This window comes from Thalassovita litoralis (genome assembly GCF_900182725.1).
GTDB classification, from domain to species: domain Bacteria; phylum Pseudomonadota; class Alphaproteobacteria; order Rhodobacterales; family Rhodobacteraceae; genus Thalassobius; species Thalassobius litoralis.
Map to the genome: position 1 here is coordinate 1 of NZ_FXTO01000019.1, position 57,671 is coordinate 57,671.

Sequence of the window (57,671 nt, forward strand, 5' to 3'; positions counted from 1 at the left end):
AACGATAGGCCCGAAGTGCGGGAACTGTTTTCCGGGTTCCATATCGAGGCTGTGAACCTGACCTATACCATCGCCAAAGCGGGGGCAAAGCAGGTCAGCGAGTTGCTGATTTCCAACAGGGAAGTGCGGACGGGACTGCTGTGAGAGCGGGTAAACGGGGGCGGAGCACGTTGCGCGCCCGTTGTTGCTCTGCATGACCGGCCCTTGGACTGCCGTTCGTTCATCGCCTCTCATGCTGCGATGCGGCCCTTCGAAGTAGACTTTCGCCACCGCAACATTGATGGTGGTACCTGTGCTTTGCCGTGCAAACCTGCTTTAGGTATTGAGAAACAAAGCTCTAACTATAGATTGCGATAGATGCGGCCTCTATTCCCAATCTTAAGAATGAAGATTCTTCCTTCACTATCTGGTTGTAAATAGACCACTCGAAGACTTCCACTCCGAATACGCCAAAGCGAATCGTGGCCCTTAAGTTTCTTCGACCCCGCTGGGCTTGCGTCCTCTCCTAACTTGTCAATCTTCGCAGCTACTAGACGTTGGTCGGTTTTTGAAAGGGCCTGAAATTGTTTCATGGCGGCGGATCGGAACAGTATCTCAAATTTCAACTATTCTATCCCACTTTGGAACTTAAAATCCTTCCAAGACAACTCGGTCGGATCATCAATCGCGATCAAAGCATCTGCTAGGTCTTCAGCGTCTTCGAGAGCTTCAAACTCAGCTTCTGATTCAGCAAGATAGGGTTGCAAGCTAGCGTCTATTACTTCCTGATTTACCTTGAGTTTATCCTCCACCCACGCACGAGCACTTCGTGATTTTGGCAGTTTGAAGTCGGCTATTCTTTGCGGTGTGAGCTTCCTGCCGTAGCTGAAGCGCCACCGCTCAGCATGAAGTGTCGCGGCAGCTAGCACGAGATCGACCAGTTGTATACCTTCTCGGGGTAGGAGCACCAAGCAGTCGTCATTCACAGCACATGGTTCCAATTGCACAAACGCTTCACCAATGCTGCCTGTCTGCGCAACAGTAACAAATGGCGGCTCAATCACTTGTGAAAAATCTAGCCAGCCGTAACACCCATTATATTCCTCGGTTGGCGAGATTATCAGTGTCTTTCCAGGAACCATTCCATCGCGACTATGCAGCTCTTTCATTCCATAGAAAATTTCAAAAGCGCCGCCGACCGTATCTACTTCTTTTGGAAGCTTTTTCGCATTCCCAATTCTCTGTTTTGTCAAAATTTCTTTGTATGGAGCCGCATCGATCTCTTGTGCCAGAATAGCCAATCGCTGTGCTACGATTTCTGGCGCATATCGAGTATAAAATGATGCTAACCGTCTTAGCAAAACATCAACGGCCAGAGTCAGTTCTTTGTCTTCAGTTGGCGCTGCTTCGATATATGCGCCAACGGACCATTCATCGGACGCAGAAACATTCGCCAGTCCAGAGAAACCGGCCTCAATCACCTTGTTGGCGATGGCATCAACTGCCTTCTCAGCTTGATCAGGTACCGAATTTCGACGTACACGAGCACTTTTCTTAAGAACGAAACCATCGTGTTGCAGCCGAACGAATGAAGTCTTTCTCTTGGTGTCGTGAGGAATTCCTTTTGTAATCAGGGCAATTGATGTGTTTGCAGCTGCGAAGGGTTGGAACAAATCGTCGGGAAGTTGGCAAACTGCATCGAGACGATTGTTCCTTAGAATCGTTTCTCTCCAAGCGCCCTTGTCCTTCTTGGCCAGCAACGAGTTTGGTAGAATTACTGCTAACCGGCCACCATCCTCCAATCCTGACAATGCTTTGTCTACAAATGCCTCGGCAGGCGTGTCAGTCTTTTTGTGAGGGAACGGAGGATTGATTAGGGACACAGTAGCGGACGCTTTGGGAAAACTTTTGGAGGTGAAGACATCCTCCGCATGAATGCCAGTGGATCCGTCGCCACGGAGGATCATATTGGCGACACATAGCGCCGCCGTAATTGGCTCACTTTCGAACCCGATCAACTGGCTCGCCACGACATCAACCATGTCTTCTCGTTTCATGGAGTGCAGCTTTAGCATTCTGTCCATTGCCGCCACGAGGAAGCCACCAGAACCACAAGCTGGGTCCAATACGACATCCTTAACACCAATGTCCGTGATCTCAGCCATAAACGAAGTTATGTGCCTTGGAGTGAAATACTGACCAATGGTGTTTCCGCCAGTGTAGCGGAAAAATGTCTCATACAATTGGCCCAAATAGTCATGCTCTGCAGTCAGGACAGAAATATTCAAACGTTCTAGAATCGCAACGATGCGACGTCCGTTGTTTGCCAATTTCTTGTTTGCTGGGTCCACCCTTAAGGAATTTGACAATCCGAATTTCTTAGTGCCGAATGCCTCAGTGCAGAAATAATTGATATCGCGCAGTATAGCCTTGGGATCACGAGATACCGTACCACCAGTCCGACCACTCTGCCAAAGCGCGATCATAATTGCAGCTACGACCGCTGGACGGAATTCATCGCGAATATCGGATTCTCGAAGCAACCGATTTATTTCTTCGGCACGTCGGGCCAGTACCTCCTGAGACGGCATCGATGGGCGCAATTCGGAACCGCTTCCAAGCGCAGAAATTTTCACTACGTCTTCGTAGTTCGGTATCCAACCGATAGGAGCGCCATCATAAGTGATCGTTTCCCAATCCGTGCCAGTCCACTTTGTCACTTTGACTTGGAAGTCTACATCATCCGTGCCGGCCAAAGCGATGGAGACCGGTCTAAACCCTTTTGAGATAAATGCCTTCGCATAATGCTGTGCTTCTTCCAGGGCCAGCTCGATCTCTTGTGATCGAGCCTTGGCTTCAATCACCGCGATCGGTTGATTAGTTTCGTTGTCAAGTAAGATCGCCTCGGGAATACCGTAACCAGCTCCAGTCTTACTTGCGGATCTCATCATCATCGCGAGCTCAGGAAAGGCTCTATATTCAGTTTGGAAGAGGACGTCGCCATACGGCGGACGTCGCCGGTCCCAGCCTTGTGCATCAAGAAGATCATTGAGCAGATGTTCTGCTCTTCTCTCCGACGTTGCCATGTTTTTGGACGCCATTTTCCACCTTACGAGTTTTTCGATTTTTGATCCCGTTTGACAGAATCTACAATTTGCGGCAAGAAAATTTCGTCAAGCGCGCCGCCTTTATTTGCAAGTGTAGTGCGCATACGGCTGACATATGGAAGCTGCACCTCAGCGTGATCAAACCGGACAAATGTCATAAGTTGTCGATCAGCGCTGCAGAGTACTGCATTGCACATTACCGATTATAGTGATCGATACAGCATAGGCACCCATACCTACAGCGCCATGAATGACTGCTTTCCCCAAATGAAAACGATGACCAGATAAGCACAGCAGACTTCCGCTTTCCGCCCTTGTCACCCCCTCTCAAAAAAACCCGGATGAGGCAGATGTGCCTCATGGCGGATGGTGTCGGCCCCATACCGTCGGTTGATCAGGTCAATCACGTCAGAGGCCCGTTCACCGGCAGTCTTTTCAGCAGGCCCCAGCGGTAATAGCAGATCGCCGGATCGGATCGTGTCGCCGTCCATGATTGTGACGGCGGTCAGGATGAGGATGGCGTGGATCATGGTGGTGGGGTATAAATCAATAAATGCGGGCGCAATTTGCCTCGTTACATGATAGCCAATCTAAATTGCATGTCATTATGCGATCTGCCTGCGCAGATTTTACGTAATTAGTTAAATAGTCAAATATTATTAACGGCTTAATCATCCTGTATTGGGATGTAGAACTTATTCAGGACTAACGCAGATACGTTATTTTTATAACATTACGCGTTGTGAGCATCCGGTATCACGATTCCGGGGAGAAAAGGCAGTTCCTTGCGGCTTGCCAACTGTCCGGGTCTGGGGCGCAGATCAATCCGCCGGTGGTGTGAAACGGTTTGTATGCTGAGCCATCGAAATGCGCGCTATAGCCGCCTGCTTCCTGATGTAGAAGCCATCCGGCGGCGTGATCCCACGGCATCAGTTTGTTATAAACCAGCAGTTCACAGTTTCCGCTGGCGGCAAGCCTGTATTCATGGGCGGCGCAGCGCAGCCAGAAGTTCATTCCGAATTTTGAAAGGTTTCGTTGAACTGTCGGGCGAAGTGTGGGGGGCAGAAAGTTCGTTCCGGCGACGATGTTCATTTGGCTAGGGGCGCAGGGGGGCGAAACCCGCAGCCGCTGATCAGACAGCCCTGATTGCCGGAGCCAAGACCCTGCGCCCCGCAATGCTGTCGCCGTTCCCCCGGTGATGGGGTCGTGTATGGCCGCAAGGGTGATTTCGCCGTATGACAGCCCTGCGATCATCATGCCAAAGAGCGGCAGGCCAGAGGTAAAGTTTTTTGTCCCATCAATCGGGTCGATCAGGAATGCAATTGGTGCATCCGCCATTTTCTTGATAATGCCCGGATCGTTGCCGGTCCGTTCTTCGCCAACGATCAGCGCGTCGGGGAACATGGTAAGCAATGCTTCGGTAGTGCGGTCCTCGGCGGCCTGATCCGCTTCGCTGAAAACATCGAAGGACGAGGTTTTTTCGTGAACCGGGTTCGGAATCTGGGCGCGAAACCGTGGTAGCAGTTCTTCTTCGCCGACACGGCATAGAAGGTCACAAAGCTGGTCAACATGGGAAGGGTTGAATAAGGTCATGGGCTTTCCGTTTTGTTGGACCGTTGCATTTACCGATGGTTTTGTGAAGCTCTTGGGGCAATTTTCCCTAGGATGGATTGTTTGGCTCTTTCAGTTTGTACGGTGCCTGCTGTCTGTCTGATGCTGTATTTACCCTTTGGAATGCAAAAACGCCGCCCCGGTGGGCGGCGTTTTGAAGAGAGTAACCGAGATCGTCGAAGTGTCAGGACGCGTCGCCAGCGGGGGCGGCGGGTGCTTTGGGGGCAGCGCCTTTGGTCGACAGCGGGTCGTCCTGACGCTGAACCGAGCCTTCGAAATGGGCGCCGGATTCGATGGCGATGGTTTTGTGGATGATATCGCCTTCGACGCGGGCGGTCGAGGTCAGGCGCACCTTCAGGCCGCGCACACGGCCGACGACGCGGCCATTGACCACAACATCGTCAGCGACGACTTCGCCCTTGATGGTGGCGGTTTCGCCAACGGTCAGCAGGTGGGCGCGAATGTCGCCTTCGACAGCGCCTTCGACCTGAATGTCGCCGGTGGTTTTCAGGTTGCCGATGATGGTCAGGTCCGAAGACAGGATCGACGCCGGGGGCTTCGGTTTGGGGGCCGATGCCTTGAAATCGCTGGACGCCGACGAAGCTGGCGCTTCGGGCATTGCGGGTTTCGTGGTTTCGGGTGCCTTCGGGGCGGGTTCGTTGATTTTGCTTTTAGAAAACATCTCGTGCAGCCTTGATAAAGATCATCGGATTGACGGCTTTGCCGTCGACTCTCACTTCGTAGTGCAGATGGGGCCCTGTTACACGCCCGGAAGCTCCCATATCACCAATACGTTGCCCGCGCGATACCTTTTGCCCCACCTTCACGATAATTTTTGACATGTGGGCATAGCGGGTTTCGATTCCGAACGGGTGTTTGATTTTCACCAGACGCCCATACCCCGAGGACCACCCGGCATGAACCACCACGCCATCGGCGGTGGAATACAGCGGGGTGCCGACCGGCCCGGCGAAATCCACGCCCTTGTGCAGGCGGCGGCCCCCGGTCTTGGGATCGCGGCGATAGCCAAAGGGCGAAGTAAAGCGGAAAGATTTATGCACCGGGATCGCAAACGGGGCCTGTTCGGCGGCGATGCGATACAGGTTCAGTTGATCCATCTGGTTCAGCAGGCGGTTGGCGCGCAGCATGTTTTCGCTGGGTTCCTCGCCCGAGGTAGAAAAAGAGATCGGCGTCAGGGGGCCGCCCTGACCGGAATAGCCGCGGCGGACCTGATTTAGGATGCTGTCCGTGTTCATGCCAGCGGCGCGGAACATTTTGTCCAGCGGCTTGACGGAAACGCTCATCGCGTCTTCCAATTGGCGGAAGATTTGTTCGTTCTGATCCTGCATCAGCCGCAGCTGGTGGGTCAGTTCATCCGCCCGGACCAGCGCATCCTGAGCATCGGCAACCACCTGATCGCGTTGCTCTGCGGTGTCTTCCAACGCGTTGACCATGAAATCCAGCGTTTGAGTGACACCGGGGGCCGCGCTGGTCAATGTTGTGCCTTGCTGCCCGTCTTTTACCTGCCGCTCCAGTGCGGCGGCGGTGGCGCGGGCGGTATCGCGCTCTTTCAGGGTACGGCGCAGGGTGGTCTGGATGACTTCGATCCCGGTTTCCAGCTCGCGCCAGCGGGTTTCGGATTCCAGCAGTTGCGACTGCATGACCGAGATTTGTTCCAGCGCCTTGTTGAACCGTTCCTGCGCGGCCAAGGCTTCGGTGGCGCGGGTGTCGCGTTCCTGTGACAGCAGGTTCAGACGGGTTTCATAGGTTTTTTGATCGCGCTTGGCCTGTTCGCGGTAATTGCCCGATCCAATGGAATCCATCAGCAGGATTGCCGTTGCGATGATCGCCCAAGCAACCAGCGCCGCCGACCCGGTAAAGCCGATCAATTGCGTCACCGGACGCAGGCGTATGAACCGTGTGTCGTTTTCCGAACGCAGAAATACGCGGCGTTCCGGGAAATACTTTTCCAAAAGCGCGTCGGTCTTGATTGCCAAACGTGTTCTCACACGGTCGTCCTCTTACATCCCCATCCCCAAAGCGGTCCTTGGTGTTCAAATCCAAGAACCTGAAAGGTGATTAACGACCACAGGGGGGCAGGGCAAGGATTTTAGACCGATTGGTTGGAACGGCGGGACAAAACCCGCCGATCCGGCAATTTCCCGCCGATTTGAAGGGGTTGGCCGTTTAGCTGCGCACATGCGCCGGGGGCGTTTCATCGGCCAGTGGCCAGTAGAAGTCGGGGGGCAGCCCGGCCTCGGCGCGTTTTTCTTCGTTAAAGGGGGGCTTCAGGGCGCCGTGGAAATAGGTGCGGACCAGATCGTGAAACATGTCCTTGGGGTCTTTTTCATGGCGACCACACAGGAAATGGAACCACTTGGAGCCATAGGCGACATGGCCCACTTCTTCGGCATAGATCACGGATAGCGCATCCACCACGTCCTGTTGTTTGGCGTTCTGGAACACCTTGATCATGCCGGGGGTCACGTCCAGCCCGCGGGCTTCCAGAACCATCGGCACCACGGCCAGACGACCGAACAGGTCTTCGGCGGTGTCTTCGGCGGCACGCCACATGCCCGCATGGGCGGGCAAGGCCCCGTAATGGCTGCCCATTGCTTCAAGACGGTCACATACAAGATTGAAATGTTTGGATTCTTCATCCGCCGATTTCACCCAGTCATCATAGAACCCGATCGGCATAGGGATATGGCCGAAACGGGCGATGATGTCCCAATGCAGGTCCACGGCGTTCAGTTCGATATGGGCCACGGCATGAAGGATCGCCATACGCCCCTGAACGGAACCGGGGCGGCGGCGCGGCACGTCGCGCGGGTCCAGCAATTCGGGCTTTTCGGGCCGTGCGGGGCGCAGCGGCGGGTTGGCGGTGCCGACGGGGATTGGATGCCCCGATTTGCGGGACGCGAACCATGCGGCGGCGTGTTGATGCGACAGGGCGGTTTTGGCGCGGCCATCGGCGGTTGTCAGCACCTCGACCGCCATTTCAGTCAGTGTCAGGGTCATAGGGCGCGCGCGGCCTCCAGCACCTCTTCGACGTGACCGGGGACTTTGACCTTGCGCCATTCGCGCACCACGTTGCCCGCCGCGTCGATCAAAAAGGTGGACCGTTCGATGCCCCAGAATTTTTTGCCATACATGGATTTTTCTTTCCATACGCCCAGACGTTTACACAGGTCGCTGTTTTCGTCCGATAGCAAAGAAACGCTTAGTCCCTGCTTTTCACGGAATTTTTCATGGCTTGTCAGGGAATCTTTGGATACGCCAAAGACCTTCACGCCTGCGGCGTCAAATGCGGCCAGATGTTCGGAAAATCCAATGGCTTCCTTGGTGCATCCGGCGGTGTTGTCACGCGGGTAAAAGAACAAAACCACAGGCGCAGGCCGCAATGCGGACAGGGTGACGGGATCGCCGCCATCCTGCGGCAGGGTGAAATCGGGGGCGGCATAGGGCGTGTCGGTCATCAGCTGAATTCCTCGGATGCGTCATTGGTTTGGCTGTAGTAATAGTGTGATATACAAAAGAATAAAGGGACCGGGTGGGCGAACGGTCATCAGGTCTGAGCAGAAATGAGCGACGCAAAGGGCAATCACGATCACGGCGGTCATCCGCGCCGACATTTCAGGTGGCTTTGGTGGTCGCTGATCGTGGTGGGCTGTTTGTTGGCTGCCGGGGGTGGGACGCTGTATTCCTATGTCGGGCGTCCGATCAAGGCGCCGGACTGGTTACATGATCGTATCGAACAACGGCTGACGCGGGTCTTGCCGGGGGCGGATATTGATTTTGGCGATATTTCGCTGCTGATCCCGCGCACCGGACGGCCCCGTATCCTGCTGCGGGATGCTGAAATCACAACAGATGATGGCCGCCCGGTGATGTCGCTGGCCAATCTGGAAGTGCGGGTTGCCTTTCGCCCGCTGTTGAAAGGGCAGGTTTTACTGAGCAAACTGCGCCTGTCGGGGGCCACGGTGAATGTGCGGCGGCGCAAGGACGGATCGTTCGATCTGTCGTTCGGTCAATTGCCCGAGGCGCAAAAAGCCGCCAGCGTGGCCGATATGATTGCCGGGCTGGACGGGTTGTTACAGACACCGGAATTATCCGCATTGACCGGGGTGCAGGCCGATGGGCTGGTTCTGGCCTACGAAGACGCGCGGGCCGGGCGGGCATGGACGGTGGATGGCGCACGGTTCGACATGACACGCACGGGGGATGCGCTGGCGATCCGGGGCGATCTGGCGCTGTTGGGCGGCTATGATTACGCCACCACGGTCGAAATGCGCTTTGACAGCCGGATTGGCGACATCGCGGCCCAGTTGGGCATGAATTTTGAAGATATGGATGCGCGCGACATTGCCTCTCAGGTGGCGGCGCTGGCGTGGGTGAATGCGCTGCGCGCGCCGATCAGCGGGGCATTGCGGGTAGGGCTGGACGATCAGGGCAAACTGGGGCCGCTGTCCGGCACCTTGCAGATCGGCGCGGGGGCATTGCAGCCGACTGACAGAACCAGTCCGGTTCCGTTCGATTCCGCGCGATCCTATTTCACCTATGATCCCGCGTCGCAGCTTTTGCGGTTTGACGAACTGTCGGTCGAAAGCGCGTGGGTCAGCGGGCGGGCCGAAGGCAAGGCCATTCTGAAAGGGATGGATACCGGCTGGCCCAGCGAATTGCAGGGGCAGTTCACTCTGACCGGGCTGGCGGCTAACCCCAATGATATTTACCCCCAGCCCGTGACGCTGGATCAGGCGCAGATGACCTTTCGTCTGGGATTGGCACCGTTTGATTTTACGCTGGGGCAGGCCAGCCTGACCAAAGACGGCCATGTGGTTGTGCTGGATGGTCGGCTTTTGGCGGAACCCGAGGGCTGGAATCTGGCCGTGAACGGGCAAGTGGCGGAATTAAACCGGGATACGGTTCTGGGGTTCTGGCCCGAAACGCTCAAGGAAAAGACCCGCACTTGGGTGACTGAAAATATCCATGCGCTGACGCTCAGCAATGCGCAGCTTGCGTTTCGGGTGCGACCCGGCGTTGAGCCACAGCTTTATCTGGGATCGGAGTTTCGGGACGGGGATATCCGGTATCTGAAGCACATGCCCGAGGTCACGGGCGCGGCTGGCCGGGCCGAACTGATGAACAATCGCTTCGTGGTGACGGCGGCCAAGGGAACGGTGCTGGCCCCACAGGGCGGGCCGGTGGATGTGACCGGCACCAGCCTGATCATTGACGACGTGCGCATCAAAGGCCCGCCTGCGGTGGTGCAACTGGCGGCCGAAGGCACAATCACCGCCGCGCTGTCCTTGCTGGATCGTGAACCGCTGCGGGTGATGACCAAGGCAAACCGCCCGGTGACATTGGCCGAGGGGCGGGCGCGGGCAGCGGGACCAATCCATGTGCGGTTGAAAAAAGGGATACCTGCGTCCTCGGTCCGGTATGACATTCATGCGGATTTGACCGGGGTGCGCAGCAGCAAGTTGATCCCGGACCGGGTATTCGCCGCGCAACGGCTGAGCGCGCACGCCACGAATGAACGGCTGATCATTCAGGGAAAGGGCCGTGTCGGGCAGGTGCCGTTCGAGGGCGTCTGGGCGATGCCAATCGAAGGCAATGTTGCGGGCGTTAGCCGGGCCGAGGGGCAGGCGGTCTTGTCGCAGGCGTTTCTGGATGAATTCAGCATCGGCCTGCCAAGCGGAACAGTCAGCGGCGAAGGCACGGCGAAATTCACACTGGATCTGGCAAAGGACAAACCAGCAGAGTTTGCTGGCAGCAGCGACCTGAAAGGGCTGGGGCTGAGCATTCCGCAACTGGGATGGTCCTTGCCGCGAAACAGCGGTGGCAAGCTGGAAGTGCGCGGACGGTTGGGGCCGGTGCCTGCGGTGGACCGGATCGAATTATCCGCGCCGGGGCTAAAGGCCGAAGGCGCGATAACTGTGGCCGAAGATGGCGGATTGGGTCGGGCGGTGTTCTCGCAGGTGCAGGCCGGGGGCTGGCTGGATGCGCCGGTCGTGCTGACGGGGCGCGGCAAGGGCGCGGCCCCGGCGGTGCAGGTCACGGGGGGAACGCTGGATTTGCGCCGCTCTGATCTGGGCGGGGGCGGCACCTCTGGCGGGGGCGGGGCGAGCTTCCCGCTGAGCGTGGCGTTGGATCGCTTGCAGATCACGGACACATTGGCGCTGACAGGGTTTCAGGGGAAATTCACATCCTCGCGCGGGATGAACGGTCAATTCACCGGGTTGGTGAATGGGCAGGCACGGGTGACGGGCGAAATGACCCCAGACGGTTCCCGGTCGCGGTTCGTGATCCGATCCTCGGATGCGGGGGCGGTGGCATCTGCGGCGGGGCTTTTGTCCAAGGCCAGCAAGGGCGATTTGCAACTGGTGCTGACCCCGGTGGGGGCGGACAGTTATGACGGGCGGTTGAAAATCGCGAATACATGGCTGAAGGATGCGCCCGCGATGGCGGCACTGCTGAACGCGGCCAGTATCATCGGACTGCTGGAACAAATGAGCGGCGGCGGCATCCTGTTTTCCGAGGTGGACGCAAAATTCCGCCTGACTCCGGCGCAGGTTGTGGTGACAAAAAGCAGCGCCGTTGGGGTGTCCATTGGGATTTCGATGGATGGAATTTACGATCTGGCCAGCAAGCGGATGGATTTTCAGGGTGTCTTTTCCCCGATCTACGCGGTGAATGCGATTGGGTCTGTGCTGACCCGCAAGGGCGAAGGGCTGATTGGGTTTAACTTCACCATGCGGGGCAGTTCGGATAATCCGCGTGTGTCGGTCAATCCGCTCTCGCTCTTTACGCCGGGCATGTTTAGAGAGATATTCCGCCGCCCCGCGCCCAAGCTGACCCCGCCGAAAGAGAGCCAATGAAACTGTCCGATTTCGATTTCGACCTGCCCGAGGAACTGATCGCCACGCGTCCCGCCAAGCCGCGGTCGTCTGCGCGGTTGCTGGTGGCCGAAGAGGACCAGATCACCGATGCACGGGTGACGGATATTCTGCACTGGCTGCGCCCCGGTGATCGGCTGGTGCTGAATGACACCAAGGTGATCCCGGCGCGACTGTCCGGGACGCGGGAACGCGATGGGGCCGAAGGCCGGACCAAGGCGCGGATCGAGGCGACGCTGCTGGAACCGCGCGCCGGTGGGCATTGGGCTGCGCTGGTGAAGCCGTTGAAAAAAATCCGCGAGGGCGAGGAGATTGTGTTTTCCGACGCGCTGTCGGCCACGCTGATTGCCAAGGAAGACGGGCAAGCGGTTTTGGCGTTCAACCTGACCGGCGATGATTTCGATGTGGCGCTGGCGCAGGCGGGGGCGATGCCCTTGCCGCCCTATATCGCCGCCAAACGCGCGGCGGATGAGCAGGACAAACAGGATTATCAAACCGTCTGGGCGCGGGCCGCGGGGGCGGTGGCGGCCCCTACGGCGTCGTTACATTTCGATGAACCGCTGCTGGCGCAAATCCGCGATCTGGAGGTTCAGATCAGCTTTGTCACCTTGCATGTGGGGGCGGGGACGTTCCTGCCGGTGAAGGTGGACGACGTGACCAGCCACAAGATGCACGCCGAATGGGGCGAAGTCAGCGAAGCCGCCGCCGCCCAGATTGCAGCCACCAAGGCCGCAGGCGGGCGGGTGATCCCTGTTGGCACCACGGCGCTGCGGCTGATCGAAAGCGCGGCCCGATCCGGTGATATTCAACCGTGGCGGGGCGAGACGGATATTTTCATCTATCCCGGCTTTAGCTTTCACGTTGCTGATGCGCTGATGACCAATTTCCACCTGCCCAAATCCACGCTGATGATGCTGGTTTCTGCGCTGATGGGGCAGGACCGGATTCGCGCGATCTATGATCACGCCGTGGCGCAGGGGTATCGTTTTTTCTCTTACGGGGATGCCTCGCTGTTGATCCCAAAGGGGTGATCGTGGCACCAAGTCGGGAAAGGCCGCGCGGATGCCGCATCCGGGGCGGCGATTAAGTCATTCCTCTGTCACGAAAATCGGTGAAGAAGGAGCCGCCATGTTTCAAGTGCTTTCCAACGCCTGGGCCTTATTGCTGGGGATGATGCTGCTGATGGTCGGCAACGGCCTTCAGGGCAGTTTGCTGGGTGTGCGCGGCGAATTGGAGGGATTCAGCACCTTCCAGATGTCGGTGATCATGGCCGCGTATTTCGTGGGCTTTCTAGGCGGGTCACGCATGGCCCCCGAAATGATCCGCCGGGTTGGGCATGTGCGGGTGTTCGCGGCGCTGGGGTCGTTTATTTCCGCCGTGCTGATCCTGTTTCCGGCGCTGACCGATCCGTGGCTGTGGACTATCGGGCGGGTGATCATCGGATTTTGCTATTCCGGCGTGTATGTGGTGGCCGAAAGCTGGCTGAACAATGCCGCCACCAATGAAACCCGCGGTCAGGCGCTGTCGCTATACATGATTACGATGATGATCGGGATCGTTCTGGCGCAGGGATTGCTGCTGGTGGCCGATCCGTCTGGCTTTATCCTGTTTGTGATCCCGTCGGTTCTGGTGTCGATTTCCTTTGCCCCGATCCTGTTGTCGATCAACCCGACGCCCGCCTTTGATACCACGGCCCCCATGAGCCTGCGCGAATTGGTCAACGTGTCGCCGCTGGGGGCGGTTGGGATGTTCCTGCTGGGCGGGGTCTATGCCGCGCAATACGGCATGGCGGCGGTGTATGGTGCCAAGATCGGCCTGAGCATTGCGCAATTGTCGATGTTCATCGCCAGCTTCTATGTGGGGGCGACGTTCCTGCAATACCCACTGGGCTGGTTGTCGGATCGGATGGACCGGCGTTTGCTGATCCTGCTGGTGTCCGCTGCGGGCGGGATTGGCGGCTTGGCCGGGTTGTTTCTGGGGGGGTATTTCCCGCTTCTGATTGCGTCAGCCGTGCTGATCGGGGGAACCGCGAACCCGCTATATTCGTTGCTGATCGCCTATACCAACGACTTTCTGGAACCCAAGGATATGGCCGCCGCGTCATCGGGGTTGGTGTTTATCAACGGGGTGGGGGCGATTGCCGGGCCGCTGATTACGGGCTGGGTGATGACCACTGTGGGCGCGCAGGGCTATTTCCTGCTGATCGCCCTGCTGCTGATCGCGCTGGCCGGATATGCGGCTTATCGGATGACACAGCGGCCATCACCGATTCATGATGACAACATGCAATATGCGCCAGTGTCGCCTTCGGCCTCGCCCTTGGCGGTGGAAATTGCGCAAGAATTTGCCATCGAAACCCAGGAAGAGGACGATGCGAGCGCAAACACCGCCTGAGTTTGCGCTACCAACACTGAATATGACTGAATGTTGTAATTCGTGACTGTTCAGCACCGCTGAAAGATGTGTAACGTTTTCATGACCATAGGCAGTGGAAGGAACAGGAGGCTTCCGATGGTGCGCGTCGAGGATGTGTTGGAGTTCTGGCTGGATAAAACAGGGCCAGATGGGTGGTATGCGATTGATCCGAAATTGGATCAGGAAATCCGGGACAGGTTCATGGCCGCATGGCAGGCCGCGTGCGATGGCAGCTACAGCATGTGGCTGACCTATCCCAGTGGGGCGCTGGCCTATATCATTTTGATGGACCAGTTTCCGCGCAACATGTTCCGGGGGGAGGCGCGGGCCTTCGACTCGGATCCCATTGCGCTGGCGGCGGCCAAGGTGGCCATCAATCAGGGCTGGGATCTGAAGATCGACGAACCGGCCCGGCAGTTTTTCTATTTGCCGCTGATGCATTCGGAAAACCTGTGCGATCAGGAACGGTGTGTGCGCCTGATGGCAGAACGGATGCCACAAGGGGCGTCAAACCTGCTTCATGCAAAGGCGCATCGTCAGGTGATCCGGGAATTCGGGCGGTTCCCCTATCGGAATGATGCGCTGGACCGGCGCAGCACCGCGCACGAACGTGATTTCATTGACCAAGGCGGCTATGGCCAAGCGGTTCAGAAGCTACAGGCCGTCGGCTAAGCGGCGACACAAATTATTTCCGTATCCGTCCAACGGGTTATAATCCCGCTGCGCCTGTTTGCGCTGCGGGATTTTGTTTGTGTTGAGATGGGGTGAAAAATAGTTTAACGTCAAACTAGTTTTGAATCGGAGGGGCGCATGTCTGCCAAGTCGTTTGATATGATCGTGATCGGGGCCGGGCCGGGGGGCTATGTGGCCGCCATTCGCGGCGCGCAACTGGGGCTAAGCGTGGCCGTGGTCGAACGCGAACATCTGGGGGGTATCTGCCTGAACTGGGGCTGTATCCCCACCAAGGCGCTGTTGCGCAGCTCCGAAGTGTTCCACCTGATGCACAGGGCCAAGGAATTCGGCCTGAAAGCGGATAATATCGGCTATGATCTGGACGCGGTGGTGAAACGCTCGCGCGGGGTGGCCAAACAATTGTCTGGCGGCATCGGCCACCTGATGAAGAAAAACAAGGTGACGGTGTTCATGGGGCAGGCGACGCTGCCCGCCAAGGGCAAGGTCAGCGTCACGACCGACAAAGGGACCGAGGAGCTGACCGCCAAGGCGATTGTTCTGGCGACCGGCGCACGGGCGCGGGAATTGCCAGGGCTGGAGGCCGATGGCGATCTGGTCTGGACCTATAAAAACGCGCTGCAACCACCCCGGATGCCCAAGAAACTGCTGGTAATCGGATCAGGCGCGATCGGGATTGAGTTCGCCAGCTTCTATCACACGCTGGGCGCCGATACGACCGTGGTTGAAGTGATGGACCGCATCCTGCCGGTGGAAGACGCCGAAATCAGCGCCTTTGCCAAAAAGCAATTCGTGAAACAGGGCATGACCATCAAGGAAAAGGCGATGGTCAAACAACTGGATCGCGGGCAGGGCAAGGTGGTCGCCCATATCGAAGAAAACGGCAAAGTCGAGAAGATCGAGTTCGATACGGTGATCAGCGCCGTGGGCATCGTGGGGAATGTCGAAAATCTGGGTCTGGAAGGGCTGGGCGTGAAGATCGACCGCACCCATGTGGTGACGGATGAATTCTGCCGTACCGGGGTGGATGGGCTGTATGCGATTGGCGATATCGCGGGCGCGCCGTGGTTGGCGCACAAGGCCAGCCACGAAGGCGTGATGGTGGCCGAACTGATCGCGGGCAATCACGCGCATCCGGTGAAACCCGAAAGCATCGCAGGCTGCACCTATTGCCATCCACAGGTAGCATCCGTCGGCTATACCGAGGCAAAGGCCAAGGAACTGGGCTATGACGTGAAGGTGGGTCGCTTCCCCTTTATCGGCAACGGCAAGGCAATCGCGCTTGGCGAACCCGAGGGCATGGTTAAAACCGTGTTTGACGCGAAAACCGGCGAATTGCTGGGCGCGCATATGGTGGGTGCCGAAGTGACCGAGATGATTCAGGGCTATGTCATCGGGCGTCAGTTGGAAACCACCGAAGAAGACCTGATGAACACCGTGTTCCCGCACCCGACGCTAAGCGAAATGATGCACGAAAGCGTTCTGGATGCCTTTGGCCGGGTCATCCACATGTAAGTGGCGGTAAAACCGAATGCAGGGGGCGGTCCGGTGGGCCGCCCTTTTTCATTGCGGCTTGTGTTTGGGCGGGGCCGGTGGTGTGATGCCTGAAAAAGGAATTTTGAATGGCAAGTTTGAACCGGATCGCAATGGCGAAAGCCAGCCGCATTTTGATACGCAACTTGAACCCCGAAACGCTGGATGTGGCGGAAATTTCAGGGAAATGGGGGCAGAATTTCCCGTTCCGTAGCTATCAGAAATTTCGCTATCCCGAATATGACGTATGTCTTGATCCGTTCACGGATGCAGAAGGCGCGGTTCTGCAATTCGATCTGATCCTTGCCAATCAGGTGTGGGAACATCTGGATCGCCCATATCGGGCCACGCAAAACATTCAGAAAATGCTGCGGCCCGGTGGATATTTCTGGGTGTCCTCGCCATTTCATGTGCCGTTTCATGCCGCCCCCAACGACTGTTCACGCTGGTCGGCGCGGGGGCTGAAAAACCTGCTGGTCGAGGCCGGTTTCGACGAAGAAAACGTTCAGTCATGGCAATGGGGTAACCGCCATACCGCCCTGCGCAATCTGGAAGCAGGGCAGAAATGGCCGCCGGAATATGATGCGGACAAGGACACGCTGACCAATGAACCGGATATGCCGGTCATCAGTTGGGCGCTTGCCCGCAGAGGGGAATAAGCGTCAGGCCTTTTCCACCGTGCCGCCTGCGGCGATCCAATGGCCCAGCCCACCGATGTTGTGGACATTCTGGTAGCCCAGACACTTCATCAGACCACAGGCCATCTGTGACCGCGCCCCAGAGGCGCAATAAAGGCCAATCGCCTTGTCCGGGGACAGCGCCTTGTTGAAATCGGGGTGGCGCGGATCGGCCCTATCGGCCAGACGCATCATCGGAATATGCAACGCGCCCTTGGCCTTGCCGGAATAGGCCAGTTCCCCGTGGTCGCGGATGTCGATCAGGATCATGTCCCCGTTTGCGACCTGTTGAATGGCGTCGGCGATGGGCAGGGCGGGGGCGGATTGGCGCAGAAATCCGAACATATGCGTTTCCTTTGTCTGTCTGTCGGCAGCAATGCAGGTGCCTATTTGGGTGAGGCGCGACATTGCTTCAAGGCCAGTGTATCAAATAAATTCGATAAATGGAATGTAAATATGCTGCGCGTGCAGCGTACTGTTGCGCTGAATGGTAACCCGGCATGGCACACCAAAAGTTCGCGCAATGTTCTGTCTTTCTGCTTGGAGACTCGCGCTGTCTCAACTATCTCTTAACCATTCACCGGGGGACGGCATGGCTGAGCTGAAGAAAATCGAGGTGCGCGGCGCGCGCGAGCATAACCTGAAGAATATCGACGTGGATATTCCGCGCGATCAGATGGTGGTGATTACCGGGCTGTCGGGATCGGGGAAATCCTCTTTGGCGTTCGATACGATCTATGCCGAAGGGCAGCGCCGCTATGTGGAATCGCTGTCGGCCTATGCGCGGCAGTTTCTGGACATGATGGAAAAGCCGGATGTGGATCACATCAGCGGCCTGTCCCCGGCGATTTCGATTGAACAGAAAACCACCAGCAAAAACCCGCGTTCGACCGTGGGGACGGTGACGGAAATCTATGACTACCTGCGCCTGTTGTTCGCGCGGGTTGGCACCCCCTATAGCCCCGCCACCGGCCTGCCGATCGAGGCACAGCAGGTTCAGGACATGGTGGATCGCATCATGGGGATGGAAGAAGGCACGCGCGCCTTTCTGCTGGCCCCCATCGTGCGGGACCGCAAAGGGGAATATAAGAAAGAATTTCTGGAACTGCGCAAGCAGGGGTTCCAGCGGGTGAAGGTGGACGGGGAATTCCACGAATTAGACACGCCCCCCACGCTGGACAAGAAATTCCGCCATGACATTGATGTGGTCGTGGATCGGATCGTGGTGCGCGACGGTCTGGAAACCCGTCTGGCCGACAGTCTGCGTACCGCGCTGGATCTGGCGGATGGGATTGCCGTTCTGGAAACCGCGCCGAAGGAAGGCGATCCCGAACGGATCACCTTCAGCGAAAATTTCGCCTGCCCGGTCAGCGGCTTTACCATCCCGGAAATCGAACCGCGGCTGTTTTCCTTTAACGCGCCGTTCGGGGCCTGCCCGTCCTGTGACGGTCTGGGGGTTGAGCTGTTTTTCGATGAACGGCTGGTGGTGCCGGATCAAAACCTGAAAATCTACGATGGTGCGCTGGCCCCGTGGCGCAAGGGGAAATCGCCTTATTTCCTGCAAACCATCGAAGCGATTGCCAAACATTACGATTTTGACAAGAACACCCGCTGGAAAGACCTGCCGAAAAAGGTGCAGCAGGTGTTTCTGTATGGCTCTGGTCAGGACGAAATCGAATTTCGCTATGACGAAGGCGGGCGGGTATATCAGGTCAGCCGCGTGTTCGAGGGCGTGATCCCCAACATGGAGCGCCGCTACCGCGAAACCGACAGCAATTGGGTGCGCGAAGAATTTGAACGCTATCAGAACAATCGGTCTTGCGGCGCCTGTGGTGGCTATCGCCTGCGCGAGGAAGCACTGGCGGTCAAGATCGCGGGGCTGCATGTGGGGCAGGTCGTTCAGATGTCGATCAAGGAAGCCTTTGATTGGTGTCAAACCGTCCCCGAACATCTGACCAATCAGAAAAACGAAATCGCCCGCGCTATCCTCAAGGAAATCCGCGAACGTCTGGGATTCCTGAATAACGTGGGATTAGAATACCTTACGCTTAGTCGTTCAAGTGGGACGCTCAGCGGGGGCGAAAGCCAGCGCATCCGTCTGGCCAGCCAGATCGGCAGCGGCCTGACCGGGGTTCTGTACGTTCTGGACGAACCTTCGATCGGGCTGCACCAGCGCGATAACGACCGGCTGATCGGGACGCTGAAAAACCTGCGTGATCAGGGGAATACCGTGATCGTGGTTGAACATGACGAGGATATGATCCGGCAGGCCGATTATGTGTTCGACATCGGGCCGGGGGCCGGTGTGCATGGCGGACAGGTGGTGTCACAGGGGACGCCGGGGGAAATTTCGGCCGATCCGGCCTCTTTGACCGGGCAATACCTGAGCGGCCAGCGGGAAATCTCTATTCCTGCGGAACGGCGCGACGGAAATGGTAAAAAGCTGACGGTGGTCAAGGCCAGCGGTAATAATCTGCGGGACGTAACCGCCGAATTTCCCTTGGGAAAATTTGTGTGTGTCAGCGGGGTGTCGGGCGGTGGGAAATCCACGCTGACGATTGAAACCCTGTTTAAAACCGCCAGTATGCGCCTGAACGGGGCGCGGCAAACGCCTGCGCCCTGCGAAACCATCAAGGGGCTGGAACATCTGGATAAGGTGATCGACATTGACCAGCGCCCCATCGGGCGCACGCCGCGATCCAACCCTGCCACCTATACTGGGGCGTTTACCCCGATCCGCGACTGGTTCGCGGGCCTGCCCGAAGCCAAGGCGCGGGGCTACAAACCCGGACGGTTCAGTTTCAACGTCAAAGGGGGCCGGTGCGAGGCGTGTCAGGGCGACGGTGTCATCAAGATCGAGATGCACTTTCTGCCCGATGTCTACGTCACCTGCGAAACCTGCAAAGGTGCGCGGTATAACCGCGAAACGCTGGAAATTCGCTTTAAGGGCAAAAGTATAGCCGACGTTCTTGATATGACGGTTGAGGATGCGCAAGAGTTCTTCAAGGCGGTTCCCAGCATCCGCGAAAAGATGGATGCGCTGATGCGTGTGGGGCTGGGTTATATCAAGGTGGGCCAGCAAGCCACCACCCTGTCCGGGGGCGAGGCGCAGCGGGTCAAACTGTCCAAGGAACTGGCGCGGCGGTCCACCGGGCGGACGCTGTATATTCTGGACGAACCCACCACCGGCCTGCATTTCGAGGATGTGCGCAAACTGCTGGAGGTGCTGCACGAGCTGGTTGAGCAAGGCAATACCGTGGTGGTGATCGAACATAACCTGGACGTGATCAAAACCGCCGACTGGATCATCGACATCGGTCCCGAAGGCGGCGATGGCGGCGGCGAGATCGTGGCCGTTGGGACGCCCGAGGAGGTGGCCATTGAGCCGCGCAGCCATACCGGGCGCTATCTGAAACAGATGTTAGACCCGCAGCGCACAGCGGCGGAATAAGCACAGCCCCCGGAGTAGCCCCCGGACCTGCCGGGGGCTATTTCTTTAGTTCAGAATGGCGGACACCGCCCCGATCAGGGTCAGAACCTCCATCGTGTCGCGATCTATGCGGAACAGGTAGCCATCCTGCCGGGCATAACGGTGGCGTGGGTCCAGCCCATAGCGTTCCGGCGTGGTGACAATCACATAATCCCCGATCAGCCTATGCCCCACATAATCATGCCCCGATTTGCGGGCCTGTCCGGGTGGAATGCAGGCGGGGGATTTTTTCGCCAGACCGGGCGGGCAGGCGGCGTGATGGGCCGGGGGCGTTTTGGCCCGTTCGGGGCGGTGCGGGCTGTTGGCCTGTGCCGTCATGGGCAGGGCCAGCAGCGCGGCCAAAAGGGGCAGGGCGATCTTGGTCATGGTTCAACTCCTGTTCAGGTTTCAGGGGTTAAACGTGACGCGGGAAATTTCCGTTCCCGTCGCATTTGGCCCTGCGCGAAAACCCGCGCAGGGCGTTATTCTGGTGGGTTATTTCTTCATCGGGCAGGTGTTGATGCCGACCAGTTTGTACAGCGGGCAGGTGCCAAGCAGGCCCGTTAGCAGCGGAACCACACCGATCCACATCCACACGCCGTAACCCATCAGTGCGCCAACGATCAGCAAAGCGCCAATGACAATGCGAAGAATTTTGTCGATACCGCCAACATTTTTCATATCAGAGTCCTTTTCAAATGCTCTGTACTCAAGGATATCTGATTCTGCATGTGTTGTCTGTGATCTGTTGGCGGGGAGGCTCACAGTTGCGTGAAGCGGGCAGGGCGTTGATACGCCCCGCCCAGCCAAGGGGTTAACCGCGACCGCGTTTTTCAAAACGGGGCAGCATGGCGCTGAAATCCATGCCTTTGCCGTTTTCGCTTTCGACGAATTGTTCGTACAGCGCGGCGGCCATCTGGCCCATCGGCGTGTCGGCATCGGCGCTTTCGGCGGCCTGCTGCGACAGGCGCAGGTCTTTCAGCATCAGCTCGGACGCAAAACCGGGCTTGTAGTCATTATCCGCAGGCGATTGCGGACCAACGCCGGGCGCGGGGCAATAGGCGTTCATCGTCCAGCTATAGCCCGAGGAGGTGCTGACCACATCGAACATTTTCTGGCGATCAAGGCCCAGCTTGTCGGCCAGCGCAAACGCCTCGCAGGTGGCGATCATGGTCACGCCAAGGATCATGTTGTTACAAATCTTGGCCGCCTGACCCGCGCCGCTGTCACCGCAATGCACGGCCTTTTGGCCCATGATGTCAAACAGCGGGGCCGCCACGGCAAAGGCTTCGGCGCTGCCGCCTGCCATAAAGGTCAGCGTGCCAGCGGTCGCGCCGCCAGTGCCGCCTGAAACCGGCGCATCCACGGCCAGCAGACTGGCGGCAATCGCCTGTTCCGCCACGGCGCGGGCGCTGTCCACGTCCACGGTGGAGCAATCAACCAGTGTCGCGCCGGATTTCATCGCCGGAACGATCTGATCGGCTACGGCCCGCAGGATTTGGCCGTTCGGCAGCATGGTGATGACAACATCGGCGTCTTTCACCGCGTCCTGTACGGTGGCGGCGTTGGTCACGCCTTCGGCGGTGGTGCCAGCGGTGTCAAAACCGATGACGCTGTGGCCCGCCTTGGCCAGATTGGCCGCCATAGGCGCGCCCATATTGCCCAGTCCGATAAATGCGATTTGCATGGTTCAGTCCTCCTCAAACCCAAGTGTGTCAGCGCCCAGTGGGGCAAGCATCTGTGCCACGGCATCGTCAGGAACGGTGTCCGGGGCATGTTTCCAATGTGGATTGCGATCCTTGTCGATGATGGCGGCGCGGATGCCTTCCAGAAAATCGCCATGTTCCATGATGCGATGGGATACGCGATATTCCAGTTCCAGCGCGGTGCGGATCGTGGTGCCGGGCGCGCGCAAACGGGGCAACATGTCCAGCGTGACCGCCATCGACAGCGGGGCATTGCGGCTGATGGTTTTCAGCGTTTTCGCGGCAAAATCGCTGTCTGCCTGTTGCAGGGCCACAAACAGATCGGTCAGACCGTTGCCACCGAACAGGGCGTCTATGCCCGCCTGTTGCGCGGCCATCGGGCTGTCTGGCGGGGTCTGTGCGGCCTGATCCAGCGCGGCAATATCGCCGGTGTCAGACAGGGCAGAAATCAGCGCGGGCCATTGATCCTGCGGGATATAATAATCGGCAAAGCCTGCGTGGATTGCATCGCCCGGTCCCATCCGTGCGGCTGTCAGGCCCAGATATTCGCCCAGACGCCCCGGTGCGCGGGCCAGCAGGAAACTGCCGCCCACATCCGGCACAAAGCCAATACCGCATTCCGGCATGGAAATCTGCGAGCTGTCACATACAACCCGATGCCGCACATGGCCCCCCAGCCCAACACCGCCGCCCATCGTAAAGCCCTGCATCAGGCTAACGATGGGTTTGGGGTATTCGGCCAGTTTGGCGTTCATACGGTATTCATCGCGCCAGAATTTGCGCCCATAGCCATAATCGCCCGTGGTGCCAGTGCGGTACATTTCGGCAATGTCACCGCCTGCGCAAAACGCCTTGTCGCCTTCGGCGTCAATCACGATCAGCGATACGGCGGGATCATCGCGCCACGCATCCAGCGCCTGTTCCACGGCCATGCACATGTCATAGGACAGCGCATTCAGCGCCTTGGGACGGGTCAGGGTGATACGACCAGCGCGGCCTTCGATGCGGATGGAAATATCGCTCATATCCGTCACGCCCGATCCGCCAGCAATTGCCGCGCCACGATCATGCGCATGATTTCATTGGTGCCTTCCAGAATTTCATGCACCCGCAGATCACGCACGATTTTTTCGATCCCGTAATCGGCCAGATAGCCATAGCCACCATGCAATTGCAGGCATTCATTGGCGACTTTCGATCCCACCTCGGTCACGAAGCGTTTTGCCATCGCACAGAATTTGGTGGCATCGGGTGCGCCCTGATCCAGTTTCCATGCCGCCTGACGCAGGAAGGTACGCGCCGCCTGCAATTCGATTTCCATATCTGCCAGCCGGAACTGAAGCGCCTGAAACTGGTCGATGGTTTTGCCGAATGCCTTACGCTCGCCCATATATTGCAGGGTCTTGTTTAGCGCCGATTGCGCCGCCCCAAGCGAGCAGGCCGAGATATTCAGCCGCCCGCCATCCAGCCCCATCATCGCGTATTTGAACCCGTCGCCCTCGGTCCCGACCAGATTGTTCGCGGGAATTTTGCAATCGTCAAACTGCACCTGCCGGGTGGGTTGGGATTTCCAGCCCATCTTGTCCTCTAGCCCGCCAAAGGACAGCCCATCGGTGCCGGTTTCCACAACCACGGTGGAAATCCCCTTGGGGCCATCGTCGCCAGTGCGGCACATCACGACATAGGCATCGGAATACCCCCCGCCGGAAATGAACGCCTTGGTGCCGTTCATGGTATAGCCGTCATTCGTGCGTTCGGCGCGGGTTTTGAGCGCGGCAGCATCAGACCCCGAACCGGGTTCGGTCAGGCAATAGGACAGTACGGTTTCCATGCTGATCGCAGGGGCCAGATAGCGTTCCTTGACATCATCGCTGCCGAACGCATCCAGCATCTTGGCGCACATGTTATGGATCGACAGAAAGGATGCGACAGACGGGCAGGACATGCTCAGCGCCTCGAAAATCAGCGTGGCGTCCAGCCGTGACAGGCCCGACCCGCCCGACTCTTCGCTGACATAGATGCCGCCCAAACCCAAAGCGCCCACATCGGGCCACAGCTCGCGCGGGATAATCCCCTGTTTTTCCCACTCAGCCGCATGGGGCGCGATATGTTCCTCGCCAAAGGCGCGGGCCATGTCGAAAATGGCACCCTGTTCTTCGGTCAAAGCAAAATCCATGTCTTTCCTCCCTCTTGGCCGGTGGCCGGGTCTTTAATGAACGCCTGTTTAATTTCCGAGTCTTTCAGAAGTTTTGCAAGGCGCGAAATAGGTTACAGATCGGCGTGAAACTCCGTGATCAGATGATGCACGACCGCTTTCAGCGCGTCTTGTGGTGTGTCCCCGGCATGAACCGCGTCCTGGTAGACTGCGCGCTGCCGGTCCGCAGAATTCCCCTGTGCCAGAATGCTGCGCATATGTTCGATTTCCCGCTGGCACGACAGCGCCTCGACGTCTTCGGCCGTCAGGGCAATCAGGTCTTCGATCAACGTATCAAAGGGTTTGATTTCCCCTGCACCAAAATCAATCAGCCCCCCGGCCAGCCCATAGCGCTGCGCCCGCCAGCGGTTTTCTGCAATCAGAAAATTGTCATACAGCCGCCAGCGCTGGTTTTGCTGGCTAAGCCGCCATAACATCCGGGTCAGGCTTTGGATCAGCGCCGCCAGCGTCAGCGTGGTTTCCAGCCGGGGCGACACATCGCAAATCCGCGCCTCGATCGTCGGAAACCGGGACGAGGGGCGCAAATCCCACCAGATTTTCGAACTGTCCTCGATCAGGTCCATATCCACCAACGCGTTGACGGATCGTTCATAGCTGCCCCAACTGTCGAACTGTGGCGGCAATCCGGTGCGCGGCAGGTTGTCGAAGACCGTCAGTCGGTAACAGGACAGGCCGGTATCTTCGCCCTGCCAAAACGGCGAAGACGCGGACAACGCCAACAGATGCGGCAGGAAATAACGCAGCTGATTCATCAGGTCGATCCGCTGATCGGGGGTGGCGATCCCCACATGCACATGCATCCCGCAAATCAACATCCGTCGCACCACCCCGGCCAGATCGTCCCGCAGGTTGTTATACCGATCCTTGTCCGTGTGATGCTGATCGCGCCAATCCGAAAACGGGTGACAGGACGCGGCTATCGGGGCCAGATTATAATCCTTGGCAATCCGCGCCACGGTGGCCCGCAAATGCCGCAGCTCATCCCGCGCCTGAGCAATATCGGTGCAAACCTTGGTGCCGATTTCCACCTGACAGTTCAGGAATTCTGGGCTGAACTGGCCCTCTAATGCGGCGTTACATCGGTCCATCAATCCCGCGGGGGCCGGGGATAAATCCAGCGTGTCCAGATCGACCAGAAGATATTCTTCTTCGATGCCGATGGTGAAATCCGGTGTGGGAATGGGCATTGTGAACCTCCCGCGCAGCGAAACCCTGCTGAAACAGAGCAGATTGCCCCCCTCGCGGCAACCTCAACCGTGCCGCACGTGGCCTTGGTTGGATATTTGAGTATTTGGATCAGAAAGAAGCCGTTTTGTACTGATTTCTTTCTGATCGAAATACTCCGGGGGGTTGGGGGCAGCGCCCCCATTCCGCCCGAAGGGCTGATAAGGCGCGCGCGGAACGCGCGCCCTGTCGGATCAATCCATCGCCTTGAAGTGGAACTCGCCGCCTTCTTTGATCCCCGAGAACCAGCGTGCGGTGACCGTTTTGGTTTTGGTGTAAAACCGCAGCGCGTCCGGGCCGTATTGGTTCAGGTCGCCAAAGGCCGACTTTTTCCAGCCGCCAAAGGTGAAATAGGACAGCGGAACCGGGATCGGGAAGTTGATGCCAACCATGCCCACGTTGACCTTGTTGGCAAAGTCACGCGCGGTATCGCCATCTGCGGTAAAGATCGCAGTGCCGTTGCCGTAGTTGTTGGTGATCACCAGATCCAGCGCTTCTTCGTAGGTTTCAGCGCGCACGGTGGACAGGACCGGGCCAAAGATCTCTTCTTTGTAGATGTCCATGTCCTTGGTCACATTGTCGAACAGCGACGGGCCGACGAAATAGCCGTCTTCATAGCCTTGCAGGCTGAAGTCGCGGCCATCGACCACCAGGTTTGCACCCTGTTCCACGCCCGAATTGACCAGCCCTTCGATCCGCTGTTTTGCGGCGGCGGTGATGACGGGGCCGTAATCCACGTCTTCGCCAGCGGTGTAGGGGCCGACTTTCAGCGCTTCAACGCGGGGAATCAGCCGTTCAATCAGCGCATCGGCGGTTTTCTGACCTACGGGAACGGCAACCGAAATCGCCATGCAGCGTTCGCCAGCCGCGCCAAAGCCAGCACCCACCAGCGCATCGGCGGCTTTGTCCAGATCGGCATCGGGCATGATGATCATGTGGTTTTTCGCGCCGCCAAAACACTGTGCGCGTTTGCCGTTGGAGCAGGCGCGGCCATAGATATACTGTGCAATCGGGGTCGATCCCACAAAGCCCACGCCCTGAATGGTTTCGTTGTCCAGAATGGTGTCCACGGCTTCTTTGTCGCCGTTGACGACTTGCAGCACGCCATCGGGCAGGCCAGCTTCCTGGGCCAGTTCCGCCAGACGCAGCGCGGTCGACGGCACGCGTTCGGACGGTTTCAGGATCATGGCGTTACCGCACACCAGCGCGGGGGCCATTTTCCACAACGGGATCATGGCGGGGAAGTTGAACGGGGTGATCCCGGCCACAACGCCCAGCGGCTGACGCATCGAATACAGGTCGATGCCGGGGCCGCCGTCATTCATGTATTCGCCTTTCAGCAGCGCCGGGGCGCCCATGCAAACCTCGACCACTTCCAGGCCGCGCTGAACATCGCCACGCGCGTCGGGCAGGGTTTTGCCGTGTTCGCGGCTTAGCATCTCTGCCAGCTCGTCCATGTGGGTTTCGATCAGCGCGGCGAATTTCATCATCACGCGGGCGCGGCGCTGCGGGTTGGTCGCGGCCCATGCGGGCTGTGCTTCGGCAGCGGCGGCGATGGCGGCGTTCATTTCGTCCGGGGTGGCCAGCGGCACCTTGGCTTGAATTTCGCCCGTGGCGGGGTTGTAGACATCTGCAAAACGGCCCGACGTGCCTTTGACGTGTTTGCCGTTGATGAAGTGGGTCAGTTCTTTCATGGGAACTCCTCCTTTGAATTTGGCGGTAGCTTAGGCTTGCAAAATTCCTGTGAAAAGAGGCAAGTTGCCAAAAAGGTTTTGCATTTTTGCAAAGGGGGCCGAGGCCATGAATTGGGATGACCTGAAGGTGTTTCTGGCGGTCGCGCGGGCCGAAAGCCTGTCTGGCGCGGGGCGGGGGCTAAAGGTGGACCCGGCCACCGTAGGCCGCCGCATTGGGCGGCTGGAGGAGGATCTGGGCGCGCCCCTGTTCGCCAAATCCCCACAGGGCTATGCGCTGACCGACGCCGGGCAACGCCTGATGGAACATGCGGAACGTGCTGAACAGGCAATGGGCGCGGCGGTCGAAGAACTGGCTGGGCAGGCGGGGGCGTTGTCCGGTCAGATCAGGATTGGTGCCCCGGATGGCAGCGCGAATTACCTGCTGCCGCAGGTCTGCGCCCGTATCGCCGAAGAAAACCCCGATCTGGAGGTGCAGATTGTTGCGCTTCCACGGGTTTTTAACCTGTCCAAGCGCGAGGCGGATATGGCCATCGGGGTCAGCCCGCCCAACGCCGGGCGGCTGACGGTGCAGAAGATCACGGATTACAAGCTGCATCTTGGCGCCCATGAAAGCTATCTGGCGCAACACGCCCCGATCCGCACGATTGCGGACCTGAAAGGCCACCGGATGATCGGCTATATCCCGGACATGATTTTTGACAAAGAACTGGATTATTTGAGCGAGGCCGGGCTGGACCGCGTGGCGTTGGCGTCAAATTCGGTTTCGGTGCAGTTCAATTGGGTGCGGCAGGGCTGCGGCATTGGAATTATCCATGATTTTGCAATTCCTTCGGCCAGCGGCGTGCGGAAAATCCTGACGGATCAGCTAAGCCTGACGCGCAGCTTTTACCTGATCCGTCACGCCGATGATCGCCGCATGGACCGGCTGAATCGCTTTGCCACCGCGCTAAGCGAAGGTGTCCGCGCCGAGGTGGCGCGGTTGGATGCGATGTGTTGAGCGGCAAATTGACAGGCTGGGGTGGGGCGGATCGCGGTTATGCTTGACAGAATGTCGCAGGCGGGTGACGCTGGGGGTGTGAAATATTATTGCGGAGGAGACCCAGAATGCTTGTCCATCAAATCCTTAAGGCCAAAGGCGACGACGGTGTGGTGACGGTGAAACCGGGTACGCTGATTTCAGAAGTGGCGCAAATTTTGGCCGAGCGGCGGATCGGTGGCGTGGTTGTTTCAAAAGACGGGCAGGTTGCGACGGGCATTATATCGGAACGCGATATTGTGCGGGCGCTGGCCGTGAAGGGGGCAACATGTATGCACGAAAACGTGGATGACATGATGACCCGCAATCCGGTTTGCTGCGCCCGCAACGATACCGCTGACGATGTGCTGACCCGCATGACCGAAGGGCGGTTCCGCCATATGCCCGTGGTTGAAGAAGGGGTTTTGGTGGGGATTGTCACCATCGGAGATGTTGTAAAGGCGCGACTCCAGGAACTCGCTATGGAAAAGGATGCCCTGCAAGGCATGATCATGGGGCATTAGCCCTTGCATTCCGGTGCGCAATAATGTTGCGTGCGCAGCATGAATTTATTTCAGTTCCGAGGAGGGGACAATCTGATGCGCATCGGTCTGTATCCGGGGACCTTTGATCCGATCACACTGGGTCATATCGACATCATCCGCCGATCCGCCACGTTGGTGGACCGTCTGGTGATCGGGGTGGCAATCAACCGCGACAAGGGGCCGTTGTTCCCGCTGGAAGAGCGGGTGGCGATGATCGAAGGCGAAATGGCGCGCCTGATCGAAGAAACCGGCACCGAAATCGTGGTTCATCCGTTTGAAAATCTGCTGATTGATTGTGCGCATGATGTCGGCGCACAGGTGATCGTGCGCGGACTGCGCGCTGTGGCTGATTTTGAATATGAATTTCAAATGGTTGGCATGAACCGGGCGTTGGATTCCAGCGTGGAAACCGTGTTCCTGATGGCCGAAGCCCGGCATCAGGCGATTGCCTCGAAACTGGTAAAGGAAATCGCGCGGCTGGATGGTGACGTGTCCAAGTTTGTACCGCCTGCGGTGAATAAAAAGCTGCTGGCGAAACTGGGCAAATCCGTCTGACGTGAAAAGCCCCGCTTTGGCGGGGCTTTTGTTTGTCTCTGATCAGCGCGGATCGGCCTGCCGGATAAAGGCAGCGCTTTCGGCGATATGGGTCAGTGGCAACATATGGCCGCCATCCGTCAGGTGCAGTTTGATGTGCGGATGTGCGTCGGCCAGTTTTTCGCCGTGATCGGCTGGGTCCAAAATCCGATCATCCCGCCCGAACAAAATCTGTACGGGCACGGCCAGCGTTTCATACTTCCCGATCATCCATTTCAAATTCCGCCCCGAGGCCAGAAAATCCCGGCTGGTGTTACGGAATGACACGGGACGCAGCCCCAATAGCCCGCCACCGGCGATGGAATACTCGCGCGGCACCGTGTCCGGGCCGAAGATGTAATAAAACACGTCGTCGGCATTTTTCATCGAGGCGGGAATCGCCAGTGTTTCCGAAATCAGCCAGCGCTTGAAGGGCTTGGGCAGGTTCAGCCCCACAAAAGGCGGGGCGGTTTCGCGCGGCATCATTGTCAGCGGGGCCAATAACGCCAGCCCGCTGATTTTTTCCGGGGCATCCAGCGCCAGACACATGGCAATGGCCCCGCCCAGCGAATGCCCCACGATCAGCGGTTTTTCCAGTCCCAACGCCTCGATCACCTCGACTATCAGGGCGGCTTGGGCGCGGGGGCTGGCGTCGGCATCGTCGGGACGGTCTGACCAGCCCATGCCGGGGCGATCCACAGCAATGACACGATGATCCCGCGCCAGATCATCCGCCAGCCCGGTATCGAAATTCCCCAGTTGCGCGCCCAATCCGTGAATCATCAGGATGGGTGGGCCGTCGCCCTTGTCGATATAATGAAGCTGCCCGGTGGAAATCTGGATGAATTTCCCGCGCGGCGGCACCGCTTGCGCTACCTTGGCGGCGGTTTTGCGCGTGACCCAGGCGTTCCAGCCCAACCATCCCGCAATCGCGGCCACGCAGGCAAGCGCGATCCATAAAATTATCTGCATATTGATCCCCTCCTTGGTCCCCGCGCACAGGATACGGGGCGGGATCAGCCGTGCAAGCGGGCAGGGGGATAACGCAGCGTCAGCGCCAGAACGCCATCCAGTTGATCAATTTGCTAAGTTTCTTCATCAGAAACAGAACAACCGTGCCACCATTGAGGAAAATATCCACCGCAATCAGGGCGGTGATAATAATGGCCATAACGGCAGCGATGCGATTGGTCATGGAAATATCCCGCAAATAAAAAGGGCGCTGCGGCAGACTATGCCGAAGCGCCCCGATCAGTTCAAGCCACAGGGATTACAGCAGCTTGCCCATTGCCACGGCCACATCGGCCATCCGGCACGAGAAACCCCATTCGTTATCGTACCATGCCAGCACACGCACCAGACGCCCGCCAATCACCTTGGTCTGGTCAGCCGCAAAGTAAGAGCTTTCCGAAGTGTGGTTGAAATCAACCGACACCAGTTTTTCCTCGGTGTAGCCCAGAATGCCCTTCATCGCGCCTGCGGCGGCTTCTTTCATGATGGCGTTCACGTCAGCCTCGGTCACGTCTTTTTGCGCGATAAAGGTCAGGTCAACGGCGGATACGTTCGGGGTCGGAACGCGCACAGCGGACCCGTCCAGTTTGCCTTTCAGGGCGGGCAGTACTTCGCCCAATGCCTTGGCCGCCCCGGTCGAGGTGGGGATCATCGACATGGCCGCGGCGCGGGCGCGGTACAGATCCTTGTGGCGGCGGTCCAGCGTGGGCTGGTCGCCGGTGTAGCTGTGGATCGTGGTCATGATACCCGATTCAATGCCGATCGCATCGTTCAGCGCCTTGGCCACCGGGGCCAGACAGTTCGTGGTGCAGGAGCCGTTGGAAATCATGGTGTCGCCAGCGGCCAGTTCGCTGTCGTTCACGCCCATGACGATGGTTTTTTGCACGTTTTTCGCCGGGGCCGAAATCAGAACCGATTTTGCGCCGCGTTCGATGTGTTTCGCTGCTTTTTCACCGTCGTTGAAGTTGCCGGTACATTCCAGAACCACATCCACGCCGGACCAGTCCAGTTCGTCCATGTTATAGGTCGATTGCACCTGAAACGCGCCGCGCCCCATGTCCATCGTGCCGTCACCGATCACCACCTCGTTCGGGAAACGCCCATGAACCGAGTCATAGCGGATCAGGTGTGCGGCGGTATCCAGCGGGCCAGTGGCGTTGATCTTGACCACCTTGATATCCTCGCGCGCGCTTTCCGCGATATGGCTGAGGGTGCAGCGGCCGATACGGCCAAATCCGTTAATGCCGACGGTGATGGTCATGGTGCAACTCCTGAAACGACTGAAATTCGTGCGCCGTATATCCCCAGATGCCCTTAATCAAAAGGTGAAAATGCCCAAGATATAAAGGTGTTAGCGCAAACCTGCCTTGGTTGCGCTAACGACTGACCGGGGATCAGCCTTGTTCCGCCGATTACATCCGCTAGATTGGGGATAACGCTAAACACGAGGTACGGTATGAGCGGTCTTTTGGCCCTGATGGATGACGTGGCTGCAATCGCCAAAGTGGCGGCCACAAGTGTAGACGATATTGCTGCGGCAGCAGGTAAGGCCGGGGCAAAAACAGCAGGGGTGATTATCGACGACGCGGCCGTAACGCCGAAATACGTGCAGGGGTTCGCCCCCGCGCGGGAATTGCCGATCATCTGGAAAATTGCTCGCGGGTCGCTGTTCAACAAACTGATCGTGTTGCTGCCCGTGGCGCTGCTGCTGGCGAATTTCGCGCCGTGGCTGATCACGCCGCTGTTGATGTTGGGCGGCAGCTATCTGTGTTTTGAAGGGGCGGAAAAGATTTTCCACGTCCTGTTCCCGCATGGCGATACCCATGTCGAGGCGGATATGGACATCAAAGACCCCGCCCATCTGGAAGAACAGAAAGTCGCCGGGGCGATTAAAACCGATTTCATCCTGTCTGCGGAAATCATGACTATCGCCCTGTCCGCCATCCCCGAAGGGGCCGTTTGGATGGAAGCCGCAGCCCTTGCCGTGGTGGGGGTGGTGATCACGCTGGCGGTTTACGGTTCGGTCGCGCTGATCGTGAAAATGGATGATGTCGGCCTGTTCATGGCGCAACGTGCGCGGACCGGGCTGGGGCAGGCGATTGGGCGCGGGCTGGTGAAGGCGATGCCGAAACTGATGTGGCTGTTGTCCGTGGTGGGAACGGCGGCGATGCTGTGGGTCGGCGGGTCCATCATGATCCACGGTCTGCATGAATTGGGTATGCACCACCCCTATGAAGATATTCATCATCTGGCCGAATTGGCCGCGCATAAGGTTGACGCACAATTTTCCGGAACCGTCAGTTGGGCGGTTACGGCGCTGTGTGACGGGGTGCTGGGGCTAGTCTATGGCCTGATCCTGATCCCGGTGGCAACCCGGATCATCGGGCCGATGATTGCCGCCATCACCGGGAAAAAAGCCGCGCATTGAGCGCGTGATCAAGGGGCCGTTTGGCCCCTTTCATCTACCTGAACCCGCGCGCATGAAAAATAAAGCCCAGCGTGTTTAACAACACCTGCGCGGCCAATATCGCCGTCGATCCGCTGTGATCGTAGTCCGGGGCGACCTCGACCAGATCAATGCCGATGATATCGTGATTTTGGGCGACTTGTTGCAGCAGTTCCAGTACCTCGTAATACAGGAACCCGCCGTGGCTGGGCGTTCCTGTCCCCGGCGCGATGGACGGACAGAACGCATCAATATCCAGCGTCACATACACCCGCGCCCCGGTGGGGATACGTTGCGCCACCCCGTCCGGTCCCAATGTGCGGGCTTGCCGGACAGAAAGGATATCCGACCCCATCTTGCGGGCGTCCTCATAGCCTTCTTTGGCGGTTGACGATACATTGCGAATTCCCACCTGCGTTAACCCGGTGACATAGGGCTGTTCGGCTGCGCGGCGCATCGGGTTGCCGTGGCCGTGGCGAACACCGTGGCGTTCATCAACAAAATCCAGATGCGCGTCGATTTGCAGAACGTGAAATTCGCCCTGATCGTCAAAGGCCCGGATTGCAGGAATGTTGATCGAATGATCGCCGCCAATGGTCACGGGCAGCGCCCCGGCCTTTAGTGCCGCACGAATGGCGGTTTCGATATTGGCGTGGGATGTTTCCGTATCGGTGTGAACGATATCGGCATCCCCCATGTCCACGATCCGCACTGATCCGGGTAAATAGGTGGCATCGTCTTCGTGGTCATAAGCCCCGGCGTGGCCAAAGCTGAACAGGGTAGATGCCTCGCGGACAGCCCGCGGGCCAAACCGCGCCCCGGATCGCCATTGCGTACCAAAATCAAACGGCGCGCCGATAATCGCCACATCAGCCTCTAGTTGATCCCAATCGGGTTGATAGGGACGTTTGCCAAAGGTGGAAATACCGACAAAGGGCAGATCCAGCCGCCCGCTTTCATATCCATGTGCCATTCTTGCCCTCCGCTATTGGATTTTTCCGGCAGAATGGGGCAGGCGGCAGGGGCGCGCAATGCTGGTATGTCGCATCTGGCGGGGCGGTCGCGCTATTTTGGATATTTGGGCCAAGAAAGAGCCAAATGCCCCGTTAACCTTAACGCGCCGCTGTGCCGACAGGAGGCATCCGTTGATTTCATCTTGCTGAAAATACTCAAGCCCAAGCGCGCGTCTGGGTGGGACGTTGCCATTAATACGCCAACGAAAAAGACCACCCGGACAGGGTGGCCTTCTTTATCGTGATGACTGCCGCTTAGCGGTTTTCGACATCCACATAATCGCGATAGGTGCTGCCCAGATACAGCTGACGCGGACGGCCGATTTTCATCTGCGGGTCGGCGAACTGTTCTTTCCATTGGGAAATCCAGCCCACAGTCCGCGACAGAGCGAAGATCGGGGTGAACATCGAGGTCGGGAAGCCCATCGCTTCGAGGATGATGCCCGAGTAGAAATCCACGTTCGGGAACAGCTTTTTCTCGATGAAATAGGGGTCGTTCAGGGCGATGTGTTCCAGTTCCTTGGCGACTTGCAGCAGCGGGTTGTTTTCGACGCCCAGCAGTTCCAGCACTTCGTCTGCGGATTCTTTCATCACGGTCGCGCGCGGGTCCATGTTTTTATAGACACGGTGCCCAAAGCCCATCAGGCGGAACGGATCGTTTTTGTCCTTGGCGCGGGCGATGAATTCAGGAATGCGATCGACAGTGCCGATTTCTTTCAGCATTTCCAGACAGGCCTGGTTTGCACCACCGTGGGCCGGACCCCACAGACAGGCGATACCAGCCGCGATACAGGCAAACGGGTTCGCCCCCGAGGACGACGCCAAACGCACGGTCGAGGTCGACGCGTTTTGTTCGTGATCCGCGTGCAGGGTGAAAATACGGTCCATTGCGCGGGCCAGAATCGGATCGACATTGTATTTTTCGGCCGGAACCGAGAAGCACATGTGCAGGAAGTTGGCAGCGTAATCCAGATCGTTGCGCGGGTACACGAAGGGCTGACCGATCGAGTATTTATAGGCCATTGCCGCAATCGTCGGCATTTTCGCAATCAGGCGATGCGCCGCGATTTCACGCTGTTTCTGATCGTTGACATCGGTGCTGTCGTGATAGAAGGCCGACATCGCGCCAACGACGCCCACCATCGTGGCCATCGGGTGCGCATCGCGACGGAACCCACGGAAGAAATTGTGCATTTGTTCGTGGATCATCGTGTGACGGGTGATCGTGGTTTCAAATGCTTCCAGTTGGGCCGCTGTCGGCAGTTCGCCGTACATCAGCAGGTAGCACACTTCGAGGTAGTGCGATTGCGACGCCAACTGATCAATCGGGTAGCCGCGATGCAGCAGAACGCCTTCGTCACCGTCGATATAGGTGATCGTCGAATCGCAGGACGCGGTCGAGGTAAAGCCCGGATCGTAGGTGAAAACGTGGCCCTGCGCATAAAGCTTGCGGATGTCGATGACATCGGGGCCCACCGACGGGGACAGGATCGGCAGTTCAATTGTCTTGCCGTCAAAACTCAGCGTGGCAGTTTTTTGTTCAGTCATGGTGTTCCCTTCATCACTGGCCTCATGCGCGGACCGCACGGGCATTGCTATTCCCAATGGCCTTTCAGGATGGTTAACGGTCGTGGGCCGTTTTCCCCTCAGGCCGCTGCATCGGTCAGCCGGGCGATGGATTCTTCCCGCCCAAGGACCAGCATCATGTCAAAAACGCTTGGGGTCACACTACGCCCGGCAAGGGCCGCTCTCAAGGGGCCTGCGAGTTTGCCGAATTTGATTCCCTTCGCTTCCGCGAACTGGTTGGCTGCGCCTTCCAGATCGTCACGCGACCAGCTAGCATTTTGCAGATGCGGCGTCAATTCTTTCAGTATACCACGGGATACATCATCCAGATTTTTCGCGGCTTTTTCATCAGGCGAAATGGGCCGTTCTGTCAGTGCAAATTCTGCTTTTTCAAGCAGTTGCGGAAATGTCTTGGCGCTGGTTTTCAGAAAGGGCAGTGCTTCTTGCAATTGCAATAATTTGTTTTCCGGCAGTTTCGGCTGATCGGTTACATCACGGTATGCCAGCAGCTCTTGCAGCAGCGCGGCATCCTCGGTGATGGCCAAATGCTGACCGCACAGGTTTTCCAGCTTCTTAAAGTCCAGACGGGCCGGGGATTTGCCGATTCCCGGCAAATCGAACCAGTCTTTTGCCTGCGCATCGGTGAAAAATTCGTCATCGCCGTGGCTCCAGCCCAGACGGGTCAGGTAGTTGCGCATCCCGGCGGCGGGATAGCCCATCGCCTGATATTCCTCGACCCCCAGCGCACCGTGGCGTTTGGACAGTTTTTTGCCGTCCGGCCCGTGAATCAGCGGGATATGCGCCCAGATCGGCACGGTCCAGCCCATTGCGGTATAGATCATCATTTGCCGGGCGGCGTTGTTCAGGTGGTCATCGCCCCGGATTACATGGGTGACGCCCATATCGTGATCATCCACCACCACGGCCAGCATATAAACCGGCGTGCCGTCCGAACGCAGCAGGATCATATCGTCCAGTTGATCGTTGCGAATGGTCACATCGCCCTGCACCTGATCATGGATCACGGTTGCGCCGTCCAGCGGGGCCTTGATCCGCACCACATAGGGCGCATCCGGGTGGCTGGCGGGATCGGCATCGCGCCACGGGCTGCGGAACAGGGTAGACCGTTTTTCGGCCTGTGCCGCATCGCGGAACGCCTGAATTTCTTCTTGCGTTGAAAAGCACTTATAGGCCTTACCCTTGGCCAGCAATTGCAGCGCCACCTCGGCATGACGGTCGGCGCGGTCGAACTGGCTGATCACTTCGCCGTCATGGTTCAGCCCCAGCCAGTCCATGCCTTTCAGGATGGCGGCGGTTGCTTCGGGGGTGGAGCGTTCGCGGTCCGTATCCTCGATCCGCAGCAGGAATTTACCACCACGCCCACGGGCATACAGCCAGTTGAACAGCGCGGTGCGCGCACCACCGATATGCAGATAGCCGGTGGGCGAGGGGGCGAAACGGGTCACGACTTCGGACGACATGCGGTATTTAACCTTTCAGTAACCTGGAGGGGGTTAGCGTTGCCGCCTGTCTAGCGACCCACCGGAACAAGGACAAGACTTGGCGCGGTTTCCCCGTTTGTGGCCTGCGATGGGCAATCTGCTGTTGGTGCAGCGGTTACACCTGTTTCCTTGGGTGCCGGTTTGTTTGGCGCTGGGGATCGGGGCCTATCTGTTGTGGCCTGCGGAACCGGGCCTGCCGGTCTATGCCGGGGCGGTCGCGCTGGCGGGGCTGGGGGCGTTGGGCGGTTGGCGACTGGGGCCAAACTGGGCGCCGGTTGGCTGGGCGGTGACGCTGATGGCTTTGGGGCTGGGCGCGGCCGGTCTACAGGCGAATCTGGTGGCGGGGCCGGTACTGGGCTGGCGTTATTATGGCCCGGTACAGGGGCGGGTGATCTTGGTGGATCGGTCCGGTTCAGATGCGGTTCGGCTGACGCTGGACCGGGTTGTTCTGTTCGATGTCGCCCCGGATAACACCCCGCGCCGGGTACGGATTTCCCTGCATGGGGATTGGGGGGATTCCACGCCGCGCGTACATGAGGTGGTCCAGATGACCGCGCATTTATCCCCACCCAATGGCCCCGCAGAACCGGGCGGTTTCGATTTTCGCCGCCATGCGTGGTTTCAGAAAATTGGCGCGGTGGGATATACCCGCACCCCGGTGGTGCTGTGGCAGGATCGCCCCGCTGGTTCCAGCCTTGCCCGTTTGCGCAGTGATCTGTCCGCCCGTGTGCAGGCGCGATTGCCCGGACAGGTCGGGGCGTTTGCCGCTGCCGTGATGACCGGGGATCGCGCCGGTATGGGGCAAGGGTTGCTGGACAGCTTGCGGGCGTCGAATCTGGCGCATCTTCTGGCGATTTCCGGGCTGCATATGGGATTGCTGGCCGGGGTTGTGTTTGGGGCCGTGCGGGTGCTGCTGGTCCTGATCCCGTTTCTGGGGTTACGCCTGCCCGTGCGCAAAATCGCGGCAGTGGTCGCCTTGGCGGCGGCGGCGGGTTATCTGATGCTGTCGGGGGGCAATGTTGCCACCGAACGCGCCTTTGTCATGGTGGCGGTGATGCTGGTGGCCGTCTTGTTCGATCGCCGGGCGCTGTCCCTGCGGGCGGTGGCTGTAGCGGCTGTGATCGTGTTGCTGTTGCATCCGCAGGCCTTGGTGGGGCCGGGATTCCAGATGTCCTTTGCCGCGACAACGGCGCTTGTGGCTGTCTTTGGGGCGCTTCGGGATCACGGGATCGGGTTAGGGCCGCGCTGGTTGCGCCCGGTTTTGGCGCTGTTGATTTCCTCGGTCGTGGCGGGTGCGGCAACGGCACCGTTCGGGGCGGCGCATTTCAACCAGCTTTCGCAATATGGGCTGCTGGCGAACCTGCTCAGCGTTCCGCTGATGGGCACCGTTGTGATCCCTGCCGCCGTGTTGGCTGCCTGCCTGATGCCATTGGGGCTAGAGTCCCCGGCGCTGTGGATCATGGGGCTGGGCCTGCGCTGGATATTGGCCGTTGCCGAATGGGTTGCCGGGATAGATGGGGCCACGCGTCTGGTGATCGCCCCGGATTGGCGGGTTTTGCCGCTGCTGTCACTGGGGGCGCTGTGGCTGATCCTGTGGCAGGGATACGGGCGTTGGCTGGGTCTGTTGCCCTGTATCGTGGTGCTGATGCTGTGGGGGCAGACCAACAGGCCGGTTCTGTTGATTTCGGATCAGGGCGCATTGGTCGGGGTGATGACCCCCAAGGGCCGTGCGCTAAGCCGCGCCAAAGGGCAGGGATTCGTGGCGCAGGTCTGGCTGGAAAACGACGGGTCTGCCCAAACACAGGCACAGGCGGCGATGTTGTGGCCAACCCCCGCCATTGTTCAGGGGCAAACCCTGCATGTGCTACGTGGCAAGGCTGCCACTGCGACCCCACGCTGCGGGCCAACGGATTGGCTGATTTCTGATCGCGATTTGCCAGCGGGGTTGCCCTGTCGGATAACGGATGCCGCCACATTGCGGACATCCGGCGCGATGGCTGTCATGGCGGATGGCAGGCTGCGCACGGTGCGCGATGAAACCGCCTGCCGCCTGTGGTCGCCCTGTTCCGATACTCAATAGGTGCGGATCAGCCCAACCAGACGGCCCTGCACTTTTACCTTATCTTCGGGCAGGACACGGGTTTCATAGGCCGGGTTTGCGGCCTCCAGCGCGATGGCGTTGCCCCGGCGATAGAACCGTTTCAGCGTTGCTTCCTGATCTTCGACCAGCGCCACAACGATATCGCCATTATCCGCGACCGAGGTTTCGCGGATAATCACCACATCGCCATTGTTGATCCCCGCCTCGATCATTGAATCGCCCTTCACCTCCAGCGCGTAATGTTCGCCCTTGCCGGACAGCATCGCATTCGGCACGGCAACATTGTGGGACACATGGGCGATAGCTTCGATCGGGACACCGGCGGCGATCCGGCCCATCACCGGCAATTCCACCGCCTGCACGGCCTCTACCGGCATGGCGGAAGCCGGGGTGCTGTCGGGGCGGTCCCCATTAATCACACGCGGGGTAAAGCCCGGTTCCCCGCCCAGAGTTTCCGGCAATTTCACAATTTCAATGGCACGGGCGCGGTGGGCCAGACGGCGGATAAATCCGCGTTCTTCCAGCGCGGTAATCAGACGGTGAATCCCGGATTTAGACCGCAAATCCAGCGCCTCTTTCATTTCGTCAAAGGACGGGGGGACGCCATCGCGCTGCACACGTTTGTGGATGAAATCCAACAAATCCAGTTGTTTCTTGGTCAGCATGGCGCAACTCCAATCCGTGTCGGTTCGGTTTTGTTCTACGCATGTTCCTGTTTTGTGTCAACCGTCGTGGCGCGAGCGGTAATGTTCAATTCAAACCGTATGCCCACAGAAACCGTTACTATGATTAGCCTTAACGCTCGCGCCACGCCCGCGTTAGGGCGCAGTCAAGGGTTTCATCTTGCCAAAAATACTCAATGCGCTGACCCCGCCACACATGGGACGCCGGATCACAGGGGCAGGTATTCCACCAAATCCCCGACATCCCGCGCGGGATCATCTGCGGGGCGCAGGATCAGGGCATTGGCCTCGGACAGCACGGTTAGCAACGAACTGTCCTGACGGTCGAATACCGTGATCTGTCCCCGATCAACCCGCCCGCGCATGTAATGTTCGCGGGGGCCATTGGCGGGGGTCGCTGCCGTCAGGGTGGCGGACAACCGCGTGCGGGGCGCGGGGGCAAAGCCCTGAAGCGCGGCAATCACCGGCAACACAAAAACATTGCCGCAAACAACGGCAGACACCGGATTTCCCGGCAGCCCAATCATCACCGCATCGCCCATGCGTCCGGCCATCAGCGGCTTGCCGGGACGCATTTTTACCTTGTAGAAACTTTGCTGCATCCCCAATTGTTGCGCCACAGCGCTCACCAGATCGTGATCCCCGACCGAGGCACCGCCGATCGTGATCACCAGATCGGCCCCTTGTGCCAGATCGAACGCGGTTTCGATTGATGCGGGGTGATCCTTGGCAATAGGCAAGATGCGGGTTTTGGCCCCGGCGCTGTCAAACAACGCCTTCAGCCCGAATGTGTTGGACACGATGATCTGATCGGGGCCGGGCGTATCGCCGGGCATCACCAATTCATCGCCGGTGGAAATCAGCGCAATATCCGGGCGGCGGGTCACCTGTACCAGCGGCACGTTCATCGCCGCCAGCAGCGCAATATCATTGGGCGACAGCAGGCGCGGGGCGTTTAGCGTAAACCCGGCGGCAAAATCATTCCCGGCAGGGCGGATATTGGCGTTGCTGCCCGGATCGCTGTCTATGGTGATCGTATTGACGAACCGATCGCAATCTTCCTGCAACAGGACGAAATCCACGCCTTCGGGAACCGGGGCGCCGGTGAAAATCCGAACCGCTTCGCCGGGACCGACAGGGCCGGAAAACCCATGCCCGGCGGCGGATTCGCCTATGATTTTGAACTTTGCGCCCACGGCCACTTCGGCGGCGCGAACACCGTAACCATCCATCGCGGACGCGGCAAAGGGCGGCTGGTCGCGGGTTGCAGTCACATCTGCGGCCAAGACTCGCCCGGATGCCTGCGCCAGCGGCACCGTTTCGGACCCCAAGGGGGAAACCAGTGAAAACAGATGCTCCAGTGCCTGTTCGACCGTGATCATGATGCTTCGTACCGTCCTGATTTGCCGCCGTCTTTCAGCGTCACACGAATGCCGCCGATTTCCATTGCCTTATCGACGGCCTTTGACATGTCATAAACCGTCAATGCGGCGGTGCTGACAGCGGTCAGGGCTTCCATTTCCACGCCGGTCTGGCCGGTGGTTTTCACCGTGGCTTTGATCCGTACACCGGGCAAATCGGGGTCCAGCGTCAATTCCACGGCGACCTTTGTCACCGGCAAGGGATGGCACAGCGGGATCAGGTCGGGGGTTTTTTTCGCGCCCATGATCCCGGCCAGCCGCGCCACACCCAGAACATCGCCCTTTTTGGCGCGGCCTTCGGCAATGATGTCATAGGTGGCGCGGGCCATTTTGACCCAGCCTTCGGCGGTGGCAATGCGCGATGTCACGGCTTTGTCCGACACATCCACCATATGCGCATCGCCCTTGGCATCGAAATGGGTCAGGCCAGTCATCAAATCCGTCCTGCGGTCAGCGGATGAGCCAGCAACGCATGGGTGGCAGCGGCGACATCGACCTGCCGCATCAGGCTTTCGCCGATCAGGAAGCACCGCGCCCCGTAGCGGGCCATATCGGCCAGATCTTCGGGGGTGAACAGGCCGCTTTCCGACACCAGAAGCCGATCCGCCGGGGCCAGACGCGACAGTTTGCGCGTGGTATCCAGAGAGGTTTCAAAGGTTTTCAGGTTGCGGTTATTGATGCCGATCATCCGTGATTTCAACGCGGCGGCGCGTTCCAGTTCGGCCTGATCATGCACTTCGATCAGCGCATCCATTCCCCACGCGGTTGCGGCGTCTTCCAGTTCCTGCGCTTGTGCGTCGGACACGGATGCCATGATGATCAGGATGCAATCGGCCCCCAGCGCCCGCGCTTCGGCCACCTGATAGGTGTCATACATGAAATCCTTGCGCAGCGCAGGCAGATCACAGGCCGCGCGGGCGGCGCTCAGGTATTCTTTGGCCCCTTGGAAAGACGGGGTATCGGTCAGCACGGACAAACAGGTTGCCCCACCAGCGGCATAGGCCTGTGCCAGCGCGGGCGGATCGAAATCGGGCCGGATCAACCCTTTGGATGGGCTGGCCTTTTTCACCTCGGCAATCAGACCATACCCTTCGCGGGACGCGTTGAACAACGCTTGGGCAAAGGGGCGCACCGGGCTGGCCTCGCGCGCTTCGGCTTCGACCGCTTCCAGCGGTTTGACAGCTTTATCCGCTGCAATTTCTTCCAGCTTATAGGCTTTGATCTTGTCCAGAACGGTTCCGGTTTCGGTCATGCTTTTATCCAGTCGATTGGGGCGCCCCCTTGATCAATAAGCCACCTGTTCACCGATGAAAATGGGCGCGAGCCGAAAAATCCGCGATTGGCGGACAGCGGCGAGGGGTGAACGCTTTCCTGAACATGATGACCGCAGGCCCGCAGCCGATCTGCATGGGCGCGGGCATCGTTGCCCCACAGCACAAAGGCGCGGGGCCGGTCCGACAGGTGATCCAGCACCTGAACGGTCAATGCCTCCCATCCGATCCGCTTGCGGTGGCCACGGGCCACACCTTCGGGAACGGTCAGCACGTCATTCAGCAACAAAACACCCTGATCGGCCCAGCGGGTCAGGTCGCCATCGGGCGGGGTCGCGTTAAATTCGGTGCCTAACTCTTTGTAGATGTTGCGCAAAGATGGCGGCAACTTTTGCCCGGCCACCACCGAAAACGCCAACCCATTTGCCACGCCCGGCGTGTGATAGGGGTCTTGCCCCAGAAACACCACGCGCGTATCGGCAGGTTGGCAATGTTCCAGAGCTGCGAAAACACGGTCCTCGGGCGGCAAAATCGGGCGCGGATCGGCATCCAGTTGCGCCTGTATCCGGGGTAGGTCTGCGAAAAAGGGCAGGGCGGCCCAACCGCCCAACCGATCCGTGCGCAGTGCCATCAGCTTGCGGCGCTGGTGATGCGGGCCAGGGCGTCGATCTTGGCCTTGGCGGCCCCGCTGTCGATGCTTTGGCGGGCCATTTCCACCCCGTCCTTCAGTTCCTGCACCGCCCCGGCAACCTTTAGCGCCGCCGCCGCGTTCAACAGCACCGCATCGCGATAAGCCCCTTCGGCCCCATCCAGAAGCGCCGCAAAAGCCGCAGCATTTTCAGCAGGTTCGCCGCCAATGATCGCCTCGAACGGGTGAACCGGCAGGCCAAAATCTTCGGGATGGACCTCGAAATCTTCGATCTGCCCATCTTCGTTCAGCGCACTGACCCAGCTTACGCCGGTGATGGTCAGCTCATCCGTGCCATCCGAGCCATGCACCAACCACGCCTTTTCGCTGCCCAACTGGCCCAGCGTTTCCGCCATCGGGCGGATCAGATCGCGGGTGAACGCGCCGGTCAATTGCCGTTTCACGCCCGCCGGATTGGTCAGCGGCCCCAGAATGTTGAAAATCGTGCGGGTGCCCAGCTCGGCCCGGACCGGGCCGACATGGGCCATCGCCGGGTGGTGCATCGGTGCCATCATAAAAGCGATGCCACATTCGGCCAGCGCCTTTTCCACCACCTGCGGGCCAACCATCACGTTGATGCCCATCATGCTCAGCGCATCCGCCGCCCCTGATTTCGAGGACAGGTTGCGGTTGCCATGCTTGGCCACCGGCACGCCCGCACCCGCCACAACAAAGGCGGTTGCGGTGGAAATATTCAGCGTCCCCTTGCTATCGCCGCCAGTCCCCACGATGTCAATTGCACCCGCCGGGGCAGTGACATGGTGGCATTTGGCCCGCATCACGCTGGCGGCGGCGGCGTATTCTTCGACCGTTTCGCCACGGGTGCGCAGCGCCATTAGGAACCCGCCAATTTGGCTGGGGGTCGCTTCGCCCTCGAACAGGATGGTAAAGGCTTGCTCCGCTTCGGCGCGGGTCAGGGGGCGGTCGGCAGCAGCGCCGATCAGGGGTTTCAGTGCGTCGCTCATGCCGGGACTTTCATCACGTTCAGGAAATTTTGCAGCATCTTATGCCCATGTTCGGATCGGATCGATTCCGGGTGAAACTGAACCCCGTGAATTGGCAGGGTCCGGTGTTGCAGCCCCATGATCGTGCCATCCTCCAACTCGCCCGTGATTTCCAGACAGTCGGGCAGGGTGGCGCGATCCACGACCAGCGAATGATAGCGCGTCGCCGAGAATGGGGACGGCAGGCCCGCGAACAGCCCTTTGCCGGTGTGATGAATGGTTCCCATCTTGCCATGCACGATTTCGTGGCAGCGCACGACCTGACCGCCAAAGGCCTGTCCGATGGTTTGATGCCCCAGACACACGCCCAAAAGCGGGGTTTTGGTTTCCGCCGCCGCTTTGGTCAGGGCCAGACAGATGCCAGCCTGATCGGGATCGCACGGGCCGGGCGACAGCAAAATCCCCGCCGGGTTCATCGCCATCGCGGCCTGAACATCCAGCGCATCATTGCGGCGCACCACCACATCGGCACCCAATTCGCCCAGATAATGTACAAGGTTATAAGTAAAACTGTCGTAGTTATCGATCAGAAGCAGCATCAGCGCGGTCTTTTCGGTTTTTCATTGCGTTTTGGGGGCTGGAGACACCCCCACTGGTCGCGGTATACTTGTTCAGGCTTGACCCGGACCGTCAAGGGGCAGCGGGTCATTCGCGACAAACAGACAACAGGCGATCGGCACAACGATCAGGCACAGGCGAAAGGGCGGCACAGTGGCAAAGGGCGTTTTCAGGGGGTTCGTGACAGGTGTGGTGATTTCCGGCGTGGGGGTCGGGGCGTTGTCCCTGATTGCGGCATTGCCCGATGGGCCTGCCCCGGAAACCGGCGCTGTCGAAGTTCCCGCCGGATCGGATTTTCAGGGCAAGCGTGAAGATTCGGAACCCAACCTGCCCGCGACACCGGATGATGCCCCCAAAGCGGGCGATGCGCCGCGAATGGATACCCCGCCCAAAGATGGCGATCCGCTGGATAAGGACGCAACGAAACCTGCTGACCGCCCAGAAACCGGCACCCCGGCGAACACCCTGACGCCCCCGGTCGAAGGGGAAAACCCTGCCGATAGGCAATCGGATACCGATACCGCGCCGACCCCCGCAACCGATGTGCAGAAGCCCGCAGCCCCCGCAGGGGCCGAGGCTCCGATTTCCACGGACCCGGCGCAGCCCCCGGCTCCTGCCGCGCCCGAGGACAAGGCCTTTCCGGATACGCCCCAACCCACGCCGGTTGATGCCACCCCCGGCGCGGAAGAAAACGAACCGCCCGCACCATCAAAACGCGCCGACCCCTTGCCTTCGGTTACGGGGGATAGTGCGAGCGACGAAGCTAACCGCCCCCGCATCGGCACCCCGGCCGGAAACCTGACCGACAAAAACGATACCGAACAGGCTGAACCGCCCGTTGTCGAAACCCCGGCACAGCGCCCCATTGTTGCCAATGCCGCCCCCTTCGACAACCCAGAGGCCAAGCCGCTGATGTCCATCGTTCTGTTGGATGAAGGCGCGGATGCTATGGGGTTGGAGGCGCTGTCTGCCTTCCCTTATCCGCTTAGCTTCGCGGTGGACCCGCTGGCCCCGGATGCGGTGGACCGGATGCAACGTTACCGCGACGCCGGGTTCGAGGTTCTGGCGCTGCTGAACATGCCGCAAGGGGCCACCGCCACAGATACCGAATCCCTGATGCGGGCGTCTTTGGCCAAAATGACCGGCGTTGTCGCCGTGATGGAAGGCGACCAGACCGGCCTACAGTCGGACAAGCCGGTTTCCGATCAGGCGGCGGCCATTCTGGCCGAAACGGGGCATGGGCTGGTGCTGTTCCCCAAAGGGCTGAACACCGCTCAGAAACTGGCCGCCAAAGAAGGCGTGCCTGCTGCCACCGTGTTCCGTGATTTTGACGCCAAGGAGCAAAGCGCCCAAGTGATCCGCCGTTTTCTGGATCAGGCCGCGTTCAAGGCCCGTCAGGATCAGGACGGCGTGATCATGCTGGGCCGTTTGCGCCCGGATACGATTTCGGCGCTTCTATTGTGGGGCTTGCAGGATCGTGCCGCCAGCGTGGCGCTGGCCCCAATCTCGGCCCTGCTGTTGGCACAACAAGAGAAGGGTTAAGCGTCGCGCCAGCGTCCGCTTTCCAGCCCGTCCAGCGTCCAGTCGCCAATGCGATACCGGATCAGCCGCAAGGTGGGGAACCCCACTGCGGCTGTCATCCGGCGCACCTGCCGGTTGCGGCCTTCGGAGATTGTCAGCTCGATCCAGCCATCGGGAACGGATTTGCGAAACCGCACCGGCGGATTGCGCGGCCATAATCCGGCGGGTTCCGCCATCCGCCGCGCCTGTGCCGGGCGGGTTTTCCCATCTTTCAACACAACCCCGCGCCGCAACTGTTCCAGCGCGGCATCGGAGATTTCGCCCTCGACCTGCACCCAATAGGTTTTGGTCATCTTGTTGCGGGGATCGGAAATCCGGGCCTGCAATCGCCCGTTATCGGTCAGCACCAGCAACCCTTCGCTGTCCCGATCCAGCCGCCCCGCCGCATAGACCTGTGGCATGTCGATATAGGATGACAGCGTTTCCCGTTCGCTGCCCGCAGTTCCCTTATCGGTGAATTGAGACAGCACGTTAAACGGCTTGTTGAACAGGATCACGCGGGTCATGCAGCACTCTGCCTTGGTTTCATCTTGCCCGAAATACTCCGGGGTCTGGGGCAGCGCCCCGGAAAACCCGAGAAGGCCGCCAAAGGCGGACGACGAGAAAACCAGAGCGCGCCAGCGCACAATCGGATCAAACCCGCCCGCGCTAACGGGGTTGGGTCAGCTATTGCCGTTGCGGGTGAACCGCGCCGCATCGGCTGCCGCGCGGCGGATTGCGTTGGATTTGTGGACGGTTTCCATATATTCCGCCTCGGGATTGGAATCGTAGACCACACCGCCCCCGGCCTGAATATACAGCTTCTGATCCTTCACGATGGCCGTGCGCAGGGCGATACACATATCCATATCGCCATTGGCACTGAAATAGCCGCAGCCGCCGCCATAAATCCCGCGCTTTTCGGGTTCCAGTTCGTCGATGATTTCCATCGCCCGAACCTTGGGCGCACCCGAAACCGTACCGGCGGGCATCCCAGCGAAAAAGGCGCTCAGCGCGTCGTGATCTTCGGACAGCTCGCCCACCACGTTCGATACGATATGCATTACATGGCTGTAGCGTTCGATGATGAATTGCTCGGTCGGTTTCACCGTGCCGATCTTGGCCACCCGACCCACATCGTTGCGGCCCAGATCCAGCAGCATCAGATGCTCGGCCAGTTCTTTTTGATCCGCCAGCAGGTCCAGTTCCAGCGCCTTGTCCTCTTCCGGGGTGGCGCCACGCGGGCGGGTGCCTGCGATGGGGCGGATTGTCACCTGACGATCAAACACCCGGACCAGAATTTCGGGGCTGGCCCCGATCACCTGAAACCCGCCGAAATTGAAATAGAACATGAACGGCGACGGGTTGGTGCGCCGCAAGGACCGATACAGCGCAAAGGGTGGCAGTGGGAACTCCTGCGTCCAGCGTTGCGATGGGACGACCTGAAAAATATCGCCCGCGCGGATGTAGTCCTTGGCTTTCTCGACCGCCTCCATATAGGCGGCTTTTGAAAAGTTCGACACCGGCGCGGCGGCTTCGTGCGCTTCGCCCAGATCGCGGGTGGCCTGAGGCAGGGCGCGTTCCAGATCGCGCAGCGCGTCCATCACCCGTTCCGCCGCCTGCGCATAGGCCGCGCGGGCCGATTGCCCGTCTGACACCCATGCCGGGCTAACCACCGTCACCTCGCCCTTGACGCCATCCAGCACCGCCACGACCGAAGGCCGCAGCATCAGCGCATCCGGCAGGCCCAACGGATCAGGGTTCACATCGGGCAGGCGTTCCACCAGCCGGATCATGTCATAGCCCAGATACCCATACAGCCCCGCGCTGGCGGCAGGCAGATCGTCGGGCAGATCAATCCGGCTTTCCGCGATCAGCGCCCGCAGGGCTGTCAGCGGATCGTCCCCTTGCGCTTCAAAGGCTTCCGGGTCGAACCGGGCATGGCGGTTCAGCCAGCTTTCGGTGCCGTGGCATTTCCACACCACATCCGGCTTTAGCCCGATGATCGAATAGCGCCCGCGCACCTCGCCGCCTGTGACCGATTCCAGCATGAAGGCATCTTTTTGCCCCCCCGCCAGTTTCAGCATCAGTGACACCGGCGTATCCAGATCGGCCGCCAGCCGCGCATAGACAACCTGATTTTCCCCGGCCTCATAGGCGCGGGCGAAGTCTTCGAAAGAGGGGGTCAGTTCCAACTGTCAGTCCCGTCCTTATTGGAAATTCGCGTGAACCGCGTTGATTGCGGCCTGATCCAGGGTGATCCCCGCCCGCATCTGGATTTCCTGCGCATAGGCGGCATAGATATCCTGTGCCAGCGATGCGGCGGTATCCTGCGTCAGTTGCGCCCGGATTGCCACGACATCGGGATCATTTGCATCGGGGGGCAGGATGTCATCCAGACGCGCGATGGTCACCAGATCATCGCCCGCGATCACGGTCACATCACCCGGTTTCATGGTGAAAACCTGTTGAAGGAACCCACGCGGGGCGCCGGTCACGAACTGGCTGCGGGTCACGTTGGTTTCGATCTGTGCGGTCAGTCCAAGCGCGGCCATGTCGCCCTCGGTCGCCAGTGTCATCACCATGTCCTGTGCCAGTGTTTCCAGTGCTTTGGTGGTTTCTGCCGCTTCCCAGCCCGCGATCACCTCGTCGCGCACCTGATCCAGCGGTTTCACCGTCGGTTCCACGATGCTTTCCAGACGCAGGGCGGCCAGCCCGCCATCATCCAGATGGATCAGCGCGGGATAATCGCCGTCTTGCACGGCCTCTGCGGCGTCGCGGAATGCGGCATAGCCATTGATCGGGGCGTCCACATCAGCAAACCAGTCCACGGTGCCAAGCTGCATTTTGGCTTCGCTCACCAGTTCTTCCAGCGTGGCCCCACCGGCCAGAAGATCGTCAATCGCATCGGCCTGACCTTCGATCATGCGGCGGGCGCGGTCGTCTGCCAGTTCATCGCGGATGTCCTGACGGGCGTCTTCATAGCTGGTTTCTTGAGCTGCCAACACACCGTTCAGGCGGAACAGGGCCGGGCCAAGCGTGGTTTCAAACGGGCCAACCACATCGCCAACCTCGGCGTTGAACACAGCGCCGCCAGCCGCGCCCAGATCGTCCTTGGCGACATCGCCCATATCCACATCGGACAGTTCCAGACCGCGCTCTTTGACCAGCATTTCAAAATCGGTTTCGTTGGCCTCGATTTTGCCCTTGGCGGTCAGCGCGGCATCTTCGTCGGAAAATGCCAGCCGTTCGACCAGACGTCGTTCGGGGCGCATATAGTCAGCGGCATTCGCATCATATTGTTCGCGGATGGCTGCTTCGTCCACATCCACCTGATCCAGCAACATATCGGGCGACAGCCAGACATAGGTCAGCTTTTTCACCTGCGGCGTGGTGAAGTCAGCCTCGTGTGCCTGATGATAGGCGGTCAGTTGGTCTTCGGTCGGGGTGGGCAGTGGTGCGGTCAGCATATCCGGGGTCACCACGGCCCAGGTAAAGCCGCGCCGTTCCGCCAGAAAATTCATCAGCGTGTCCACATAGACACCGGGCATCTGCGCCCCGGCGATCAATGCGCCCTGCAACAGGTTGCGGGCAGTTTCATCGCGCATTTCTGCTTCAAACTCGGATTCCGTCAGGCCCGCCTGCGACAATGCGAATTTATAGGATTCGCGGTCAAATTTGCCATCCGGCCCGGTAAAGGCGGAAATCTGTGTGATCTGTTTCAGCAGGTTTTCATCCCCGATGGATAGGCCGATCTGGCGCGCTTCGTTATCCAGCGCCGCCGATCCGACCAGACGGCCCAGCACGGATTTATCCAAGCCAAAGGACTGCGCCTGTTGCAGCGAAATGCTTTGCCCGGTCCGGGATTCAAGCCCGCGGATTTCTTCCTGTAGGGCGCGGGCATATTCCTGCACGGTGATTTTTTCGTCACCCACGGCCCCGACCGTGCGCACATTGCCGGACAGATTGATCACCCCGAAGCCGCCAAGCCCCAGAATAAGCATCGCCATCAGGATCCAAACCAGAATTTTCGTCGTGCCGCCGCGCGCCATGTGCTTCCCTTCGCCGGGTCAGTTAAAGTCGTGGCTGCGTGTCTACGACGAGACCCCGCGCGGGGCAAGGGCTGCAAGCCTGTCAAACAGTTCTGTGATCCCGCCCCGGTCGATATTGGCAAAGGCAATCCGAAGCTGTCGTTCCCCCGCCGGATCATCACCCGGCATGAACATAGTGCCGGGCAGGGCCAGAATTCCGGCGTCTTTTACCAAATCCTGCGCCAATTGCGCCGATGATCGCCGGAACGGATGCTGGACATAGGCAAAATAAGCCCCCACACCCAGCAGCTTCCAGCCTTTTTCCTCCAGCTTGGGGAACCCGTCCTCGATCGCGGCGCGGCGGTCCAGAATTTCGGCCCGTTCCCCGGACAGCCATTGCCCCAGATTGCGCATCCCCCACAAAGCGGCATGTTGCGCCAACTGATTTGGGCAGATCGTGACGGTGTCCAGAAACCTTTCGACCTGCGACAACCGTTCGGGGCTGGTGATCAGCGCACCAACGCGATGCCCGGTCAGGCGATAGGCCTTGGAAAAGGAATACAATTGGATCACGGTATCGGACCAATCGGGATCGTGGAACAGATCATGCGGCGCACCGCTTTGGCTGTGAAAATCGCGATAGGTTTCATCCACGATCAGCGCAATGCCTGCGGCGCGGGCCACGTCCCGAAACGCCGCGATCAGTTCGGGCGGATATTCCACGCCACCGGGATTGTTCGGTGTCACCAGCACAATCGCGCGGGTCTGGGGGGTAATCAAGGCCTGCGCCAGATCGGGATCGGGTAGCAACCCCTGACCAGAGGGCAGCGCCACCGTGCGCACGCCCATCATATCCAGCCACATTTTATGATTGAAATAATAAGGGGTTGGAAGGATAACTTCATCCCCTTCGTCCGCCAGTGACATCATCGCCGCGCAAAAGGCCTGATTGCAACCGGATGTGATGCACACTTTGCTGTCTGCGATCTGCCCACCATAGGCGGCGCTGAATTGGGCCGCCACCTCGGCCCGCAATTCGGGCAGGCCCAGCACCGGGCCATACAGATGCGCCGATGGCAGGGCCAGCGCGGTTTCCGCAATCGCTTGCCGCAGCGGTTCGGGGGGCGGGTCAATCGGGGCGGCCTGACTGACATTGATCAGCGGGCGCTCGGGCGGGAATTCCACCCCCTGAAGCCAGCGCCGCGCCTCCATTACGGGCGGGGCAAAGGTGGTGGCGGTACGCGGCAAAGTCATGGTTGGCCTCGGGCAGTTCTGTCATTCCCGCCCGAGGATAGGCCAGCCCGCGTCCGGTACAAGGGTGGAATCGCCCTAAGCCGGGCTGTGACGCCGTTTTTTCCCACGTTTGCTCAGCAAACGGCTGATCCCGATCAGGGCCAGACTTAGCAAGAAAGAGCTGACAAATACCGCCAGCGCCAATGGCACTTTTTGCGTTTCGAAATCCAGCCAGTGGGTCCAGACCATCACGAAAAACGGGTGTGACAGGTAAATCCCAAAGGCCGAATCCCCCAATATCTGCGCCCATTTGCCAACGGTGCGGATGCGCAAGGCGCCCTCGAACAGCAGCGCAGAGATCAACAGATAAAGCGCGGGTTCCTGATGATGAGCCAAGGCCATACCCGTCAAAACCCCAATTAAGATGAACAACGGTCCCAGACTGCGGCCCGATGCGCGGGTGATCGCATAGAGCAGCGGCGGCACGGCAAAGGACCATTGCACGAACGGCACCGGCAGCGCCTTATGCCATTCAAAATAATAGGCCAGACAGGCCAGCGGCACTGTTAGCACTACAAACAGCCCGCCAAATACGCGCCCATGTGGCAGATGCGTCGCGGAATAGGCCAATGGCGCGGAAATCATCAGGAAGGGCAGGAACCACATATGGATCACCGGCCCGACCAGCAGCCACAGCGGTTCGGTCAGTGTGAACATCGTCGCCGGGCCATGTAACGCCCCGCGCAGCGCCAGATAAAACAGGCACCAGCCCAGCCAAGGCAATAGGATGCGTTGGACGCGCTGTATCAGGAAGGGGCGCAACGGGTGCCGCATGGACGCCCGTGTGCTGAGCGCGACGCTTAGAACGATAAAGGTATCCAGCCCGGCATAGGCGATTTCCTTCATCGGTGCGCCCAGATGTCCCCAGACAATCGTAAAGGCACAGAGGAAGCGCAGCAGTTCTAGTGAATAAAGCTTCTGATGGGTCTGATCCCCTGTGGAAATGCCGGGAATCTTGGTTGCGTCAATCGCAGCGGCGCGGGCAGGGGGCTGGCTCAATTCCGGCCCCCTTTGGCGCATGTGGCGCTGTGATCAGTCTTTGCCTCGATACGGTTCCACATATTGAAGTGCCATGTCCCACGGAAAGAATATCCAAGTGTCCTGACTGACTTCGGTGATAAATGTGTCAACCTGAGGGCGACCTTTGGGTTTTGCATAGACCGTGGCAAAATGCGCTTTGGGATACATCTGTCGTACCAGTTCCAGCGTCTTTCCGCTATCGACAAGGTCATCAATGACCAAAATGCCCTCGCCATCGCCCATAAGATCGGCATCCGGGGCTTTCAGGACTTGTGCATCCATCTGCGCCTGATGGTTGTAGGATTTGACGCTGATCGTATCAATGATACGGATATCCAGTTCGCGCGCGATGATCATTGCCGGGGCCATACCGCCGCGGGTGATGGCGACGATGGCGCGCCAATTGCCTTCGTCGGGTCCATGTCCATCCAACCGCCATGCCAATGCGCGGCTGTCGCGGTGAATCTGATCCCAGCTGATGTGAAACCCTTTTTCGTGGGGCAGGCGGTCTGACATGGGCGGCTCCTCTGGTTGGCGTGTATTTGGTAGGCTTAGCTTAGGTGGCGATCCGCAGCGCCATGACCCCCAGAACTGCAGCAGCGGCCCGGTCGAACACAGCTTTGAACCGCATATAGGCGGCGCGGAACGCGGGAATGGTCAGCCCGAAGGTCAAGGCGCTGTAGAACATGATTTCCAGCGCCAGATGATTGGCCAGCACCAGCGCCGCGCTGGCACCTGTGGGCATGGCCGGGAAAACGGTGGTGAAAATAGCGGCGATGAAAACCACCGCTTTAGGGTTGGCCATGTTGGTCACAAGACCCAGCCGAAACCCGTTCAGACCTTGGGGCGCTTCGGCCTGCGCGGGGGCATCGGCATTGCGCCACAGCGACAGGGCCAGCCAGATCAGGTAGGCCCCGCCCGCAATTTTCAGCGCCAGAAACGCCCACGGCGCCACGGCAAACAGTGCCGACAAGCCCAGAACGGCCAGTAAGCTCCATAACGTCGCGCCCACGGACAGGCCCAACCCGCACAGAAACCCCGCACGCCGCCCCGATCCAAGGCTGGCGCGCAACATCGCGATCACCGCTGGCCCCGGAGAGGCAAGCGCCCCTAAAATAGCAAGGTTGAAGGCAAGCAGGGCCGCGATGTCCACTGGATCAATCCTTGCGACCCGTCACAACATCAATATCCGGGGCGTCTACGGCTTTCATGCCGACCACATGATAACCCGCGTCCACATGCAGGTTTTCGCCGGTCACGCCGCTGCCCAGATCGGACAGCAGGTACAGCGCCGATTTGCCCACATCTTCGATGGTGACGTTGCGGCGCAGGGGCGAATTCAGCTCGTTCCATTTCAGGATATAGCGGAAATCGCCGATGCCGCTGGCGGCCAGTGTTTTGATCGGTCCGGCGCTGATGGCGTTGACGCGGATGCCGTCTTTGCCCAGATCCTCGGCCAGATATTTCACCGATGCTTCCAGTGCGGCCTTGGCTACGCCCATCACGTTGTAATGCGGCATCACCTGTTCGGCCCCGTAATAGGTCAGCGTCAGCGCGCTGCCGCCTTCGGTCATCAGCTTTTCGGCACGCTGCATGACGGCGGTGAAGCTGTAGCAGCTGATATCCATCGTCATCAGGAAATTGTCGCGGCTGGTTTCCACATAGCGCCCGCGCAATTCGTTCTTGTCCGAAAAGCCGATGGCGTGAACGATAAAGTCCAGCTTGCCCCATTTGGCTTCGATTGCGGCAAAGGCCGCGTCGATCGAGGCGGGATCGGACACATCGCAATCAATCAGCGTATCGACGCCCAATTGTTCAGCCAGCGGGACAACGCGTTTGCGGAACGCATCCCCCATATAGGTAAAGGCCATTTCAGCCCCCGCATCGGCACAGGCCTTTGCGATCCCCCACGCGATGGACTTGTCATTGGCAAGCCCCATAATCAGCCCGCGTTTTCCGGCCATCAGTTGATTTGACATATCGCATTCCCTGACCTGCTAATCTGGTGGAAATGCTTTAGGGGATCGGGGCTAAGGCTTCAAGTCCGGGCTTGACCTAACGTCGCTGAAACCTCCAACTGCGGGTGGGTGATATTCTGGCCCGATCTGGCCCTTGGTGGTATTTTAGCGCAAGGGCAGGGGCGGTAGATCGTAACAGCGGGCCTGAACAAAAGGGTGAGACACACAAACATGAGCGACAGAACCGGAATTTTTGCGGGCGATGACCCGTTCCAGATTGCGCGGAATTGGCTGGCCGAGGCCGAAAAGGCCGAATTGAACGATCCCAACGCGATTGCGCTGTCCACCGTGGATGCGGATGGGTTGCCGAATGCGCGGATGGTTCTGCTGAAAGAAATCGAAAATAACGCGTTCGTTTTCTATACCAACTACGAAAGCGCCAAGGCGCAGGAAATCGAACAGGCGGGTAAGGCGGCTTTCGTCATGCACTGGAAATCCCTGCGCCGCCAGATTCGGGTGCGTGGCACCGTCACCCGCGAAGAAGGACCGCAGGCGGATGACTATTATCGTTCGCGGTCGCTGAAAAGCCGCCTGGGGGCATGGGCATCCAAACAGTCGCGACCGTTGGAATCGCGCACAGCGCTGATGACCGAAGTCGCAAAAGTCACCGCGCGTCATGGGCCGAACCCCGCCAGACCATCCTTTTGGGGAGGTTTTAGAATCAGCCCGGTCGAGATTGAATTCTGGGCGGACGGGGCTTTTCGCCTGCATGATCGGTTCGTGTGGCGGCGCCAAGCACCTGAAAAAAACTGGACAATCACACGTCTGAACCCGTGACACTCGCGTAACGTGAAATGCAAGCGGTTGAAAAAAGTCAATTTTTGACTTGCAGCCGATAGCGAGTTTGTTCCATGAGTGGAGCGGGGATGACGTTCATTTAGGTACCAACGCTGTGATAACTGACACAAACGGCGCTCGCAGGGTACACGGGCACGTTAAATGGTTTGACCCTGTCAAAGGGTTTGGTTTCGTGGTCGCTGATGATGGCGGCCCGGATATTTTGTTACATGCCAATGTACTGCGCAATTTCGGGCAAAGCTCGATTGCTGACGGCGCATATATCGATATCTCGGTGCAAGAAACCGGGCGGGGCATTCAGGCAACTGAAGTCCATCAAATCGACCCTCCGAAGGCTTCGGAAGGATCTGTTTTGGCGGATTTCGAGGAAATTGATCCTGAATTGATCCGCAATGCACCGCTGGAACCCGCAAGGGTGAAATGGTTCGACAAGGCCAAAGGGTTTGGTTTTGCCAATATTTTCGGGAGGCCCGAGGATGTGTTCGTGCATATCGAAGTGCTACGACGCTCGGGGTTGGCCGATTTGCAACCGGGTGAAGCGGTCGCGCTACGCGTGATCGAGGGAAAACGCGGGCGCATGGCCACTGAAATTTTGGCGTGGGAAGCCGCGCTGAAACAAAAGGATATGCTCTGATGGGGTGGGGGCGGCTGGTCTTGGCTGCCCTCGTTGCCATTGGGGTGCCTGTCGCCACTTGGGCCGCGGGGTGTCGTGCCGATACCGTCTTTCTGAAGGGGGATTGGGGGCAGGCGCGGTTTTCCATCGAACTGGCCGACGAGGCCAGTGAACGGGCGCGTGGCCTGATGTTTGTGCCATCCATGCCTCGAAGCGCTGGAATGCTGTTTGTGTATCCGCGTCCGCAGGCCGTGGCCTTTTGGATGCGCAACACATTGATTCCGTTGGATATGATCTTCATGGATGAAACCGGCACTGTGCAACGTATCCACAGCAATGCCGTGCCGGGGGATGAAACGCCGATTCCCGGCGGCAGTGCGATCCGCTTTGTCCTAGAGGTGAACGGTGGTGTCGCCGATCAGCTTGGGCTGACGCCCGGCAGCGTTATGCGCCATCCATCCGTGGCGCAAAATATTGCGGCCTGGGGCTGCTAAGTCTGCACGGCCTGTTTTGTCGATTTAGGGCGATTTTCGCTTTTCATTCCTGCGCGGGGCTTGTATGTCGCTTCCACGGTCCGGGGCGTAGCGCAGTCTGGTAGCGCACCTGTTTTGGGTACAGGGGGTCGTGAGTTCGAATCTCGCCGCCCCGACCACTTATCTCTGATAAAATCATCTAACATACATCTTTTGGAATGCCTTCCAAAAGGGCGGATGCCTTGGGTTTCAGCAACGCCAGCGATTCGGGCATGTTCCCAGATTTAGTGTGTTCCTGACGACACTCTTACTGCATCTATGTGATTTTCCCGCTGCGTGATGATGCGGGGCTGCTGCGCTGCGGCGATGTTCTGGCATTTTGACAAGTCATCCCGCTAACGCGCCCCGATCAAAGGAAAAACCGGATTTGTCCACACATTGCTCCACAGGGCTGTCCCCAGACACGTTAACTAATTGAATCACTCGTGTTCTTGTCCTTTAGACGGTCAACCTCAAAAACGATAACAGAGCGTAAAAAAAGACGTTGACCCATTAGGGCGCAATACGAAAAGATGTGGGTGCCGGTCAAAAAGCCTACAAGATATAGTGGCGCTACAGGCGGGGGACAGAAGACATCGGGAATGATGGGGGCGTGGCCCCATTTTGCTTGGCCGTTTGGCCTTGGTGGAATTCTTTTGGCCTGATTGCACCCTGTCATGGCTTTGATCGGCCCGGACGCACAGACGACCGGACAAGGGACCAAGGCTGAGAAAATGGGGCAGCGCTGATGAGAATCGAAAGAAAGTTCACCAAGGCCGGGCAGGATGCTTATGCCGCGCTGGATTTTGTCACTACCGTTTCGGAAATTCGCAACCCTGACGGCACCATCGTGTTCCGTCTGGACAATGTCGAAGTTCCCAGCAGCTGGAGCCAGGTGGCTTCTGATGTCATTGCGCAGAAATATTTCCGTAAAGCTGGCGTTCCGGTCAAACTGAAAAAGGTGAAAGAGGCCGGTGTGCCAGAGTTTCTGTGGCGTTCGGTTCCGGCGTCAAAGGAAACCACGACGGATGGCGAAACCAGTGCCAAGCAGGTGTTCGACCGTCTGGCGGGGGCGTGGGCCTATTGGGGCTGGAAAGGCGGCTATTTCAGCACCGAGGAAGACGCCCGCGCCTATTACGACGAAATGCGCTTTATGCTGGCGACCCAACGCGCCGCGCCCAACAGCCCGCAATGGTTCAATACCGGCCTG

General features: G+C 59.0%; 54 protein-coding genes and 1 tRNA gene (1 of these 55 running past the window's edge). 18 read left to right on the forward strand and 37 right to left on the reverse strand.

All coding sequences use genetic code 11. The features are described from left to right. Positions 1-341: 341 nt before the first annotated feature. The 8 genes from FN828_RS21105 to FN828_RS13505 form a co-directional block, all read right to left on the reverse strand. Positions 342-605 (reverse strand): type II toxin-antitoxin system RelE family toxin, encoded by a 264-nt coding sequence (locus FN828_RS21105; RefSeq protein WP_408033806.1) that lies wholly within the window; start codon positions 603-605, stop codon positions 342-344. Next, entirely contained in the window at positions 606-3,080 is a 2,475-nt protein-coding gene (locus FN828_RS13475; protein ID WP_142493999.1) for an N-6 DNA methylase, read from the reverse strand. It abuts the gene before it with no gap. Between the two features lie 323 nt (positions 3,081-3,403). Continuing rightward, a complete protein-coding gene (locus tag FN828_RS13480) occupies positions 3,404-3,616 on the reverse strand; it encodes a hypothetical protein (RefSeq protein WP_142494000.1) in 213 nt (70 codons plus the stop codon). A gap of 226 nt (positions 3,617-3,842) precedes the next feature. Continuing rightward, positions 3,843-4,679, reverse strand: a complete 837-nt coding sequence (locus tag FN828_RS13485; protein WP_142494001.1) for an inositol monophosphatase family protein — start codon at positions 4,677-4,679, stop codon at positions 3,843-3,845. Positions 4,680-4,881: 202 nt separating this feature from the next. Beyond that, positions 4,882-5,379 (reverse strand): bactofilin family protein, encoded by a 498-nt coding sequence (locus FN828_RS13490; protein ID WP_142494002.1) that lies wholly within the window; start codon positions 5,377-5,379, stop codon positions 4,882-4,884. After that, positions 5,369-6,706, reverse strand: a complete 1,338-nt coding sequence (locus FN828_RS13495) for a M23 family metallopeptidase (RefSeq protein ID WP_142494003.1) — start codon at positions 6,704-6,706, stop codon at positions 5,369-5,371. The genes FN828_RS13490 and FN828_RS13495 overlap by 11 nt, the downstream gene beginning before the upstream one ends. Before the next feature lie 178 nt (positions 6,707-6,884). Continuing rightward, entirely contained in the window at positions 6,885-7,718 is an 834-nt protein-coding gene (locus FN828_RS13500) for a ferritin-like domain-containing protein (RefSeq protein ID WP_142494004.1), read from the reverse strand. Next, on the reverse strand, positions 7,715-8,176 hold the full coding sequence (locus tag FN828_RS13505; protein ID WP_142494005.1) for a peroxiredoxin: 462 nt from the start codon (positions 8,174-8,176) through the stop codon (positions 7,715-7,717). The genes FN828_RS13500 and FN828_RS13505 overlap by 4 nt, the downstream gene beginning before the upstream one ends. A gap of 105 nt (positions 8,177-8,281) precedes the next feature. Here FN828_RS13505 and FN828_RS13510 point away from each other — a divergent pair, with 105 nt between their 5' ends. The 6 genes from FN828_RS13510 to FN828_RS13535 all read left to right on the forward strand — a co-directional run bounded on the left by FN828_RS13510 (position 8,282) and on the right by FN828_RS13535 (position 16,893). Further along, positions 8,282-11,578: a YhdP family protein gene (locus FN828_RS13510; RefSeq protein ID WP_142494006.1), complete on the forward strand. Its 3,297-nt coding sequence runs from the start codon at positions 8,282-8,284 to the stop codon at positions 11,576-11,578. Beyond that, positions 11,575-12,627 carry a tRNA preQ1(34) S-adenosylmethionine ribosyltransferase-isomerase QueA gene (queA, locus tag FN828_RS13515; protein WP_142494007.1) on the forward strand — a complete coding sequence of 351 codons (1,053 nt, stop codon included), beginning with the start codon at positions 11,575-11,577 and terminating at the stop codon, positions 12,625-12,627. Before FN828_RS13510 ends, queA begins: the two co-directional genes overlap by 4 nt. 97 nt (positions 12,628-12,724) lie before the next feature. Then, on the forward strand, positions 12,725-13,990 hold the full coding sequence (locus FN828_RS13520) for an MFS transporter (protein ID WP_142494008.1): 1,266 nt from the start codon (positions 12,725-12,727) through the stop codon (positions 13,988-13,990). Between the two features lie 117 nt (positions 13,991-14,107). After that, complete coding sequence (locus FN828_RS13525) at positions 14,108-14,683, forward strand: DUF924 family protein (protein ID WP_142494009.1); 576 nt, start codon at positions 14,108-14,110, stop codon at positions 14,681-14,683. Positions 14,684-14,821: 138 nt separating this feature from the next. Beyond that, a complete protein-coding gene (lpdA, locus tag FN828_RS13530; protein WP_142494010.1) occupies positions 14,822-16,216 on the forward strand; it encodes a dihydrolipoyl dehydrogenase in 1,395 nt (464 codons plus the stop codon). Between the two features lie 107 nt (positions 16,217-16,323). Then, entirely contained in the window at positions 16,324-16,893 is a 570-nt protein-coding gene (locus tag FN828_RS13535) for a class I SAM-dependent methyltransferase (RefSeq protein WP_142494011.1), read from the forward strand. Positions 16,894-16,896: 3 nt separating this feature from the next. On the opposite strand, the gene FN828_RS13540 is transcribed toward FN828_RS13535, so the two are convergent. Further along, the gene (locus FN828_RS13540) at positions 16,897-17,256 is read right to left on the reverse strand and encodes a rhodanese-like domain-containing protein (RefSeq protein WP_142494012.1); all 360 of its coding nucleotides are present in this window, start codon (positions 17,254-17,256) and stop codon (positions 16,897-16,899) included. A 247-nt stretch (positions 17,257-17,503) separates the two neighbouring features. Here FN828_RS13540 and uvrA point away from each other — a divergent pair, with 247 nt between their 5' ends. Beyond that, positions 17,504-20,362, forward strand: a complete 2,859-nt coding sequence (uvrA, locus tag FN828_RS13545) for an excinuclease ABC subunit UvrA (protein WP_142494013.1) — start codon at positions 17,504-17,506, stop codon at positions 20,360-20,362. A 45-nt stretch (positions 20,363-20,407) separates the two neighbouring features. On the opposite strand, the gene FN828_RS20880 is transcribed toward uvrA, so the two are convergent. From FN828_RS20880 to FN828_RS13580, 7 genes are all read right to left on the reverse strand, one after another. Beyond that, positions 20,408-20,767, reverse strand: a complete 360-nt coding sequence (locus FN828_RS20880; RefSeq protein WP_235891488.1) for an excinuclease ABC subunit A — start codon at positions 20,765-20,767, stop codon at positions 20,408-20,410. A 108-nt stretch (positions 20,768-20,875) separates the two neighbouring features. Further along, positions 20,876-21,061, reverse strand: a complete 186-nt coding sequence (locus FN828_RS13555) for a YgaP family membrane protein (RefSeq protein ID WP_142494014.1) — start codon at positions 21,059-21,061, stop codon at positions 20,876-20,878. Positions 21,062-21,194: 133 nt separating this feature from the next. Further along, the gene (mmsB, locus tag FN828_RS13560; RefSeq protein ID WP_142494015.1) at positions 21,195-22,067 is read right to left on the reverse strand and encodes a 3-hydroxyisobutyrate dehydrogenase; all 873 of its coding nucleotides are present in this window, start codon (positions 22,065-22,067) and stop codon (positions 21,195-21,197) included. Between the two features lie 3 nt (positions 22,068-22,070). Beyond that, complete coding sequence (locus FN828_RS13565) at positions 22,071-23,111, reverse strand: enoyl-CoA hydratase/isomerase family protein (protein WP_142494016.1); 1,041 nt, start codon at positions 23,109-23,111, stop codon at positions 22,071-22,073. Positions 23,112-23,116: 5 nt separating this feature from the next. Then, on the reverse strand, positions 23,117-24,262 hold the full coding sequence (locus tag FN828_RS13570; RefSeq protein WP_142494017.1) for an acyl-CoA dehydrogenase family protein: 1,146 nt from the start codon (positions 24,260-24,262) through the stop codon (positions 23,117-23,119). 92 nt (positions 24,263-24,354) lie between these two features. After that, positions 24,355-25,488 (reverse strand): carboxylate-amine ligase, encoded by a 1,134-nt coding sequence (locus tag FN828_RS13575; protein ID WP_142494018.1) that lies wholly within the window; start codon positions 25,486-25,488, stop codon positions 24,355-24,357. A 231-nt stretch (positions 25,489-25,719) separates the two neighbouring features. Continuing rightward, complete coding sequence (locus FN828_RS13580; RefSeq protein WP_142494019.1) at positions 25,720-27,219, reverse strand: CoA-acylating methylmalonate-semialdehyde dehydrogenase; 1,500 nt, start codon at positions 27,217-27,219, stop codon at positions 25,720-25,722. 106 nt (positions 27,220-27,325) lie between these two features. Here FN828_RS13580 and FN828_RS13585 point away from each other — a divergent pair, with 106 nt between their 5' ends. The 3 genes from FN828_RS13585 (at position 27,326) to coaD (ending at position 29,334) form a co-directional block, all read left to right on the forward strand. Beyond that, the gene (locus FN828_RS13585) at positions 27,326-28,216 is read left to right on the forward strand and encodes a LysR family transcriptional regulator (RefSeq protein ID WP_142494020.1); all 891 of its coding nucleotides are present in this window, start codon (positions 27,326-27,328) and stop codon (positions 28,214-28,216) included. A gap of 107 nt (positions 28,217-28,323) precedes the next feature. Continuing rightward, positions 28,324-28,758 (forward strand): CBS domain-containing protein, encoded by a 435-nt coding sequence (locus FN828_RS13590; RefSeq protein WP_142494021.1) that lies wholly within the window; start codon positions 28,324-28,326, stop codon positions 28,756-28,758. A gap of 75 nt (positions 28,759-28,833) precedes the next feature. Beyond that, a complete protein-coding gene (gene coaD / locus FN828_RS13595; RefSeq protein ID WP_142494022.1) occupies positions 28,834-29,334 on the forward strand; it encodes a pantetheine-phosphate adenylyltransferase in 501 nt (166 codons plus the stop codon). 42 nt (positions 29,335-29,376) lie between these two features. On the opposite strand, the gene FN828_RS13600 is transcribed toward coaD, so the two are convergent. The 3 genes from FN828_RS13600 to gap form a co-directional block, all read right to left on the reverse strand. Beyond that, positions 29,377-30,324: an alpha/beta fold hydrolase gene (locus FN828_RS13600; RefSeq protein ID WP_142494023.1), complete on the reverse strand. Its 948-nt coding sequence runs from the start codon at positions 30,322-30,324 to the stop codon at positions 29,377-29,379. A 79-nt stretch (positions 30,325-30,403) separates the two neighbouring features. Continuing rightward, on the reverse strand, positions 30,404-30,547 hold the full coding sequence (locus FN828_RS20560; protein WP_185959019.1) for a hypothetical protein: 144 nt from the start codon (positions 30,545-30,547) through the stop codon (positions 30,404-30,406). Positions 30,548-30,622: 75 nt separating this feature from the next. Then, a complete protein-coding gene (gene gap, locus FN828_RS13605) occupies positions 30,623-31,624 on the reverse strand; it encodes a type I glyceraldehyde-3-phosphate dehydrogenase (RefSeq protein ID WP_142494024.1) in 1,002 nt (333 codons plus the stop codon). 195 nt (positions 31,625-31,819) lie between these two features. Here gap and FN828_RS13610 point away from each other — a divergent pair, with 195 nt between their 5' ends. Continuing rightward, positions 31,820-32,791, forward strand: a complete 972-nt coding sequence (locus tag FN828_RS13610) for a DUF808 domain-containing protein (protein ID WP_142494025.1) — start codon at positions 31,820-31,822, stop codon at positions 32,789-32,791. Positions 32,792-32,825: 34 nt separating this feature from the next. Here the strand turns inward: FN828_RS13610 and speB are convergent, their stop codons facing one another. The 3 genes from speB to gltX form a co-directional block, all read right to left on the reverse strand. After that, complete coding sequence (gene speB, locus FN828_RS13615) at positions 32,826-33,782, reverse strand: agmatinase (RefSeq protein WP_142494026.1); 957 nt, start codon at positions 33,780-33,782, stop codon at positions 32,826-32,828. Between the two features lie 295 nt (positions 33,783-34,077). Then, the gene (locus tag FN828_RS13620; RefSeq protein WP_142494027.1) at positions 34,078-35,370 is read right to left on the reverse strand and encodes a citrate synthase; all 1,293 of its coding nucleotides are present in this window, start codon (positions 35,368-35,370) and stop codon (positions 34,078-34,080) included. Positions 35,371-35,468: 98 nt separating this feature from the next. Beyond that, the gene (gene gltX / locus FN828_RS13625; RefSeq protein WP_142494028.1) at positions 35,469-36,869 is read right to left on the reverse strand and encodes a glutamate--tRNA ligase; all 1,401 of its coding nucleotides are present in this window, start codon (positions 36,867-36,869) and stop codon (positions 35,469-35,471) included. Positions 36,870-36,948: 79 nt separating this feature from the next. On the opposite strand from gltX, the gene FN828_RS13630 reads away from it, so the two are divergent. After that, positions 36,949-38,970 (forward strand): ComEC/Rec2 family competence protein, encoded by a 2,022-nt coding sequence (locus tag FN828_RS13630; protein WP_328592215.1) that lies wholly within the window; start codon positions 36,949-36,951, stop codon positions 38,968-38,970. Here FN828_RS13630 and lexA read toward each other — a convergent pair. The 7 genes from lexA to FN828_RS13665 all read right to left on the reverse strand — a co-directional run bounded on the left by lexA (position 38,964) and on the right by FN828_RS13665 (position 44,597). Then, positions 38,964-39,656, reverse strand: a complete 693-nt coding sequence (gene lexA, locus FN828_RS13635; protein WP_142494029.1) for a transcriptional repressor LexA — start codon at positions 39,654-39,656, stop codon at positions 38,964-38,966. The genes FN828_RS13630 and lexA overlap by 7 nt on opposite strands. A gap of 227 nt (positions 39,657-39,883) precedes the next feature. Next, a complete protein-coding gene (locus tag FN828_RS13640) occupies positions 39,884-41,056 on the reverse strand; it encodes a molybdopterin molybdotransferase MoeA (RefSeq protein WP_142494030.1) in 1,173 nt (390 codons plus the stop codon). Continuing rightward, positions 41,053-41,529, reverse strand: coding sequence for a cyclic pyranopterin monophosphate synthase MoaC (gene moaC / locus FN828_RS13645; protein ID WP_142494031.1), 477 nt, complete (start codon positions 41,527-41,529; stop codon positions 41,053-41,055). Before moaC ends, FN828_RS13640 begins: the two co-directional genes overlap by 4 nt. Then, positions 41,529-42,347, reverse strand: a complete 819-nt coding sequence (gene trpC / locus FN828_RS13650; RefSeq protein ID WP_142494032.1) for an indole-3-glycerol phosphate synthase TrpC — start codon at positions 42,345-42,347, stop codon at positions 41,529-41,531. The genes moaC and trpC overlap by 1 nt, the downstream gene beginning before the upstream one ends. Next, positions 42,344-42,997: a uracil-DNA glycosylase gene (locus FN828_RS13655; RefSeq protein ID WP_142494033.1), complete on the reverse strand. Its 654-nt coding sequence runs from the start codon at positions 42,995-42,997 to the stop codon at positions 42,344-42,346. The genes trpC and FN828_RS13655 overlap by 4 nt, the downstream gene beginning before the upstream one ends. Beyond that, positions 42,997-44,019, reverse strand: coding sequence for an anthranilate phosphoribosyltransferase (gene trpD, locus FN828_RS13660; RefSeq protein WP_142494034.1), 1,023 nt, complete (start codon positions 44,017-44,019; stop codon positions 42,997-42,999). Before trpD ends, FN828_RS13655 begins: the two co-directional genes overlap by 1 nt. Continuing rightward, positions 44,016-44,597, reverse strand: a complete 582-nt coding sequence (locus tag FN828_RS13665; RefSeq protein WP_142494035.1) for an anthranilate synthase component II — start codon at positions 44,595-44,597, stop codon at positions 44,016-44,018. The genes trpD and FN828_RS13665 overlap by 4 nt, the downstream gene beginning before the upstream one ends. A 172-nt stretch (positions 44,598-44,769) precedes the next feature. On the opposite strand from FN828_RS13665, the gene FN828_RS20565 reads away from it, so the two are divergent. Next, positions 44,770-46,158, forward strand: coding sequence for a divergent polysaccharide deacetylase family protein (locus FN828_RS20565; protein ID WP_235891489.1), 1,389 nt, complete (start codon positions 44,770-44,772; stop codon positions 46,156-46,158). Here FN828_RS20565 and FN828_RS13675 read toward each other — a convergent pair. From FN828_RS13675 to fabI, 8 genes are all read right to left on the reverse strand, one after another. Next, entirely contained in the window at positions 46,155-46,823 is a 669-nt protein-coding gene (locus FN828_RS13675; RefSeq protein WP_408033807.1) for an rRNA large subunit pseudouridine synthase E, read from the reverse strand. The genes FN828_RS20565 and FN828_RS13675 overlap by 4 nt on opposite strands. Before the next feature lie 36 nt (positions 46,824-46,859). Next, positions 46,860-48,371: an anthranilate synthase component I gene (trpE, locus tag FN828_RS13680; protein WP_142494036.1), complete on the reverse strand. Its 1,512-nt coding sequence runs from the start codon at positions 48,369-48,371 to the stop codon at positions 46,860-46,862. 15 nt (positions 48,372-48,386) lie between these two features. Next, on the reverse strand, positions 48,387-50,228 hold the full coding sequence (locus tag FN828_RS13685; protein WP_142494037.1) for a peptidyl-prolyl cis-trans isomerase: 1,842 nt from the start codon (positions 50,226-50,228) through the stop codon (positions 48,387-48,389). Between the two features lie 42 nt (positions 50,229-50,270). Then, complete coding sequence (locus tag FN828_RS13690) at positions 50,271-51,461, reverse strand: aminotransferase (RefSeq protein WP_142494038.1); 1,191 nt, start codon at positions 51,459-51,461, stop codon at positions 50,271-50,273. A gap of 75 nt (positions 51,462-51,536) precedes the next feature. Beyond that, on the reverse strand, positions 51,537-52,499 hold the full coding sequence (locus FN828_RS13695; protein WP_185959020.1) for an acyltransferase family protein: 963 nt from the start codon (positions 52,497-52,499) through the stop codon (positions 51,537-51,539). A 33-nt stretch (positions 52,500-52,532) separates the two neighbouring features. After that, on the reverse strand, positions 52,533-53,036 hold the full coding sequence (gene gpt / locus FN828_RS13700; RefSeq protein ID WP_142494040.1) for a xanthine phosphoribosyltransferase: 504 nt from the start codon (positions 53,034-53,036) through the stop codon (positions 52,533-52,535). A gap of 40 nt (positions 53,037-53,076) precedes the next feature. Next, a complete protein-coding gene (locus tag FN828_RS13705) occupies positions 53,077-53,673 on the reverse strand; it encodes a LysE family transporter (RefSeq protein ID WP_142494041.1) in 597 nt (198 codons plus the stop codon). Positions 53,674-53,677: 4 nt separating this feature from the next. Then, positions 53,678-54,499 (reverse strand): enoyl-ACP reductase FabI, encoded by an 822-nt coding sequence (fabI, locus tag FN828_RS13710; protein ID WP_142494042.1) that lies wholly within the window; start codon positions 54,497-54,499, stop codon positions 53,678-53,680. A 210-nt stretch (positions 54,500-54,709) separates the two neighbouring features. On the opposite strand from fabI, the gene pdxH reads away from it, so the two are divergent. The 5 genes from pdxH to FN828_RS13735 form a co-directional block, all read left to right on the forward strand. After that, complete coding sequence (gene pdxH / locus FN828_RS13715) at positions 54,710-55,315, forward strand: pyridoxamine 5'-phosphate oxidase (RefSeq protein ID WP_142494043.1); 606 nt, start codon at positions 54,710-54,712, stop codon at positions 55,313-55,315. A gap of 118 nt (positions 55,316-55,433) precedes the next feature. Next, positions 55,434-55,970, forward strand: a complete 537-nt coding sequence (locus tag FN828_RS13720; RefSeq protein WP_142494054.1) for a cold-shock protein — start codon at positions 55,434-55,436, stop codon at positions 55,968-55,970. A gap of 20 nt (positions 55,971-55,990) precedes the next feature. After that, positions 55,991-56,443: a DUF192 domain-containing protein gene (locus FN828_RS13725; RefSeq protein WP_235891490.1), complete on the forward strand. Its 453-nt coding sequence runs from the start codon at positions 55,991-55,993 to the stop codon at positions 56,441-56,443. Positions 56,444-56,524: 81 nt separating this feature from the next. After that, a tRNA-Pro gene (locus tag FN828_RS13730) sits at positions 56,525-56,601 on the forward strand. A 608-nt stretch (positions 56,602-57,209) separates the two neighbouring features. Beyond that, positions 57,210-57,671: the 5' end (the start) of a vitamin B12-dependent ribonucleotide reductase gene (locus tag FN828_RS13735; RefSeq protein WP_142494045.1), read on the forward strand. It continues 3,222 nt past the right edge of the window; 462 of the gene's 3,684 nt are visible here — the first part of the coding sequence; it begins with the start codon at positions 57,210-57,212; the stop codon falls past the right edge of the window.

Bases quoted from the DNA above. Each gene is read 5' to 3' on its own strand.
- FN828_RS13475 (WP_142493999.1), bottom strand. From the start codon at position 3,080: ATGGCGTCCAAAAACATGGCAACGTCGGAGAGAAGAGCAGAACATCTG.
- FN828_RS13480 (WP_142494000.1), bottom strand. From the start codon at position 3,616: ATGATCCACGCCATCCTCATCCTGACCGCCGTCACAATCATGGACGGC.
- FN828_RS13485 (WP_142494001.1), bottom strand. From the start codon at position 4,679: ATGACCTTATTCAACCCTTCCCATGTTGACCAGCTTTGTGACCTTCTA.
- FN828_RS13490 (WP_142494002.1), bottom strand. From the start codon at position 5,379: ATGTTTTCTAAAAGCAAAATCAACGAACCCGCCCCGAAGGCACCCGAA.
- FN828_RS13500 (WP_142494004.1), bottom strand. From the start codon at position 7,718: ATGACCCTGACACTGACTGAAATGGCGGTCGAGGTGCTGACAACCGCC.
- FN828_RS13505 (WP_142494005.1), bottom strand. From the start codon at position 8,176: ATGACCGACACGCCCTATGCCGCCCCCGATTTCACCCTGCCGCAGGAT.
- FN828_RS13510 (WP_142494006.1), top strand. From the start codon at position 8,282: ATGAGCGACGCAAAGGGCAATCACGATCACGGCGGTCATCCGCGCCGA.
- queA (WP_142494007.1), top strand. From the start codon at position 11,575: ATGAAACTGTCCGATTTCGATTTCGACCTGCCCGAGGAACTGATCGCC.
- FN828_RS13520 (WP_142494008.1), top strand. From the start codon at position 12,725: ATGTTTCAAGTGCTTTCCAACGCCTGGGCCTTATTGCTGGGGATGATG.
- FN828_RS13525 (WP_142494009.1), top strand. From the start codon at position 14,108: ATGGTGCGCGTCGAGGATGTGTTGGAGTTCTGGCTGGATAAAACAGGG.
- lpdA (WP_142494010.1), top strand. From the start codon at position 14,822: ATGTCTGCCAAGTCGTTTGATATGATCGTGATCGGGGCCGGGCCGGGG.
- FN828_RS13535 (WP_142494011.1), top strand. From the start codon at position 16,324: ATGGCAAGTTTGAACCGGATCGCAATGGCGAAAGCCAGCCGCATTTTG.
- FN828_RS13540 (WP_142494012.1), bottom strand. From the start codon at position 17,256: ATGTTCGGATTTCTGCGCCAATCCGCCCCCGCCCTGCCCATCGCCGAC.
- uvrA (WP_142494013.1), top strand. From the start codon at position 17,504: ATGGCTGAGCTGAAGAAAATCGAGGTGCGCGGCGCGCGCGAGCATAAC.
- FN828_RS20880 (WP_235891488.1), bottom strand. From the start codon at position 20,767: ATGACCAAGATCGCCCTGCCCCTTTTGGCCGCGCTGCTGGCCCTGCCC.
- FN828_RS13555 (WP_142494014.1), bottom strand. From the start codon at position 21,061: ATGAAAAATGTTGGCGGTATCGACAAAATTCTTCGCATTGTCATTGGC.
- mmsB (WP_142494015.1), bottom strand. From the start codon at position 22,067: ATGCAAATCGCATTTATCGGACTGGGCAATATGGGCGCGCCTATGGCG.
- FN828_RS13565 (WP_142494016.1), bottom strand. From the start codon at position 23,111: ATGAGCGATATTTCCATCCGCATCGAAGGCCGCGCTGGTCGTATCACC.
- FN828_RS13570 (WP_142494017.1), bottom strand. From the start codon at position 24,262: ATGGATTTTGCTTTGACCGAAGAACAGGGTGCCATTTTCGACATGGCC.
- FN828_RS13575 (WP_142494018.1), bottom strand. From the start codon at position 25,488: ATGCCCATTCCCACACCGGATTTCACCATCGGCATCGAAGAAGAATAT.
- FN828_RS13580 (WP_142494019.1), bottom strand. From the start codon at position 27,219: ATGAAAGAACTGACCCACTTCATCAACGGCAAACACGTCAAAGGCACG.
- FN828_RS13585 (WP_142494020.1), top strand. From the start codon at position 27,326: ATGAATTGGGATGACCTGAAGGTGTTTCTGGCGGTCGCGCGGGCCGAA.
- FN828_RS13590 (WP_142494021.1), top strand. From the start codon at position 28,324: ATGCTTGTCCATCAAATCCTTAAGGCCAAAGGCGACGACGGTGTGGTG.
- coaD (WP_142494022.1), top strand. From the start codon at position 28,834: ATGCGCATCGGTCTGTATCCGGGGACCTTTGATCCGATCACACTGGGT.
- FN828_RS13600 (WP_142494023.1), bottom strand. From the start codon at position 30,324: ATGCAGATAATTTTATGGATCGCGCTTGCCTGCGTGGCCGCGATTGCG.
- FN828_RS20560 (WP_185959019.1), bottom strand. From the start codon at position 30,547: ATGACCAATCGCATCGCTGCCGTTATGGCCATTATTATCACCGCCCTG.
- gap (WP_142494024.1), bottom strand. From the start codon at position 31,624: ATGACCATCACCGTCGGCATTAACGGATTTGGCCGTATCGGCCGCTGC.
- FN828_RS13610 (WP_142494025.1), top strand. From the start codon at position 31,820: ATGAGCGGTCTTTTGGCCCTGATGGATGACGTGGCTGCAATCGCCAAA.
- speB (WP_142494026.1), bottom strand. From the start codon at position 33,782: ATGGCACATGGATATGAAAGCGGGCGGCTGGATCTGCCCTTTGTCGGT.
- FN828_RS13620 (WP_142494027.1), bottom strand. From the start codon at position 35,370: ATGACTGAACAAAAAACTGCCACGCTGAGTTTTGACGGCAAGACAATT.
- gltX (WP_142494028.1), bottom strand. From the start codon at position 36,869: ATGTCGTCCGAAGTCGTGACCCGTTTCGCCCCCTCGCCCACCGGCTAT.
- lexA (WP_142494029.1), bottom strand. From the start codon at position 39,656: ATGCTGACCAAGAAACAACTGGATTTGTTGGATTTCATCCACAAACGT.
- FN828_RS13640 (WP_142494030.1), bottom strand. From the start codon at position 41,056: ATGATCACGGTCGAACAGGCACTGGAGCATCTGTTTTCACTGGTTTCC.
- moaC (WP_142494031.1), bottom strand. From the start codon at position 41,529: ATGACTGGCCTGACCCATTTCGATGCCAAGGGCGATGCGCATATGGTG.
- trpC (WP_142494032.1), bottom strand. From the start codon at position 42,347: ATGACCGAAACCGGAACCGTTCTGGACAAGATCAAAGCCTATAAGCTG.
- FN828_RS13655 (WP_142494033.1), bottom strand. From the start codon at position 42,997: ATGGCACTGCGCACGGATCGGTTGGGCGGTTGGGCCGCCCTGCCCTTT.
- trpD (WP_142494034.1), bottom strand. From the start codon at position 44,019: ATGAGCGACGCACTGAAACCCCTGATCGGCGCTGCTGCCGACCGCCCC.
- FN828_RS13665 (WP_142494035.1), bottom strand. From the start codon at position 44,597: ATGCTGCTTCTGATCGATAACTACGACAGTTTTACTTATAACCTTGTA.
- FN828_RS13685 (WP_142494037.1), bottom strand. From the start codon at position 50,228: ATGGCGCGCGGCGGCACGACGAAAATTCTGGTTTGGATCCTGATGGCG.
- FN828_RS13690 (WP_142494038.1), bottom strand. From the start codon at position 51,461: ATGACTTTGCCGCGTACCGCCACCACCTTTGCCCCGCCCGTAATGGAG.
- gpt (WP_142494040.1), bottom strand. From the start codon at position 53,036: ATGTCAGACCGCCTGCCCCACGAAAAAGGGTTTCACATCAGCTGGGAT.
- fabI (WP_142494042.1), bottom strand. From the start codon at position 54,499: ATGTCAAATCAACTGATGGCCGGAAAACGCGGGCTGATTATGGGGCTT.
- pdxH (WP_142494043.1), top strand. From the start codon at position 54,710: ATGAGCGACAGAACCGGAATTTTTGCGGGCGATGACCCGTTCCAGATT.